The following is a 40,958-nucleotide window of genomic DNA, read 5'->3' as shown; positions in this document are numbered from 1 at the left end:
CGTTCGCGCAAAACAAGGCACGATAGTCGTCGTGGCAACCCCACTGTCACAGAAATTATCGTGTCTCACTTAAGGGGTGCAGTCCAGCACTGTCACCGTAATTCCACGGTCACCGTAATCCACCTCTCGTCCGGGTTGATCAAGCCCAGATCGCTCGGCTGATCTCGCTAATTCTTGAAGACATCTCCTGTGACGAGGACCAGATCACATCGGAACTCGTCAGAGGTCTTGCCGCCTGCATCTTCAATCCGGTGGTAGCAGGTGTTGTTGCCGAACGGCCTGTTCTCAAATTTACCATTCTTGTCCTGCACGATCTCGGCTCGGATCTTCCCGCCCAGCATGTTGAACAGGACGTGTGCCTTATCGCCTTTGCAGGCAAGAATGATGGCGTCACCGCCGTCTTCCAGGCCCCCGGCGCTCACGGCTTCTTTCAGGCAGTCGTTGATGCTTGCGACGATCAGATCCTTCGATCCGACTTCAGCGGCGGCGGACACACTCGGCAGAGCGAGACAGATGAACATTATGAACTTCTTCATGACGACGGCTCTCCGGGCCGGATTGAACGATTGATCGCCTCACCCTAACCACTTGGGACGATGAGGAATGCCTGCTTTGACAGCCGAGAAACTGGGCGCAAGTCAGGCAGACAACGCAAGAGCTCGTCCAAATCTCGGCGTGCGACATCGGCCGAAGTCCCGTGCCCATTTTTTGGCGCGGCATTGGCAATTTCATTGAGAACCTGCACCCTGATCGCGCCACTGAACCGTTCCGACCGACATGGCCGAGAGGCTGAAGGCCCTGGAACGGGAGAACCGTGAGCTTCGGCAGGCCAATGAGATCCTACGCAAGGCAAGCGCCTATTTTGCGACGGCGGAGCTCGACCGCCGGTCCAAGCCATGATCGCCTTCATCGACGATCACCGTGGGACATATGGGGTCGAGCCGATCTGCAAGGTCTTGCCGATCGCCCCTTCGACCTACCACGCCCATGAGGCCAAGCGGCGCGATCCGACCAAGCTGTCGGCGCGCGCTAAGCAGGACGCCGGGCTGAAGATTGATCTGGTACGAAATCATCGACGGAGCACCAATCGTCTGATTGCGGCCTATCCGCGTTATTTTAGGCTGAAGTAGAGCCTATGCTGACGATACGTCTGGTCGTTCTGCTTTCTTTAGCGCGGAGCTATTCCCATTTTGTTTGAGTGCAGGTCTAGATTGGCGCCAGCTTTGATCAGGCCGCAGCCAACTTCAGTGAGGGCGCGAAATACTTGCGCTTCTCGAGACCCATGATCTCAAGGCTGCCTACGCCCTCACTCCTACCCGATCGTTCCCGGCGGCTTGCTCGTCACGTCATAAACCACCCGGTTCATGCCCTTCACCTCATTGATGATGCGCGTCGCGACGCTACCCAGAAACGTCATGTCGAACGGATAGAAGTCCACGGTCGTGCTATCGGTCGGGGTCGCTGCGCGTCGGCCAACGCAGTGGTCACACGTTCGGCTGCTGCTCAGCGCTCGATCAGTCTTCCCAAGTGACCCAAGACGTGCCAGGTTAGCATAAAACAACCAGGAGGACACACTCTATGCGCCTTGAGCCAGCACTCTCGCGTTCAATGCCCGCAACAGAACCACTGAACATCGGCGGCGACTGGAAAAATGAGCTCCGGTCAGAGATGCACCTAGATCAGAATGGGGCAACTCTCACGGGGCACTACAAGAGTTATAAGAACGACGCCGGCCAGATTGCGGCGGAAGGTCCCTTGGTCGGCTGGGTGAGCGGCAAGCTTGTGACCTTCTCCGTGAATTGGAACGGACTAGACTCGATCACGTCGTGGGTCGGGCAGCATATTGAAGACCAGGACGGGCCGCGGCTGGTGACACTATGGCAGATGACGAAAGCTGTTCCCGACGGCAGCGAATGGGAATCCATCAACGCCGGAGCCGACACATTCTGGCGGGTCTAACGACCCGCTGCCGCCCCCTACTCCCACTCGATTGTCTCGTGCTAGATTAAGGCGTTGATCTTGAAGGCTTTTGCGCAGGTATCGTTTCAGGGCGCCGATCGCGAGACCGACGATTTGGTTTGATCTTGATTCCACAGGAATATCTTGTGCGCTCATGCCGAGCGCCCGTTCGGCAACTATCGGCTGCTATTGCCTACACGGCAATGAGCAACTTCTAACCTTGGTGCCAGCAGCTCATGAATGAGAGCTGAGCGGGAACGACAATTCAACTCCGAAAGCAGCGCGTCGGCCAGGCGATATCAGGAAAAGGCTGCAGAGGCGCATGATGCTCAAGTCGCCTCATTACGGGGACGTGCAACCATATCATCTCGAGTTGCCCAAATACGAGCACTGTCCGCTACTCGAGCAGCCCCGAGTCGTTCGTCAATTGCAAACTTCCCAAGTTGATCCCGTGTTGCACGCGATATAGCAGCGAGCCGGCGGGGATCCGAAGCGGCGCGACTACGCCAGCGAGCCAGTTACGTGCGTTGGCCGGGCGGCGGGTGGGGAAGGCCACCCCACCCTGGACAACGACAACAGTCCTCCTAACCACTGCCGCGTCCCCACTTCAGGCAACAACCCGTGGCCGACTTTCACAAGCCGCGAAGTGTGACCAAGTCGTTCTCATGCCTCCAGGCTTCGAGAGGTCACATCGAGCCATGCCTGGAGCGAGCTCAAGAGCATGAGAGCCCTCAAACATTCCCGCCGGCGACATTCCTGCCCACGAGCCAGCCGAAGACCAGCGCCGGACCCAACGTGATTCCGGGCCCGGGATAGGCCCCTTCCATGATCGAGGCCATGTCGTTGCCACAGGCGAACAGGCCAGGAATGGATGAGCCATCCGCGCGCAACACCCGCCCGCGCGCATCGGTGACGAGGCCCGCAGACATGCCGAGATCGGCCGGATAAACCGCGACGGCATGGAAAGGCGGCTCCAGGATCGGCGCGACGCAGGGATTGGGATGCTGATCGGCGTCGCCGAGCGCACGCTGATAGATGTTGCCGCCGCGGCCGAAGGCGGGATCCTCGCCGCGCACCGCACCGGCGTTGAACTGGTAGACGGTTGCAGTCAGCGCCTGCGCCGGGACGCCGATCGTCTCCGCGAGCGCGTCCAGACTGTCGGCACGCTTGAGATAGCCGGCAGCGACATCACGCGCGACACTGCGCGTGAACGGCTTGATCTTGCCGAGGCCGTATCTCCACAGGAAGCGGCGATCGCAGATCAGCCAGGCAGGAACAGCCGTCGCGTGCCTGAGCTGCGCGCGCACGAACTCATGGTAGGACACCGCCTCGTTGACGAAGCGGCGGCCGGTGCCATCGACCGCGATCAGGCCGGGCTTGGCGCGGTCGGTGACCGTGTGCGGGAAGACGCCACGGCTGCCGTCGGCCCGTGTGAAGGTCGACGCCGGCACCCAGAACGCGCCCGCTTTCGTCGGCGCCGACAGGCACGCGCCCAGGGCCATGGCCAGCCGCGCACCGCGTGGTGCGGCGCCGGGGTCGACGGTGGCCGACAGCAGGCCGGCGGCCTCAGGCACATAGCAGCGGCGCAGCTCGGCATCATGCGACAGCCCGCCGGTCGCGAGCACCACGCCGCGCCTTGCGGTGATCCAGGAGCGGCCGGAGCGATCGATAATTTCGAGCCTCGAGACCCTGCCCTGCGCGTCGGCCTCAAGCTGCTGGACGGAGGTGCCGGTGCGTATCACGACGCCACGATCGAGTGCCGAGCGCAGTAACCGCGCCGCCAGCGCGTTGCCGAGATAAAGCGTCGTGCCGCGCCGCGCCGTGAGCCGCTGCAGGCCATAGCGCACGAGCAGCCTGGCCGCATGCAGGGTCGAGCGCAACGATCGGCCGGCACGGCGCAGATGCGGGATATCCTGGCGGCTGATCATCATGCCGCCGAACAGCATGAACTCCGGCAGCGGATCGCGCAGCAGCGCAAAGGCGTCGCCGAGGCCGCGCGCATCGAATGGCAGCGGCTCCAGCACCCTGCCTCCCGCGGTGGCACCGGGCAGGTCGGGATAATAATCCGGATAGGTCGGCACCGGCTGCAGCCGCAGCGCAGTGCGGACCTCGAGATCGCGCAAGGCTTCGTCGCCAAATGCAAGGAATGTCTCGAGCCGCGTGCGGTCCTGCCCCGGCACGGTCCGGTCCAAATACGTGCGCGCCGCCTCCAGCGTATCCGCCCGCCCCTCCGCGGCCGCCTTGTGATTGGCAGGAATCCAGACCATGCCGCCGGAGATGGCGGTGGTGCCGCCGACGAATTCGGCCTGCTCCAGCAGCAGCACCGAGCAGCCGTCAGCCGCGGCGATGGTTGCCGCCGTCATGCCGCCCGCGCCGGCTCCGACGACGACGACATCGAACGTCTCGCCGGCGTGCAGCGCCGCCGTCATGCTCACACCATGCCGCCATTGGGCTGCACGATCTGGCCCTGGATCCAGGAGGCCTCGCCGGAGGCCAGGAAGCGCACCACCTCCGCAATCTCGCCCGGCTTGCCGATGCGGTTGAACGGGCTCAACGCCGCCATGCGCTGCTTGGCCTCCTCGGTCTTGCCGGCATTGAAAAGATCGGTGTCGACGGGACCGGGCGCCACCGCATTGACGCGAACACCGCGCGCCGAGAGCTCCTTCGCCATCGACCGCACCAGGCTTTCGACCGCTGCCTTGGTCGCCGCATAGGGCCCGGTGCCCGGCACCGCGTGGCGGACCAGCGATGTCGTGATCGCGACGATGGCGCCGCCGTCGCGCACGCGCCGCGCTGCCTCCGCCAGCACGTTGAAGGCACCCAGGACGTTGACCTCCATCAGCAGCCGAAAGTCCTCCGGCCTGAAGCTCGCGAGCGGGCCTGCCGGCACGTTGATGCCGGCGTTGGCAATGACGGCCTGCGGCGCAGCACCGAGGTCGGCGGCAACTTGAGCGAAGACCTGCGCGACCGACGCGGCATCGCGAATGTCGACCTTGTATTGTCTGCCGGGCCCTCCGTCCGACGGGTGGTGGGTGGCGTAGGTCGAGGCCACCTGCCAGCCGGCGACGGCAAACGCCCGCGCGCAGGCGGCGCCGATGCCGCGGGAGCCGCCGAAGATGAGAACGATCGGAGAAGAAGTGGTCATTTTCGATTCCTTGATGGAGATGGTATCTTCGCCATCGCGGCCCGCGTCGCTTCGATCGTCGCCTCGATGCCTTTTTGCAGATCGTAGCGCGGCTGGTAGCCGAGCTCCGCTTTGGCGCGGCCGATATCGAGCGCGCCCTTGACGGCGCTCAGCACGCGGCCGCCATGATGATAGGGACCGGTGTCGCCGACCGTGATCCTCGCACCGGGAATGGCGCGATTGACGGCGTCGGCCGTGTCGCGCAGCGTCGGTGCCACACCGGTCGCAACATTATAGGCGTCGAAGCTGTGATGCGGCTTGTCGAGCGCGAGCAGCACGCCAGCCACGGTATCGTCGATATAAACCTGATCAACCGCGAGATTGCCGCCGTCCTCCTGATGGAATGGCTCGCCGCGCAATGCGGCTTCGATGAAGGTGCGGGGCATGCGCAGGCGCGGCAGATGCGGTCCGTAGACCCAGCAGGTCCGCACATTGATGCATTCGAGACCGTGATCGCGCGAATAGACGCGACCATAGTGCTCGGCTGCGAGCTTGGTCACGCCGTAGACGCTGGCCGGCTTCTGCGGGTGCTCCTCGTCGATCACGGCGGATTGGAAGTCGCCATAGGTCTCCTCGGTCGAGATCTGCACGACGCGCCTGACGCCGGAGAGCCGCATCGCCTCGAACAGGTTGATCGCGCCCTCGACATTGACCCGCAGCGCCTTCAACGGAATGTCAGCGGCCTGAACCACACCGACCACCGCAGCGGCATGAATGACTGCATCGGGACGGAATGTCTGGAACGCCCGCAGCACTTCATGCCATTCGCCGAGATCGATCGCAGCGTTGACGAGTAGCTGTTGTTGCGAGGCGAGTGCGGCCATGGCCGGCGAGACCACCAGGTCGATGGCGATGACGCGATCGCCGCGCGCGAGCAGCGCCTGCGCGATGGCCGTGCCGAGCCAGCCGCAGGCGCCGGTGACCAGAATGGTCTTGCTCGTGGTCATGCCCGGCCCCTCACCGCGGCGCCGGCTCCTCGTCGGTCGGCGGGCTGGTGATCACGAGGAACAGCAGCGGGTCGTTGCCGGTGCAGTGGAATTCGTGCACCACGCCCGGCGGAATGTAGGTGACGTCGTTGGCGCGGACCAGCCGGCGCTCGCCATCGAGGATCAGGATGCCCTCGCCCGACAGCACGTGATAGATCTGCTCCTGCACCTTGTGGGAATGGCTCTCGACATGCGCGCCGGGCTCGTAGGAGGAGATGCGATAGTCGAAGAAGCGGCTGCCTGTGGTATCCGGTGTCACGATCGCCTTGGACAGCGCCTGATTGTAGTGGCCTGGATACTGGGTCCAGAAGATCTCGGCGAGATTGCGCGTCACCGCCTTCTTCTCTGTCGCCGCATTCGCGTAGGCGTTCGGTCCGGGAACGACGATGGTCATGTCTCATCTCCTCAGGAAGGTTCAGATTTGGCCGGCCAGCAGATGCCGATGGTCACGAACTCGCAGCTGCTCATGACCCGTTTGCCGCGCGTTGCACTGCATCAGCGGTCTGAGTGATGCCAAGCAAACGCCCTTGCAGCTCGTGATCGGCCGCGAGCGCGGCAGCATCGCCGACATGGGCCACGCGCCCATTCACCAGCACATAGGCGCGGTCCGCCATCGCCAGCACGCTCTCGGCATGATGCTCCACGATGACGAGGCTCGCGCGCGACCTCAATTTGGACACGGCGTCGCGGACCTCCTGCACCACGGCGGGCGCCAAGCCCTCGAACGGCTCGTCGAGCAGAATCAACCGGCTCGGCACCATCAACGCGCGCGCAATCGCCACCATCTGCCGCTCGCCGCCGGAGAGATTTTCGGCACGCGCCTTGTGCAGGATGCGCAGCTTCGGGAACAGATCGAACACGTCGTCGAGCGACGCGCCGCCGGCGCGGCTCGCGAGCTTGAGATTCTCCTGCACGGTCAGGTTCGGAAACAGACGGCGTCCTTCCGGCACCAGCGAAATGCCGAGCCGGTTGATCTCGTCCGGCCGTAGCCGGTTGAGCTGCCTGCCGTCGAACGTGATGCGACCGCCGCTCGCCGGCACCGTGCCCGTGATGGCCCGCAGCGCGGTGGTCTTGCCGACGCCGTTGCGCCCTAGCAGCGCCACCACTTCGCCAGGCCGCACGGCCAGGTCGAGCCCGTCGAGCACGGTGCCACCGCCGTAGCCGGCGCGCACGCCCTCGAGCCTGAGCAGCGGCTCGGCGGCGGCGCTGCCGGGAAGCGGCGTCACATTGGTCGCTCGCGACGGAGCCGCCGCGACTTGGCCATGGGCTGTGCCGAGATAGGCCGTGACAACTTCGGGATGGGCCGCCACCTCCGCCGGCTCGCCGTCGGCGATCAGCCGCCCCTGATGCAAAACCGTGATGCGGTCGGACATGGCCAGCACGCGGTCGATGTCATGCTCGATCAACAGCACGGCGTGGGACTTCGCCAGCCGCATGATCAACTCGCCTACGATCTTGCGGTCCGACTCCGCCAGACCAGCCAGCGGCTCGTCGAGCAGAAGGAGCTTGGCATCGATCGCGAGCGACACCGCGATCTCCAAGAGCCGCTTCTCACCATGCGCCAGCGCGGAGCAAAGCTCGGCGGCTCGATCGGCGAGGCCTACGGCATCGAGCAGCGACCACACCTTCGCGTTTGCAGCCGCATCGTCATAGGCATCGCGCCAAAGACCCGTCCATTGCCGGTTGGCAGCCTGCACCGCGATACGCACGTTCTCGAACGCGGTGAGGTTGGGAAAGACGCTCAGGATCTGGAACGAGCGGGCGATGCCGAGCCGCGCGCGCTTGTACGGCGACAACTGATCGATGGGCATGCCCTCGAACAGGATGGTGCCGGCGTTGGCCCGGAGCACACCGGTCAGCAGATTGAACAACGTGGTCTTGCCGGCGCCGTTGGGGCCGATCAGGCTGTGCAGTCCGGTCCGGCTCATCTCGAAGGACACGTCGTTCTGGGTCACGATCGAGCCGAAATGCTTGGACAGGTTGCGGATCGCAAGAATTGGCACCTCTGAGGCCGTCGCCGCAGCCTGGCGTGCACGATCCGGCGCGTAAGGAACGATGTCGCGCGGCCGCGATGGAATGACATTGCGCGTCAGGGTCCAGCGGCTGCGGCCGGCGATGCGCTGGAAGATGCCGTGAATGCCCTCATCTGACAGCAGCGCGAAGGCGATGATGATGGGGGCGAAGACCAGCCACCAATTCTCCGTGATGGCGCTGAGCCGGTCCTCCAAAACGATGAAGACGATGGCGCCCCACAACGGCCCCAGGAAATGATGTACGCCGCCCAGCGCCGCCATCAGCACCGGATCGCCGGCATGCTCCCAGTTCAGATTGTTGGCGTAGACGCCCTGCAGCAGCAGCGCCATCAAACCTCCGGCGACGCCGATGCCGCCGCCGGCAATGACGAGCGCAATCAGCTTGGTGCGGTAGGTGTCGAAACCCAGGCTTGCGACCCGCTGCTCATTGTCGCGCAACGCCTGCATCAGTCGGCCGAACGGCGCATGCGCCAGCCGCCACATCATCCACAACGACCCGATCACCACGACGAGCGTGAACCCGTGGAAGGCAAGCGCGGAGCGAAACAGCGGACGCGCGACGTTCTGCAGGCCGTTCTCGCCTCCGGTCACCGAGGTCCATTTGAACGCAATCTCGAACGCGATCTGGGAGCACGCCAGCGTCAGCAGCGAAAAGTAGAGTCCGCGCCGGCGAAGGATGATGGCGCCGACGATCAGCGCCAGCAGCAGCGAAAATGCCACCGCGATCGCCAGGCCGGTGATTTCATTGGCGGCCGGCATGAAGCCCAGGCCGATTGCCAGCGCATAGCTCGCACAGCCGAAGAAAAAAGAGGCGCCGAACGGCACCAGGCCGAGATAGCCGATCAGAAAGTTCACCTCCGCGCCGTAGAGCGTGTAGATCGCGATCTGGGTCACGCGATGGATCGGCATGCCCACAGCGAGCGCGATGCCGGAGGCGAGCGCCAGTATCGCGACCGCCACGAGCACCGGGTGACTTGCGAGCCGCTGCAGCACGGGCTTGGCCGTCGTCATTCGAAACGCTCCCAGCGCTCGCCGAATAGTCCGCGCGGCCGCAGCAGCATGATCGCGAACATCAAGGCATACATCGATGCGGCGGCCGCCTCTGGCCAGAACTGAATGGTCAGCGAGGTGACGATTCCAACCGCGAGTCCGGCGACCACTGCGCCCCGAAAGGAGCCGAGCCCTCCGATGGCCACGATCACGAACGCTGGCATCACCGCATTGGCAGCCATTGACGGCGACACCGTCCACAGCGGCGCGGCCAGCACCCCAGCGATCGCCGCCAGCATGCAGCCGAGCCCGAACACCGCGGTGAGCACCCGCGGCAGATTGATGCCGAGCAACTCCACCATCTCCGGGTCCCGGCTGCCGGCACGCAGGATCCGGCCATAGGGTGTGAACGCCAGGAAGCCCCATAGGCCGAGCAAGGTCGCGGTTGTCGCGCCGAGCACGGCCACGCGATATTTGGTGATCAGGAGAGGACCAACTTCAACGATCCCTGCAAAGGCCGGCGGCGGATTGAACGGCTTGCCGTCGGCGCCCCATGCATAGCGGATCACCGCTTCGATCAGCAGCGCCAGCGCAAAGGTCACGATCAGGCTGAGCAACGGCTCCTTGCCGTAGAGGCGGCGGATGATCGTCACCTCCACAGCCATGCCGATCAGCCCGACCACCGGCGGCGCCAGGATCACGGCGCTCCAGCCAAATAGCTGGAACAGCTGCCAGGCCACGTAGGCCCCCAGCGCGAAGAAGGCGCCATGCGCGAAATTGATGACGCCGAGCAGGCCGAAGGTGATCGACAGACCTACGGCGATCAGCACGTAGATGAAGCCGAGCACGAGTCCATTGGCCGCCTGGGAGACGAGAGTGTCGAGCATCGTTCGAGCCTGTCGGTGCGCTGCAGGAACCGGGGTCGCCCCGCCTCACAGCGACGGCAGGCTGCAGCCGATATCCTCCTTGGTACCGAACGCCTTCGCCGTCTCCTCGGCGGTCGCCGAGGTGTTCTTCAGCACGTCGAAATAGTCGAACTTGTCGGTGATCTGCTTCTTGATCTGGACGATGACGGCCGGACGCACCAGCTGGTGATCCCAGTCGCGGAAGAAGAACGGAAACTCGCCTTCGGTGTTCTTCCACTGCTCGAGATGCGCCACGAGCTGAGCGGCCTCGGTCGATCTCGCCGCCTCGATCGATTCCAACAGCGCCCGCATGCCGATCCAGCCCGACCACGTCTTGTCCGATGGTGGCTGATTGTACTTCTTCTTGAAATCCTCGATCAGCTTCTGCTCGGCGGCGGTATTCTTCGGATTGTTGTAGTACCACGGCTTGATGTAGATGCCGGTCGAGGCCTGCGGCCCGACGTCCCAGAAGTCGGTGTCCGTGACGGCGACCGCCGCATAGGGGATCTTGTCCTTCATCCCCATCTCGTTCCACTGCTTCAGGAAGTTGGAGAAGTCGCCGCCCACCAGGCCGCCGACGATCACGTCCGGTTTGGCCTGGCGGATCTTGAGGATGTAGGAGCTGTAGTCCGCGGTGTTGATCGGCACCTCGTCGACCCCGACCTCGGTAGCGCCGACCTGCTTCAGCATCGCGCGCGAGGCGCGCAGGATGTCCTGGCCGAAGGCATATGACGCCGTGATGAAATAGACCTTCTTGCCGATGCTGGAGACGTAGGGCATCAGGCCGGCCATCTGAACCGGCACGGTCGCCTGGGTGCGGAACGTGTACTTGCTGCAGCTCTTGCCGGTGATCTCGCTGGCCGCGGCGCCGGTCAGGATCAGCGGCACCTTCTCGCGATTGGCAACGCTCATCATGGCGAGCGCCGAGGACGAGTAGTTGCCGCCGACCACGGCGACCACCTTGCTCTCGTCGACAAGCCGCTGCATGTTCTGCTGCGACACCTGGGGATTGGGCTCGTCGAGCCAGACCAGCTCGATCGGGCGACCCAGCACCTTGCTGCCGGCCTGCTCGACCGCAAGCGCGCTGCCGCGTTGCAGGTACTCACCGATCGAGGCGCCCGGCCCCTGCTTGGCATAGATCATGCCGATGCGGACGGGCCCATCGGACTGGGCTCGCGCGGGACCGCCGACGCCGAGCACGGATGCGGCAGCCACGCCGGCCGACGCGCGCATGAAAGATCGCCGGTTCAGATCACGCTTGAACATGGTGCTCCTCCCTCTCGATGTTGTTATCTTTGTTTTGTATCGTCAGTCGCGCTTGTAAGGCTTGCCGAACACCGGCTCCTTGAATGGGATCGGCGGCAGCTCCCAGGTGCCCGTCGATGGCGGGCGCACCTCGGCGTCGACATGCAGATCGATCACGCAGGGGCGGCGGTTCTTGATCGCGGTCTCGACTGCACCGCGCAGGTCGGCGCTGCGGGCCACCGTCACGCCGTCAGCGCCGCAGGCGCGCGCCCAGGCGGCAAAGTCGGGGTTGTAGCGATCCCCGCCGGGCCCCTGATTGCCGCGATAGAACGCGGTGCCGAGCTCGCGGCCCTCGAACAGGCCATACTGCAAATCGCGGATCGCGCTCCAGGCGAAGTTGTTCCAGACGATCCAGACGCACGGCAGGTCATATTCGACGGCAGTGGCGACGACATATGGCGCCATCATGAAGCCGCCGTCGCCGACCACCGCGACGCAGGGACGGTCGGGCGCGGCCAGCTGCGCGCCGAGCACGCCGCAGACGCCGAACCCCATCGACGAAAAACCCCAGCTGTTCATCATGCTCTGCGGCCGCTTCGGCTGCCAGAACTGCATGAACCAGTTGTGATGCACGCCGGAGTCGAGCGACAGGATGACGTCGTCCGGCAGCACGTCCTGCAGGGCGCCGACGACATATTCCGGCCGGATCGGCGTGGTGTCGGCGCTGAAGTGCGGCCGCACGAACGCCTCCCACTCCGCCTTCCAGGTCCCGATCTGGTCGCGCCACGCCGCGAAATTTTCGCGGCGGATCGCGGGGCGACGCTCCAGCGCCGCGAGCAGTTGCCCGGCGAAGGTCTTGGCGTCGGCGATGATGCCGAGCGTCGGCGGATAGTTGCGGCCGAGCTCCGCCGGATCGATGTCGACCTGCAGCAGCCTGGTCGACGGGAAATTCCAGGAATAGCCCTGGTGCCAGCTCGACGACGAGCGATCGTCGAAACGCGTTCCGATGCAGAGCACGAGATCGGCATGACGGCCGGCCTGGTTGGCGGGATAAGCGCCGTTGCGGCCGATGAAGCCGAGCGTCAGTGGATCATCCGACGGCACGCAGCCCATGCCATTAGGCGAGGTGATGACCGGAATGCCGTAGCGGCTCTGCAACGCACTGATCTCAGGGCCGGCTTCCGAGAGGGTCGTGCCCTGCCCGATGAAGAACACCGGCCGCCTGGCGGCTTCGATCAGATCGAGCGCCTTGGTGACGTCGGCCTCGCTCGCGCTCGGCCGGTGACTGCCGTGAACATGCGACAGCGGCGGCAGCACGACGTCGGCCTCCTCCTGAAAAACATTGTACGGAATATCGAGATTGACCGGGCCGGGACGTCCCGTGACCATGGTGTCGAAGGCTTGGCGCAGCGCCAGCGGCAGCATGTCGACGCGGCTTGGCTGGAACGAACGCTTCACCACCGGGCGCAGCACCTGGGCAAAATCAGCCTGGTTGTGCGCGTACAATTCCTGGAACGGTGCGCGATTGGCCTGCGACGTCGGAACATTGGCGGTGATAGCAAGGAAGCTCGAGGAGTCCGACAACGCAGTCGCGAGCGACATCACCATGTTGGCCGAGCCCGGCCCGGTCGACGTCAGGGTCGCGACCGGACTGTGCTTGACGCGGAAATAGGCGTCGGCCATGTGACCGGCGCATTGCTCGTGGCGGGGCGACACCAGCTTGACGCGATCACGGACCTGGTAGAGCGCGTCAAGGATGCCGACGTTGCCGTGGCCGCAGATGCCGATCACGAAAGGCACCTTCTGCTTGACGAGATATTCGGCGATGACTTCGCCGCCCTTCATCTTGGTCATGGTCAGATCCTTGTCAGGTGACGGTCCGCGTCATGCGAGGATCGTCACGATACGCTCTTCGCTCATTTCGCGGATGGCGTAATGCGGCCCTTCGCGGCCGAACCCGGAATCCTTGGAGCCGCCATACGGCATGAGGTCCACGCGGGAGCTCGGAGTCTCGTTGATGTGAACGCCACCGACTTGCAATTGCCGCGCGGCCTGCAGAGCCTCGTCCAAGCGCTTTGTGAAAATGCCCGTGGCAAGCCCATAGGGTGTGTCGTTGACGCGCGCGATCGCCTCGTCCAGCACGTCGAAGGGCGCGATGCACATCACGGGTCCGAACACTTCTTGGCAGCCGAGCGGCGTCGCCTTGTCGACATTCGTGAGCAGTGTCGGAGGAATCACGGCGCCCGCCCGCGCGCCACCGACCAGACGCCGCGCGCCGTTCTGCTCAGCCAGCGCGATCCAGGCCTCGATGCGCTGAGCCGCGGCCTCGCTGACGACCGGCCCAACAACGGTGTCGTCCTCGCCGGGGTCTCCGTAGGGCAGCCCGGCAACGAGCTCTGAAAGTCTCTGCTCCACCTGCCCGATCAGCGAACGCTGCACCAGCAACACCTGGATCGATGTGCAGACCTGGCCGGCCTTGCGGAAGCCGGCGTTGACGACCTTCGGCAGTGCAATATCGAGGTCGGCGTCCTCGCAGATCAGGCAGTGCGAGATCGAGCCGAGCTCCATCTGGGTTCGGCGTAGTCCCGCCTTGCTTTGGATGATGCGGCCAATTTCTGTGCTGCCGGTGAAAGCGAAGAACTTCACGGCAGCTTCGCTCATCAGCCAATCGGCAACCTCGCTATCGCCATGGACTACCGACATCAGGCCCGATGGCAGACCGGCTGCGATCAGGCACTCGGCCATGATGCAGGACGTCATCGGCGTATGCAGCGACGGTTTCAGCACCACGGCGTTACCAGCCGCCAGTGCAGGCGCAACCTTGTGCGCCACCGTATTGAGCGGAGCATTGAACGGCGTAATCGCGGCCACGACGCCGAGCGGCACACGGATGGTGAAACCGATACGGCCTTTCTGGCCAGCTGCTCCCTCCATCGGCACCATCTCGCCGGCAAGCCGCCGCGCCTCTTCGGCGGAGAGCCTGAATGTCGTCGCACAGCGCTGGAGTTCGCCCATTGCATCGCGGCGTGGAAAGCCCGCCTCCTGGCGCAGCACCTCCACCAGCTCCGACACACGCTTCTCTAGTTCGACCGCAGCGCGATCGAGGATGAGGCCGCGATCATAGGGCGTCAGCACATTGGCTTGGAACGCCCGCTCCGCGGCGATCATGCAGCTGCGGACCTGCTCGCGCGACGGCAGATGCGCGGACATGGCGGGCTGCAGGCGAAATTTGTCGAGCACGGCGACGGTGTGCGTACCGTTCACCCATTCGCCGGCGATCAAGAGGCGGCACGATGGCAGTTCGGCCGACGCCTGTCTCTGAACCGCAGCGTCCGCCATCGTCTGGTTCCTCCCAAAGGGGTCTTACGCCTGTTACCCTCGTCCTTAGAGAGAAATTGACATTAGCAAAAATACTGTTTTGGATTAGTTGCTATAAGCTGAGCATATAGCTCGGCGGAAACGTCTCGTTCTTCCCCGGCAGTGCGGTGCCCGCCCATGGATTTGCGTCAGTTGCGCTATTTCGCCCAGATCGTCGAGAGCGGCAGTTTGTCGAAGGCGTCGCGCTGCCTGTTCGTTGCGCAGCCCGCCTTGAGCCAGCAGATCGCAAAGCTCGAGGAGGAAGTGGGCAGGCCCTTGCTGCAGCGCTCCTCGCGCGGCGTGATCCCGACCGAGAACGGCCTTGCGCTCTACCATCACGCCCGTTTCATGCTGCGGCAGCTCGACCATGCGCTGTCGATTGCCCGCCAGGATTCGGCAGAGGTGAGCGGCATGGTGTCGGTCGGCTTACCCGCAACGACCGTGCTCGCGATCGGGCTGCCACTCACCAAGTGCATCCGCGCCAAATATCCCGGTATCCTTCTCAATGTCGTCGAGGGAATGAGCGGCCACATCGCTCACATGATGCGGCTTGGCCAGCTCGACCTGGCCATCCTGTTCAACAACGACGTGTCGTCCAAGCTCGACGCGATTCCGCTGCTCGACGAGGAACTGTTCGTGCTTCTCCCTGCCGACAGCCCGCTGGTGCCGCGCCACCGTTGCAGCATCACAGTTGCAGAAGTTGCAAAGCTGCCCCTGATCCTGCCGACGGGAACTCATGGCCTGCGCCGGCGTGTAGCTGCAGAGTTCGAGCGGCGCAACATCACGCCGAATGTGGTCGCCGAGATCGATTCGCTCTCGCTGGTGATGAGCTGCGTCGGTGAGGGCATCGGAGTCACCATCAAGCCGATGTCGGCGCTGCAGGCAGGAGGACGAAGCAGCGAGGACTGGCGCGCCCTGCCCATCTCGGACGCCCGGATCACGCGACGCAACTATGTCTATTCAATCAAGCCAGACCTGCTGGCGCCTGCAGCCCTCGCCGTCGCCAAGGAGCTCCAGGATACGGCGCGAACGCTCGTCACATCCGGACAATGGCGCGGCGTCAGCCTGGTCGACGACTCCATGTCTTCCGCGATCCCGCCGGCGGCCTAGCGCACGCGCCGACCGTCTGACCGGCGGATCGCGACGGCATCGCGATCCGCCCCCGGCCCGGTCTCGTCTACTTCAGCGCCGCCTGCCCGGCCAGAGATACGACGTTGTCCTGGGCGCCCGACCCACCACTCACACCGACGGCACCGATGATCTTGCCGTCCACCATCAGCGGATTGCCGCCCCGCGATGCGATCACGTCATCGAGCGTGGCGAGATAGGCGAAATACGCGCCTTTGCCGAGCAGCGTCTCGAACACCAGCGTGGGGCGTCGATAACGTGCCGCCGTGCGCGCCTTGTGCTGAGACAGGCCGACCGACGCATATTGGCAATTGTCCTGCTTTTCGAAATAGACCAGATCGCCGCTCGGATTGACCACGGAGATGCAGAAGGCGTTCCAGTTGCGCTTCGTCGTCTCGGCAACGGCCGCAGCAGCCACCTTCTTGGCCATCTCCAGGCTGATCGGCTCGCCATAAGGCGGCGGATTCAGTGCATCCGCGACCGCGTCGTTGGGGTTGTCGGTGTTCGATGTCTGGGCGAGGCTGCTCGATAAGTGCAAAGCTGCGACGCATGCGATGATGCTCAAAATGGTCCGATAGTACATGTCTTCCTCCCGACCCTGTTGCTTTCTCCGTGCTCGTCGGCCAGCCTGGCCGCCTTGTTTTACTCGACGAGGCGTGTCGTTCTCTGCCTCCGTTGGCGCGCGCTCCGCGCCGGCGGCACCCGGCGCGTCTCTACGCTTCATTCCGACCGCCGCGCTTCCAAGCTGCCGATATCTTCGGGCTGCCCTGTTTGCATCTCCAACGGTGTCATACGCAGCAGGTCAGCGCCGCTCGTCTCGGGCAAAGCCATCGCGGCGATGAAAGCAAGTCCATAGGCGGCGAGCGCGCAAAGGCCCATCGACAAGCCAAGAGGATGCGACGCAGCAAGCACGCCCACGGTCGCAGGCACGACCGAGCCAAACCCACGCCCGCCGCCGAGGCAGAAGCCCTGCCCGCTCGCACGAATCTCGGTCGGAAACAATTCGGCAAAGGTCGGCAACATTCCTGATGCCAACCCACCCTGGAACGCGCCCAGAAAGAAGCTGAGCAGGATCGTCGTGTTGGCGCCGATCGGAGCAAGCAGGTAGATGCTCGCGTTCACGGCCTGGCATAGCAGGAAGATCATGAATGCGGGACGCCGGCCCGTGCGATCCGAAAGCCAGCCATAGAGCAAGGGTCCGACCAACGAACCCAGGATGTTCATGGCAAGATAGCCTGCACTGCTCCCCACCGTCAGGTTGAGGACGGTGCGCAGATAGGTCGGCAGCCACGTGATCATCACATAGGCACCGCCGAAAATGCCGGTGGCCATCGTGACCGCCGCCACGGTACGCCGCACATGGGCCCTGGTGAAGATCGTCCAGGCCGGCAGTCCGGCTGTCTTGTCCGCGCGGCTTTGACGATAAAGCCCGGACTCCGGCACAAGGCGGCGAATGAAGAACACGAGAAAGGCCGGCGCGATCCCGACCGCAAAGAACACGCGCCAGCCAAGCTCTTCAGGAAACAGCGATGAAATCACGGGGAGCAGCGCGACGGAAATCGCATAACCCACCGCGTAGCTGCTCTGCACCGACGCGGCCACCCGGCCGCGCAGCGCGGGCCTGACGACCTCGCTGATCAGGACGCCACCCACGGCCGCCTCACCGCCGTAGCCGAGGCCCTGGAGAAAACGCACGATCAGCAAGAAGTTGAAGCCCGTCGCAAAAGCCGATGCGAGCGTGAACAGGGCGACCCAGAGGATCGTCAGTTGCAGGACCTTGATGCGGCCGATGCGATCGGCAAGGATCCCTCCGCCCCAGCCACCGACGGCTGCACCGACGAGGGCTGCGGTCGCGAGATAGCCGGCTTCAGGGCGCGTCAGTCCGATTGTTGCAATCAGCGCCGGGATGACCAGCGCATAGATCGTCGAATCCAACGAATCGAGACCAAAGCCCGCGAAGCAAGCCCAATACGTCCGGCGTTCGACCTCGTCGAGTTCGGAATACCAGCCCAGTTTCATGATCATTCACTTTCAGGCCAGGACGCGAACCAGATGCGCTTCTTCGTTGGCCGGGAGAACAAGCGCGAGTGCAGTACAATCGGGTGGCCGCATGGACCATGCAGGCGCACTTTCTGCGCGGGCCTGCCGGTCGTGCCCATCATGATTGCCGACAGCTTCATCGCCCGCCAATTGGAGATAGACGGAATTCCAGGACAGCCAAAATACGATTTGGCGTTGGCGCTCATAAGCGAAAGATATGGCTTGGCCGGAGCTCACCGCGGCATCACGGGGCGACCTTGGCGGTGACAAATCCACTTTGATTGAGCGCTCGGCGTACTGTGCCATTCGCCTTGGCATCTGCAAGAAATCCGGCCGCCCACTCCCGCGCCGTCACTTTGCCCTTCGGGACGACCACGACGACGCCCATTGATTGGATGACCTCGTTCAAGACCCGGCTGCCCGGCAGGCGCCGCGATAGCTCCTCCAATGCTTCCATGCCCATGGCGAGGGCGTCGAGCCGACTCTGACCGATCAAGTCAGCGGCCGCTTCGGGTTTGACGAATTTCGTAACGCTGGCACTTTTCATGCTCGCCTCGACCGTTCTGGACGTCGAGGTGCCTTCGATGCAGCCAACCCGGATTCCCGGACGGTCGATCTCGGCAACGGAGGTGATGTCCGAGCCGGCGCGAATGAGATACCCGCTCATATAGGCGACATAAGCGGGTCCCTGATCGACGAACTGCTCTCGCTTCCGATCCGCAGGCATGAAGGACAGATCCCACGCGCCTTTGCTGCCGGCGGCCGCGATTTCGTCCGAGCTCTGATATTCTACGAGCTCGAGCGGCACATTGAGCTTGCCTGCGGCCGCCTTGGCCAGTTCGACTGTCACGCCGACAGGCCTGCCTGTCGCCGGATCGCGTGTCGTCCAGAACGCCGAGGCGGCCGGCCCGACCGCAACAGCGACGCGCAACACGCCGGTCGGAGCGATCTCGCGCGCATCCTGCGCAGCTGCTCCCGCCATCATGGCCGAGAAGCCCAGGCAAAGACTTGCGATGGCACAACAAAGCGATGCAAGCGGACCGGTCGATTTCATGCGTGGTCTGGCGCGATCCGACATGGGTACCGCCGTGCTGACAATGTGCCGGTCTTTCATAGCGTCGGATTCCACGATGATGGGATCAGCCGATAGCCGGCGCCGTCTTTCTCGACGTGTCCGACCGACGGGAACGCGAAGTGGAATCCGATCACGATCGCCTTCTCCGCGGCCGCCATGTCGTAGAACTTGTGGCGGGTCTGCTGCGCAAGATCGGGGTCGGTGTCGAAGACGACGTGCCAATCCGGATGTCGCAGGAAGAATTCCGGGATGTTGGTGACATCGGATTGGATCAGAACCTTCGCGTTGCCCGACGCGACCGCGAACGAGGTGTGACCTGGCGTGTGGCCGGGGGTCGCGATCGACGTGATCCCCGGAGCGACCTCCTTGTCCCAGTCATATTTCGTCACCTTCGACTCGATACCGGCGAAGGTTTTCCTCACATTGGCGAAGTAGTTCTTCATCATCTCGCTGGACTGCGCCTTGGCCGCGTTGTCCTCGCTGGTCCAGAAGTCCCAATCCTTCGCAGGCACCATGATCTCGGCATTCGGGAACGCCATCGATCCGTCGGCTGCGCGGATGCCGTTGGTATGGTCGGGGTGCAGATGCGACAGCAGCACGACATCGATGGCCTTCAGATCGACGCCTGCCGCAGCAAGGTTCTGCAGGGTTCGGCCGACCGCGCCCTTGCTGGGCTCGAGATTGGCCACACCGTTCCCGGTGTCGATCAGCACGAGCTTGCTGCCGGTATTGATGATTTGGGGGTTGAAGGGGATGGTCACCATCCCTTTCGGCATGTAGGCGGCGTCGGCGGCGGCGACCGCCTCCTCCCTGGACGCGTTGGTGACGAACTTGTCCGGAACCGGAAACGTGCGCGCACCGTCATTGATGGACATGCACTCGAACGATCCCACCTTGTAGCGGTAGAAGCCGGCTGCCTGCGCGCCGGCCGGATTCATAGCCGCTCCGGCGGGCGCCGTGCCGAGGCGAGTAGCGGCCGCAGTCCCTGCCAAGGCTGCGCCGGCCAACAACTGACGACGGTTGAGATTGATCACGTGCCTCTCCTTCTGGTCGATCCAACGACGATGAAATTGAACGCGGCGCGGGACCTCAGACGATCCTGATCGACATGTTAGTTCGCGTCGTGATGTCGTCTTCATGTCTCTCAGTCCCAGAACGGGACGACCCGTGAAGGCTCCCCGTGGCGTTTTGCTTCAGTGGGCCAGCGGATCAGGCCTCATCTGCACCTTGTAAACCTTCGCCGACGCCTCCTTGCCGCCCTCGCCGTGGAAGCTCGCGCGCGTGCCGGTCGTGGTCCACAGACCTCGTCCCTTCCAGCCGGTGTCGGGATCGTCGATATCGCTTCTCATCGCCATGACAGCCGATCACGCCGCGAATAGTGCGCGCAACCGGCCGATGTCGTCGATTTCTTCGAGCCGCCCGACCATGTCGATCAGCTTCTCCGTCTTCTCACGCCCCAGAACGGGCGTCATCAGATCCCTGGTCTTGGCGTTGACGGCCTCCGTGCTCAGCGGATTCTCCCTGGTGCCCGGCGGATGCCTAGTGAAATGATCGACCTTGCGGCCATCGACCAGAGTCACCTCGACGATCGCACCGCGTGGCGCGGCCGGATCCATCAGACTCTTGTCGCCTACAAGCGTCACCTTCCCACGCTGCTCCAGGATCATCGGGTCGCGCATCAGCGCGACATCATGGCTGTCGGCGAATGAGACGGCCCCCTTGACCAAGGCGAGTGCGACGAGATGCTGACAGTTCACGTCGGGCATGGCGCTGTCGCCGACGATGCCCATCGCGTCGGTCGGAAGCTTGACCAGGATGCTGCGGACGTTGTCTGGAGTGAGCCCGTGCTGTCGGCGCAGCGTGAGCAGCGCATCCAGCGGCGACTGGATCGGATAGCCGACCGAAAAGGTCTTGATGGCGGTTTCCGTGACGTAGAAGCGGCTGCCGAGATCCTTGACCATCTCCTCCGGCTTCGGATCGCTCGACAGCGCGATGAACAGGTTGTGGGTGCCATCGAGCACGTCATCGACGCCGGTGAGCCCCGCCATCACCATGTCGACGGCCACGACGCCGTTGCGCGCGCCCATGCCGGCGAAATCGAATGCCTTCTCGATGTGGTCCTTGTCCTTCACCCAACTCCACAGCCCTGAGACCTGCTGCGCCGAATAGGAAATGGCGTGACGCATGCCCCGCTCGTCCAGCCGGGCCAGCGAGGCCGCCGCGCCGAGCGCACCGAATGTCGACGACGTGCCCTCGGCGCTGCGATGCGAGCCGCGCACCAGGTCCGGCCCGAGCGCCATCAGAAGCCGGCAGGTCAAGTCGTAGCCGAGCACAACGGCGCGGATCACGTCGCGCCCGCTGCAATGCTCCCGTTCAGCCATCGCGAGCGCGGCAGGGATGACCGCGCACCCCGGATGCGCCTTGGTGACCGGTTCGAAATCGTCGGTCTCGTCGGCGTGAGCGCACATGGCGTTTGCCATCGCCGCATTGACGGCCGTCGTCCGGAAGTCGGAGCCGACGACGGACGCCTGCGGCGCGCCGCCGAGGCTGCGCACGTATTTCAGCGCCATCTCGCCCGGATGCATCCGAGCGCCGGACACCATGGCGCCGAGCGTGTCGAACATGCGGTGCTTGCATGCGAGCACCACCTGCTCCGGCAGCTCCTGGTCGCGCGCCGCGACCATGTAGCGCGCCAAGCGTTCGGTTACGCCCGAGCCGGCGGCACGGGAGAAACGGATCGGCATCGCCGAGATCGCAGCAAACGCCCCCGCCGATTGCAGGAGCCGGCGACGTGACAGCTGGGCCCCGTTCTCCATGGTCACGCCGACGCCGACATCTTCGCGATGTCGGCTGCGCTCGACAGGCCCTCGACATTCCAGCAGGCGTCCATGATCCGCCGGATCGATGCGGCAGGAACGATGCCGTCGGCGAGATCGGAGAACTTCGCCTCGAGCTGCTGGTCGGTCATCGGCACTTCAACGCTGCCGACGGCGTGCTCGATGCGGCGGCTGAGCTTCCGCCCATCCTTCAGCACGATCGTCATCTCGACCTGCTCCGGCTTGATCTCGGGCGCGATGACCGGAATGACCTTGCTACGCAGCGACAGCACCGTCGGATCGGTTACCGCGCGATCGCTGAACTGCTTCTCTCCGCCCGCGCCTTCCACGATCGCCACGGCCACCGCGTGATAGATGCTGAACTTGCCCTCGAGCCCCTGCTGCGGCGTCTTCTTGCCGGTCAGCTCGAGCACGAGCGGATTGACCTTGAGATCGACGTGATCGATCCGGTCGCCCGTCAGCCTGTTCTCGTTGCGCAGCTGGATCGCGGCGTCGATCGCCGGATGCAGCACGATGCCGCAGGCGAACGGCTTGTAGGTGTTGAGCGCGGCTTCGTAACGCTTGCCGAGATCGCCGACGATCTCGCCATAGTCCTGCTTCGTGCTGATCGTGTTGGCCCAGCCGCGCTTCGCCTCGATCATCCCGTCCGACGACGTGAAATTCTTCGACGCCAGAATGGCGGCGAATATGCCGTTCGATGCCGCGCGGCCGGGGTTGAAGCTCTTGTTCATGGACCCGAACGATTCGCGCAGGCCGACCGGCTGCGACGCGGCGAGGCCCAGCGCCCAGGTCATTTGCTGCTCGTTGAGCTTCAACAGCTTGCCGGCAGCCGCAGCCGCACCGAACACCCCGGCAGTCCCGGTGATGTGCCAGCCGACATCGTAGTGGTTCGGATAGACGGCGTTGCCGATCCTGCACTCGGTCTCGACACCGAGGACGAGCGCATTCAAGAACTCCTTTCCGGAGACCGGCTGCATTTCCGAGAGCGCAATGATCGCCGAAACCACCGGGCCGGCCGGATGGATGATCGTCTTCAGATGGGTGTCGTCGAAATCGAAGATGTGGCTGGACACGCCGTTGATGAAGGCGGCGTTCATGATGTCGAACCGCTCGCGCCGGCCGAACAGCGACGCCTGCTGCGGGCCTGAGAACGGTGCCAGCGCGGCAACCGCAATATCAACCGTTTCATGTCGCGACCCGCCGATCGCGACGCCGACCCAGTTCAGCAGCGTCCTCACGCCTTCCTTGCGGACCTTGACCGGCAGATCATCGTATCCCGCCGAGACGATGTACCGCGCAAGCGTACGCGTGACCTCCTTGGGCGGCGCCGCGGCGGGCGCCGCCGGTGCCTCAGCCTGTGCAAAAGCCGCATTCGCGCCGACCGCGGACAAGGGAAGAGCGGCGGCGGCCTGAAGCAGGGTCCTGCGATCAGTGTACATGTGACGTCTCCCGGGCTTTGAACGAGGCCAATTGCGCGGCGAGCCGGACCGCGCTTTCGAGCGCGCCGGTGTTTGCGACGCCCTTGCCGACGATGTCGAACGCCGTGCCGTGCGAGGGCGTGGTGAAGACGGTCTCAAGGCCGGCCGTGACGGTCACTCCGCGATTGAAGCCGCGCAGCTTCGTCGCGATCTGCCCCTGGTCATGATACATCGCGACGACGCTGTCGAACTCGCCGGAAAAGGCGCGAATGTAAACCGTATCCGCTGGATACGGACCGCTGCAGACAATGCCCTTTTTCGCAATCGCCTCGACCGTCGGCTTGATCATCTCGATCTCGTCGCGACCGAACAAGCCGCCCTCGCCGGCATGCGGATTCAGCGCGGCCACGGCGATCCGCGGCGCAGCGACTCCGGATCTCCGCATCATCCTGTCGACGAGGACCACCGCATCGGCGATCCGCGCCGGGCTGATGTCGTTCAGCGCCTCGCGCAGGGACTGGTGCCCGGTGACGCGCGACATCCATTGACCATCCAGCACATTCATTTCAGAAAAATAGGTACGGTGCCCGAGCAGGTCCGCGAACATCTTGTGCTCGTCCGGGTACCTCCAGCCGCCGTCGAACATCGCCCGCTTGTTCAAGGGCGCGAAGGTGATGGCATTGATCGCGCCGTCCTTGGCAAGATCGATCGCCCGCGACAGCGTCTCTCCGGTGAGTCGCCCGGACTCGGCGCTGGCCTTTCCGATCGGGTGCCTCGACGGGTCTGTGTTGCCGAGATCGATTAGCTGTATCTTGCCAGAAGCCCAGGAAGCCTCGCTGGGGGAGCCGATCCGCTCGATATCGAAGCTCACGCCGGCATGCGCCATTCCCATCTCCAGCACGCGGGCATCGCCCACCACGACGAGGCGCGCCGCATCGGCCAGCCGGTGATCGGAGAGGATTCGCGCCGTCTGCTCAGGACCGATACCGGTGCAATCACCGGGAACCAGCGCCACGATTGGCAAGTCTTCACAGAGAACCATGGATCCTACTTTGCTGCTTTCATCTGGACGACCCGCCCCCAATCGTCGCGGTCGAATTCACCATCCCATTTCGCCACCACGATCGCGGCCACTGCGTTGCCGATCGTGTTGGTGATGGCGCGCGCCAGCGACATGAAGCGGTCTACTCCGAGCAATAGCGCGAGGCCTTCGACAGGCAGCCCGGCCGCAACGATGGTCGCCGCCAACGCGGCGAACGCCCCGCCCGTTACACCGGCTGCGCCCTTGCTGGTGAACAGCATCACGACAAACAGGCTCAACTGCTGCGCCGTGCTCAGCTCGATGCCGTAGACCTGCGCCACGAAGATCGTGCTCAGCGGCAATGTCAGCGCCACGCCGTCGAGATTGAAGGAGTAGCCGGACGGAATGACGAGACCGGTCACGGCGCGTCCCACCCCCGCCCTTGGCAGCTTCTCCATCATTCCGGGAATCGCGGTCTCCGACGACGACGTTCCGAGCACAACGAGAAGCTCGGGGCGCAACAGCCGGAGCAGGTCCATCAGCCGGATGCCGACCAGACGGCAGATCATTCCCAGGACGACGAAGATGAAGAACGCCATCATCCCCCAGGCCGTCCCGACCAGGAGCGCGAGGGCGTACAATGTGGCGGCGCCGAACTTGCCGACCGTGAAAGCCATGGCGCCGAAGGCCCCGATCGGTGCCAGCATGACGACGACATGGACCACGCTGAACACGAGTGCGGTCAACCGCTCCATGCCCGAGCGCAGCGACAGCGCCTTTTCGCCGAGCATCAAGAGGCCGATGCCGCACAGCAGCGCGAGCACGAGAACCTGAAGCACGTCGCCGCTGGCAAACGCGCCGAAGAAGCTTTCGGGGATCATATGCTGGATATAGGCCGACAACGAGCCGACATGTGTCTGCGCATAGCGGGCCACGGCTTCGGCCTGTTGCGGGGTGGCGTGCGCCACACCCGCGCCGGGCTGGACCCATCGCACCACGACGAAGCTGAACAGCAGGCAGAGCGTCGTGACGATTTCGAAATACAGGAAGGCCTTGAGTCCGATGCGTCCGACCGCCTTCATGTCGCCGACCTGCGCGATGCCCGTCACCACGACCAGGAACACCAGCGGCGCGATCGTGACCTTGATGAGCGAGATGAAGCCGTCGGCGAGCGGTTTGAATTCGAGTGCCGCAGCCGGAAACAGCGCGCCGACGAGTGCGCCGAGCACGGCGCCCGCCACGATCAGGACATAAGGCTCCCGCCAAAGCGAGCCGGCACGAGGCGCAGCAGCCTGCGTCGGGAGCGCCTCGGACAAAGGAGTCGTAGTGATCGTCAATTCCGTGTCCTCCCGCCTCGTGCTCTTCGGCGCTGCAAACAGCGTCTCCGCGGCCCCTTATCTTTGGCCTGACATTGGACCAGCCGGTGCCGCGGTGCTAATGCCAGATTGGAATAATTCAATAACGAATTGGCATCATGGACCTGAGCTGGATCGAGGATTTCCTCGCTATTGCGGAGGACGGCGGCTTCTCCCGCGCAGCGCTGCGCCGGCACGTGACGCAGCCGGCCTTGAGCCGGCGGATCAAGTCGCTGGAAGCGTGGCTTGGAGCGCCTCTGTTCGAGCGCAGCACCCATGTCGTGAAGCTGACGCCGGCAGGGGAGAGTTTTCGTCCGGTGGCGGAGGACGTCATTCGCAGGCTGTCAAACGGCCGCGAGGAGGCCCTGGAAGCGGCGCGCCTCAAGGCCGAGACCGTTCAATTCGTCGCCACCCACGCACTGTCGCAGACGTTCTTTCCGGACTGGATCCGCCGGGTCGATCGTGCGCGATCCGGTTCCGCCGTTCAGCTCGTGGCGTCGAACTTCGCCGGGGGTGAGAAGCTCCTGCTCGAGGCCCATGCGCATTTCATGCTGGCGCATTACCACCCATCGCTCGCCAGCCGCCTGGACAACGATCGCTTTCAGCGCATCGATCTCGCCGACGATGTCCTGGTCCCGATCAGCGCGACCGGTTACAAGGCCGTCACGCGCAGCGGTCGCCGGCGGCAATCGATGCCGCGGTTTGCGCTGCCTGGCTCTGCGGACAAGCCGCTGCCCTATCTCGCCTATCATCCAGGTTCCGGCGTGGGCCGCATCGTGACCGCCTTCCTCGCGACGAAGCAGCCGAGCGCCATGCTGCTCCCCAGCTTCTCAGCACCGGTGATGCTGCTCATCAACATGGCCCGGGAAGGCCGCGGGATCACCTGGGCTCCACGCAGCCTGGTCGAGCTCGATCTCCAGAGCGGCCGATTGGTGAGAGCCGGCCCGAAGGACTGGGACATCAAGATCAACATATGCCTCATCCGCGCACGGGCGCGGATGATCCATGCCGCTGAGAGTCTTTGGAGCACGGCAAGGAAGCTGGCAGCCACTTAGCCAATTGGCGAGAATTGGTTGCACAGCCAGCGTTGAGGTCAGCCCAGGCAGGGCTTCGGCCTCGCGCTCCATTTCCGCATCTCCTGCGCCTCTTCGACCCGCTACGGCTCGATTCATGTCTCTGGGCAGGCATAACGAGATGTCTGCCGGCAATCGCCTCTGCCTCGACCTCACTTGTCCCAAGATCGCGTAGCTTGATCACAAATATCGGGTCTGCAGTCCCCCCGGCGGCAATGTGACCGCGAACGGCGTCGGCATCGCCACCGGCGCCTATACCTCGCTGGGCTGACGCCGGAATTGTCCGGCCGCTGCATGCCGATCCTGTCGAACTCGCTGGTGACGCGCGCGCTCACTGCGGCCGAGCTCGCGGCGACCGGCTTCAAGACCCGGCAGGTGATCTCCGACACGCGCACTTTGCGCTTCTACTACCGGCTGCTGCCGGACGACCGCGTCCAGATCGGCAGCCGGAGCGCCATCACTGGCGCCGACGCTACGCATGACCGGCACCTCCAGCTCCTGATCGACGGCCTGCATCGCAAGTTTCCCGCGCTCACAGGCATCGAGATCGATTATTTGTGGTGGGGCTGGGTCGATGTCAGCCACGACATGATGCCGCGCATCGTGCGTCCCGATGCCCAGGCGAAGCTGGTCTATGCGCTCGGCTATGGCGGCAACGGCGTCTCCTATTCGGCGCAGGCCGGCCGCCGGATGGCGCAGATGCTCGCGGGCCAAGCCTTCAAGGGGCAGGATCTGCCGATCTTCACCTCGGCGCTGCCGACGCATCCCTTCGCGCCGTTCCGCCGCATCGGCCAGCGCCTGCTCTATCGCTGGTATCACTTGCGCGACGAGGCGAGTTGAGGCGCCTCTCGCCGCAGGTCGGTCCGACGAGCGTGCGCCTGCAGCAGCAGGGGTTCATGCCGTCGCTTCCCTGATCTCCACACGGATCGGAGTCGGATCGAAACCGTTGCATGGATTGTTCACCTGCGGACAGTTCGAGATCACGAACAGCACGTCCATCTCCGCGGTCACGTCGACGTAGTTGCCCGGCGCGGACGGGCCGTCGAGCACGGTGAAATTGCCGGAGGGCTCGATCGGCACGTTCATGAAGAAGTTCAGGTTGGAGACGATGTCGCGCTTGGTCAGGCCGTGCCGCGACAGCTCCAGGATGAAGTTTTCGCGGCAGGCATGCAGGTAGCGCGTCGCCTCACCGAAGCGCACGGCATTGCTCTCGCAGGAGCAGCAGCCCGCCGAGGTGTCGTGGCGGCCGCAGGTGTCGGCGGTGATCCGCGCCATCACCCGTCCGCGGTTGGAGATCAGCCGCGTGCCGAGCTCGAGATAGGCCGAGCCCTGGACGCGCAAGGTGTCCTGCGCGCTGTAGCGCTCGGCGGTGTCCTCCGCGACATAGATCAGCGCGTCCACCGCCTGCTCGCCCTCGCTGTCGATGATGCGGAGCGTCTGGCCCCTCTTCAGCACCCGCGACCAGGGCTGCTCGGCGGGAATGTCGAAGGCATAGACGATGCGGCCCAGATCAATCGATGACATGACCACGCTCCTCAGGCGAACAGCCGATCGGTGAATGCGTAGGCACGCAACGCTTCCGGCGACGCCGTGCGGCAGACGTCGTCGGCCGCGGGCGGCGGCAGCCGGTGCCGGATCAGCGTGATCGGCGCGGTCGCTGCGGGTCGCGCCGGATCGAGCGGATGGGCGCAGTTGGAGACGGCGACGATCAGGTTCATCTCGGCGCGCAGAGCGACGAAATCGCCGGAGAGTTTGCGCTCCGCGTGCCAGACGAAGCGGCCGTTTGCGTCCGTCGTCACCGGCGCAAAAAAGGTCACGCAAGGCGGGATGTCGCGCAGGCCCAGTCCGATCTTGGCAGCGGCCAAGATGAAATTCGCCTGCGTGTTGCGCGTCACCTCGCCATAGGCCGACAACGTCGAGTCAAGGGTCGAGCCGCCGACCAGAAGGTCATGCGCGCCGGACGTATCCTCGATCACCGAGAGCAGCACCCGTCCCATGTCCGACAGGATCATCCGGCCCTTCGACAGCGCCGCGCTCCATTGCACCTTCACGGTGTCGGCGCAGTTGATCCGCTCGCACGGATCCTCGCTGCGCCACGCCAGCAGCGAGACGCTGGAGCGGCCAAGATCATCGCTGATGCGCAGCGCCTCGCCGCGCGACAGCCGCATCGTCGCGTGCCAGCCTGGCGGCACCTGCTCGGTCCGGATGATCGCGTTCGCTGTGATCGGCGCACCGTCGCGCGCGGTCGGCGGCGGCAGCTGCTTCAGCTCCTGCCCCGCCGCGCGCAGCTCCTCGTAGCGGCGGCGGTTGGCGGCGGCCCGCTCCGCCTTGGTCTCTCCGCTCATGCGTCCGTCACCGTGAAATGCGCCTCGACCGGCCGTCCGGCCTTGCCGTTGATCGGCAGGATATCCTGCGGACAGGCGGAGAACGCGATCACCAGATCCATCTCCGCGCGCAAGCGCACTTGGCCGCCGGGAACGGGGCGCGGCGGCGCGGCAAAGCCGAGCGTGCCGTCGGCCTCCCAGGGAATGTTCATGAACAGATTGAGCGGGCTCGGCACCTCCGGCGGCGTCAGGCCGAGCTCGGCCATGCCGGCGAACAGATTGTCGGTGCAATTGTCGTGGTGGCCCTCGTGCCCGAGAAACGCGTAGCGATAGCGGTCGCAGGCGGCGATCAGAGTGTCGTGAATGCCGCCCGAAGTATCCTCGATCAAGGTCAGGATCGGCCGGCGCTTGTTGGTCCGCAACACGTCTCCCGGCCGCGGCACCAGATGCAGCGAATGCGCCCGCGTGTGCTCGTTCGACATGAACTCCGACAAGTCGGCGCGATTGAACGCCCAGGTGTCGACCACCTGCTCACCATGGGTATTGATCACGGTGACCACCTGGCCGGCCGTGACGAGCGCCGCTTTGCCGCGCCGCGCCGGAATCTCGATCGGATCCATCGCTCTCTCCTTCAGGGCTTGTAGGCGACCATGTCGATCTCGACGATGCCGCCGCGCGCCAGGTCGCAGACGCCGATCGTGGTCCGGCCAGGCCGCTGCGCATCGTCGAAATGGCTGGAGAAGATCGCGTTCATCGCCGCGTAGTCGCGCTTGAATTCGGTCAGGTAGATGCGGGCGAACACGACGTTCGCGAAGCTCATGCCGCAGCCCTTCAGCACACGCGCGAGGTTATCCATGACCTTGCGGGTCTGCGCGTCGATACCGTCCGGGAGCGGCAGCGCGTCGTCATCGGGATCGGTCGCGAGCTGGCCGGTGACGAACAGGAACGGACCGGCCCGCACCGCATGGCTATAGGGAGTGACCGGCCTCGGCGCATCCGGGAGCAGATGATAGATCGGATCCATGGCGTATCTCCTCGCGTTGTTTCTGGCTCATCCGGCGGCGTAGCGCTGGATGAACTGGCGCGCGCGTTCGGTTTCCGGGTTGACGAAGAAGCGCTCCGGAGGCCCGGTCTCGACCACGCGGCCGCGATCGAGAAACAGAATGCGGGTGGCGGCTTCGCGAGCAAAGCCCATCTCGTGGGTCACGATCACCATCGTGCGGCCCTCGCGTGCAAGCTCGCGCATCACCACCAGCACCTCGCCGACCAGCTCCGGATCGAGCGCGCTGGTCGGCTCGTCGAACAAGAGGACGTCCGGCTTCATCGCCAGCGCACGCGCAATGCCGACGCGCTGCTTCTGCCCACCGGACAGCCGCGCCGGGAACACATCGCATTTGTCGGAGAGCCCGACCTTGGCGAGGAGCGCCATCGCCTCCTCGCGCACCTCGGCCACGGGACGCTTCTGCACTTGCACCGGCGCCTCCATGAGATTCTGAAGGACCGTCAGATGTGGCCACAGCGCGAAATGCTGGAACACCATGCCGATCCGCGTGCGGACCCGCGACAGCTCACGGTCGGACATAACGACGCCACCATTGTTGATGCCGATGCGGTCGCCGTTGAGATAGATCTGACCGGCATCCGGCCGCTCCAGCCAGTTGATGCAGCGAAGCAGGGTCGACTTACCGGAGCCGGAGGGGCCGAGCACGCAGACCGTCTCGCCGCGCGTCACCGTGAAGCCGATATCGGAGAGCACCTCGAGCTCACCGAACCGCTTGGAAATGCCGGCGACGTCGAGCACGGCCATGTCGTCGGTCATCCCGGGCTCCCTCTCAGCGCCGCGCCGCGGCCAGCCGGCCGATGCCGCTGACACCCGCCTCGATCACGAGGCAGAGCCCCCAATAGAGGATCACGGCGGTGATGAAGGCGGCGAACGGCACGTAGTGGCGCGACTGGATCGAGCTCGCGGCATGCGTCAGCTCGGGCAGTGCGATGATAGTTAGAAAAGCGCTGTCCTTGACGATCTGGATCATCTGGTTGCCGATTACAGGACCTGCGGCGAGCAGCAGCGGCGGCAGGATGATGCGGCGGAACAATCGCGCCCCGGAGAAGCCGAAGGCGACGCCGGCTTCGATCGGCTCGCGCGGCTGCGCCGCCCAGGCGCCGCGCAGGATCTCGGCGAGATAGGCGGCGTGATAGACGGTCAGCGCCACCAGCCCCGAGCTCCAATTGTCGAGCCTAATGCCAAACGAGGGCAAACCGTAGTAGACGATGTAGGCGAACAGCAGGAACGGCACGCAGCGCATGCCGTCGACGAACACGCGCACGGTGAGCGCCAGCCAGCGCCGCTTCGACATCAGGGCCGGCGTCAGCACGAAGGCGATCACGAGCCCGGCGATCGCCGACAGCACCGAGAGGATCGTGGTGTTGCCGAGCCCGCTCAGCAGCAGACCCCGCTCGCTCCAGACGATGGCGAAATCCCGGATCATGCGGCCTCGGCTGCGAGCTGGCGCCGCTCGATGAAGCGCTGCAGCGAGACCAGCGCGAACACGATCGGCGCATACATCGCGATGGCGACCAGGAACGGCGGCAGCGGCTCATAGGTCTCGGCGCCGATGCGTACCGCCGCGCGGGTGATGTCGACGACGCCAACGACCGCCAGCACCGGCGTGACCTTGATCAGCAGCGACATCTCGTTGACGAGCCCGGGCAGACTGACCCGCACGATCTGCGGCAGGACGATGCGGCGTAAGCGCAGGCTCGCATGCATGCCGACCGACTGCGCGGCCTCGTACTGCTCCTTCGGGAAGTTCATCAGCGCGGCGCGCCAGACCTCGCAATTGAACGCCGAGGTGTTCATCACCAGCGCCAGGATCGCCGCCGACACCGGCCCGATTGCGATCCCGACATTGGGCAGCGCGAAGAACAGCAGCAGCAGCAACGTCACCAGGGGCGTCGCGCGCAGCACCGAGACATAGACGGCGACCACGCGGGCGATGACGGGCACGTCGGCCCAGCGCAGCAGTGCCAGGCCAAGGCCGATCGGCAGCCCGATGAGGATGCCGACCAAGGACAGCGTCACCGTGACCACCGCGCCCTGCAGGATGGCTAGGACGTCGGACGCGCTCATCGGAGCCCATCCGCAGCGCTGCGAGGCGGCCGGCGCGATGCACCGGCCGGCGGCGTGCCGTCGAGGGTCACGTCGCCGTCGAGCGGACCGGCGCGCAGCGATCGCCACCCGAACATGGGCTGCACCTCGTCCGCGACGTCAGAATTCCGGTTCGAACGTGACCGGGAGATCAGGAAAGGCCTCGCCGAACCATTTCTTCTGCAGCTCGGCGAAGCGGCCGGTTTCCTTCTCCTTGGCGATGAAGCCGTTCAGGAATTCGACCAGCTCCGTGTTTCCCTTGGCGACCGCCCAGGCCGGATAGGATTTGCCGGAGACGGGCTGGCCGACCGCGAACACGTTCGGCTTCTCGGCGATCAGCGCCTTGATGTTGATGATCGTGTTGACCACGTAGTCGACGCGGCCGAGCGCGAGATCCTGATAGGCTTCGGGATAAGAGGTGTATTCGACCACCTTGCCGAGCTTGCCGCCCTCCTTTTCCAGCATAGCCTGGAGCTCGGGCAGCCGCCCCAGCAGCGCGCTGCCGGCCTGCACGCCGACGGTCTTGCCGCTGAGATCCTTGATCGCGGAGATGCTCTTGTCGTCCTTGCGCTTCACGTAATAGTGCGTCGCGTCGGCGATCGGGCTGGTGAAGTCGAGCGACTTCTTGCGCTCCTTGGTGATGATCGCCGCGGTGATGGCGACATCGTACTTGCCGGTGGAGACGCCGGCCAGGATGCCCGTCCACGGCAGGATCTGCTGCTTGATTTCGAACGGCGCATATTTGCGCAGATCCTCGATCAGTTCGTTGTCGAAACCGGTCGGCTTGCCGTCCTTGACGAACTCGAAGGGACGGAAGTCGTCCTCGGTCGCGACGATGAGACCGCGCTTCTTGATCTCGTCGAGGCTGCCGGCCTTGGCGCTGAACGCGGGCGGCAAGGTCAGCGCGGCGGCCAGCAGCGCAAGCGCTGCTCGCCGCGACGGTGCCGACAGGCGGGGAAACGAAGGCTTGGTCATCTCGTATCTCCTTACATGAACTGATCAGTCGAAGCTGAAGCCGTGCGCGCGCAGATAAGGTGGGAAGGAAGCCCCCTCGGCCTTGGCGGCCTGCCGCGCCTTGTCCTCCGACCAGCCGTAGAAATCGGCCTCGCCGAACTCGGCGTTGCCGCGCTGCTGCTCTTTCGGAATCGCGTGCCGCGCATGGCGTCGCCGGTCGTAATCGTCGAGCGTCACGGGCAGCGCATCGTCGCCGTAGCGGTCGACATGGGTGGTGATGCTGCGCGGCAGCCGCAGGCTGACATGGCCTTCTGCCGCGGGATAGCCGAGACACAGCCCAGCGACGGGAAACACCATGTCGGGCAGTTCCAGCACATCGGCGACCGTGTCGATCTCGTTGCGGATCACGCTGATCGGACAGGTGCCGAGGCCAGCGGACTCCGCGCACAGGATCATGGTCTGCAGCGCCAGCGCCGCATCGACCGAGGCGTTGAAGAAGCCTTCCAGGGTGCCGTTCCTGACCGGCTTGCCGCGCAGCTCGCCGATCCGCTGCAGCCGCCGCGCATCACCCAGGAAAACGAAGAACACCGGCGACGCACCGATCCAGGGCATGCTCGGAAACAGCCGGCCGATCGCCGCCCGCTTGTCGGCATTGCGCACGCGCATCACCGAAGCCTGCTGGAAATCCGACTTGGCCGAGGCGCTCAGCGCGCAGGCGACGAGCAGGTCGAGCAGCCCCTCCTCCGGCATCCGGTCGCTATAGCGGCGCACCGTCTTGCGCGACAGCACGCCGCGCAGGAACGCATTGGCCTCGACATCGCCGCCATCGGGTCCGCCGTCTCCGAAGCGTGTGGCGAGGGCATCGGCATGCTCGGACATCACAGCGCTCCTATCGCATCACGCGCGACGCGCCAGGTCGAACGAACGCCATTGGCCTGAGCCATGATCGGCGGATCCCGCAGCGGCAGACGTCGCATTGCTCACCCCACGCGCTGCGACATCGGTGTCGCCGCCCCGGATCGATTTCGCCGCGGCTTCCGCAGCTATTATTCGAGATGTGAGCAAGGGACATGCCAGATGTCGCGGGGCCTGGCGCAGCGCGACCGCTCCTGCAACGATCTTCACCGAAAATGAGCAGCCAAATGCGCCGGTTGCGGACAAAACGCCGCAGCACCTGAATGCGGAGCATGCTTCGTATTTACGGCGACGGCGCCCCGACCGGATACTGCACTCCGGCGACGCGCTGCTTTTCGGGCAGCACCATGCCCATTATCTAATCGGAACTCATCGCGGTCGGGCGCGCTCAGTCTGGCGATCGTGTCGCATCGAGCCGTTCGCCCTGCGCCTTGACGATCGCCTGCATCATGGCAATGAAGCGTTTCTGATCGGCCTTGGTGAGATCCGCGACCGTCGCGAGATGCGCCGCCCGTGCCGGCCGCTCGATCTTGCGCAGCAATGCCGCGCCGGAACGGGTCAGGCGGCAGGTCCGCGACCGCCGGTCGTGCGGTCCGACGCTGCGATCGACGAAGCCGCGCGCCTGCAGCCGCTTCAATGCGCCGGTCGTCGTGGTCCGGTCGAGCGCGATGTCCTGGGCCAGCGCCGTCTGATCCGCCGTCCCCCGTTTCGCCAGCGCCGTCAACAGGCTGTACTGCAACGGCGTGATCTCATAGGCGGCGCATTTCTGCTGGAACAGCGCGACGTGGATCTGGTGCAGCCGCCGGATCAGATAGCCCGGGCGCGCCTCGAGCGGCCATGACGGATCTGCTTTCGGATTAGTCCTTCCTGCCATCGAACGGCTCCCGCATAAGCGCTGATCACGCTGCATCAATTTGAAGCTGTCTATGGCACGGATCTTGATGTAATGCGAAGTATGCTTCGTAAATCGGTCGGCACATCATCGGTGCCGGCTCATCGAGGAAGGCTTTGACCGGGACGAGCACGCTGCCCGGAAAGGAGACCTTGCATGTCCGTGAGCGCCTCGTTCGACCTGCTGCTGCGCGGCGGTCGTGTCATTGACCCCGCCTCCGGCATCGATGGACTGAAGGATGTCGCCATCCGCAATGGCCGCATCGCCGCTGTCCAGTCCGATATCCTGCCGACCAGCGCCAGGGACGTCGTCGACGTCACCGGCCAGCTCGTGCTTCCCGGACTGATCGACACCCACGCACATGCCTATCAGTACGTCACCGGCCGCTTCGGCATGAATGCGGACATGGTCGGCGTACAGTCGGGCGTCACCAGCCTGATCGACCAGGGTGGTCCGTCCTGCATGACCCTGCCCGGCTTCCGGCACTTCGTCGCCGAGCAGGCGCAATCGCGCGTCTATGCGTTCCTGTCGGCCTATCTGGTCGGCGGCCTCGAGGGCCATTACTACCCCGATCTCTACCGGCCCGACTGTGTCGACATCGACGCGACGGTGAAATCCGCGGTCGCCAACCGCGACCTCGTCCGCGGCATCAAGGCACATGCCGAGATCGGCGGCTTCGCGCGCTGGGGCATCCGCGTGATCGAGATGGCCGCCGAGATCGGCCGCCGCGCCGAGCTGCCGGTCTATGTGCATTTCGGCCAGCTCTGGGGCCTGCCGGCGAGCGGCACCAATGGCGAGGACGTCGACACCATCCTGGAGCGCGTGATCCCGCTGCTGCGTCCGGGGGACGTGCTGGCGCACCCGTTCACACGGCATCCCGGCGGCTTCGTCAACACCAAGGGCGATGTACATCCGGTGATCCAGGCCGCGCTCGACCGCGGGCTCAAGGTCGACGTCGGTCATGGCAGCCATTTCTCCTATCGGCTGGCGCGCAAGGCGATCGACGCCGGCATCGTGCCGCATACGCTCGGCGCCGACATCCACGGCTACAACACGCATGTGCCAGCACCGGCCGGCACGCCGGACGAACATGCCGACGACGAGAACCATCCGTTCGCGGGCCAGGCCAAGTTCAGCCTCGTGCAGGCGATGAGCTCGCTGGTCGCGCTCGGGCTGACGCTGGAGCAGGTCGTGCCGATGGTGACGTCGAACCCGGCTAGCATGCTCGGCCTGTCCGATCAGATCGGCGCACTGCGTCCGGGCATGGACGCCGACGTCAGCGTGCTCCAGGAGAAGCAAGGGCGCTTCGTGCTGCGCGACAACGAGAAGACCGAGGTGATTGCCGATCGGCTGCTGCAGCCGGTGTTCTGCCTGCGCGCCGGCGTCAGGCACGACGCAACGGCGCCGATCCTGCCTGCAGCGGTCGCGGCCTGACGTGGCCGGCGCGGCGCCGACCGTCTCGGATGAGCGCGCGCCGCGTGGCGTCGGCGCGCGGCTGCAGCGCAAGGAGGACGATCGCTTCCTGCGCGGCCGCGGCCAGTATGTCGCCGACATCAGGCTGCCGGGGATGAAGGACGTCGCCTTCGTGCGCAGCCCGATGGCGCACGCCAGCATCAAGGCGATCCATATTCCCACGGTGTACCGCGACGTCGTCTTCACGGCCGACGACCTCGCCGGCATCAAGCCGATCCGCGCCGTCTCAGGCCTGCCCGGGTTCAAGATTTCCGAGCAGCCGGTGCTGGCGACAGGCAAGGTGCGCCATGTCGGCGAACTCGTGGCGATGTGCGTCGCGCGCAGCCGCGCCGAGGCCGAGGACATCGCCGCTTCCGTCGAGCTCGACCTGGAGCCGCTGCCGGCGGTGCACGACATGCGGCTGGCGCGCGCGGCCGGCAGCGCGCTCGTGCACGAGCATTGGGGCGACAACGTCTTCCTGGAAACGAATTTCGAGGTCGACATCACTGCGGCGCTCGACGCGCCGATCAAGGTGACGCGCGAGATCACGACGGCGCGCCAGTGCATGGCGCCGCTGGAGGGCCGCGGCGTCGTCGCGACCTTCGATCACCGGCTCGATCAGCTCACGCTGCACACGGGCTCGCAGATGCCGCACATCGTGCGCAACGGCCTGTCCGACTGCCTCGGCATCGAACAGGGCCGCATCCGCATCATCGCGCCGGATATCGGCGGCGGCTTCGGCCACAAGGGCATCCTGCTGCCCGAGGAGGTCTGCCTGAGCTGGCTCGCCATGCACAAGGGCTGGACGGTGCGCTGGCTCGAGGACCGGCGCGAGCATTTGAGTGCGAGCGCGAATTGCCGCGAGCACGCCTATCACATCACGGTCTATGCCGATCGCGACGGCCGCCTGCGCGGTATCGATTGCGAGGCGATCGTCGATTCCGGCGCCTACTCGTCCTATCCGTTCTCGGCCTGCCTCGAAGCGGCGCAGATCGCGAGCATCCTGCCGGGGCCGTATCGGATGCCGGCCTATCGCTGCCGCACCTACTCGGTCGCAACCAACAAATGCCCGATCCTGCCCTATCGCGGCGTGGCGCGCACCGGCGTCTGCTTCGCGCTTGAGCTGCTGCTCGATGCTGTCGCGGCTGAAGCCGGGCTCGAGCCCGGCGAGGTGCGGCTGCGCAATCTGGTGCAACCGCAGGACATGCCGTTCGACAACATCACCAACAAGCATTTCGATAGCGGCGACTATCCCGGCGCGTTGCAGCGGGCGCTGGCGTCGATCGACGTCCCGGCGATCCGCGCCCGGCAACAGCGCGGCGAGGCGGACGGCCGGCTGATCGGGACCGGCGTCTCGATCTATTGCGAGCAGGCCGCGCATGGCACCTCGGTCTACGCGGGCTGGGGCATCCCGATGGTACCCGGCCACGAGCAGGCGACGGCGCGCCTGACGCCCGACGGCGGGCTCGAGCTGCGCGTCGGCGTTCATTCGCACGGACAGGGACTCGAGACTACGCTGGCTCAGGTCGCGTCCGAAGTGCTCGGCGTCGATCCCGGCAACATCCGCGTCGTGCTCGGCGACACCGCGATGACGCCCTACTCCACCGGCACCTGGGGCTCGCGCTCGATGGTGATGGCCGGCGGCGCCGTGGGCACCGCCTGCGCGCAGCTCGTCGCGCGCGCCACGCGCATCGGCGCCAAGCTGCTGCAGCTCGCGCCCGAGGCGGTCGTGTGGCGTGAGGGCCGCGCCTGCGGACCGAACGGCAGCGTCAGCCTCGCCGAGATCGCCCACACCTGGTACCGCCGACCGCAGGACCTTCCCGCCGACGTTGACCCGGCCGGCCTCGAGATCACCAGCGGCTACAAGCCGGTGCGCGACAGCGGCACCTTCTCCTACGCGGCCCATGCCGTCACGGTCGCTGTCGATCCGGATCTCGGCGAGGTCGAGCTGCTCGACTACGTCATCGTCGAGGATGGCGGTGTCCTCGTCAATCCGATGATCGTCGACGGCCAGATTCTCGGCGGCCTGGCGCAGGGCATCGGCACCGCTCTGTACGAGGAGATGCCGTTCGACGACGCCGCGCAGCCGCTGGCGACGACGCTGGCCGATTACCTGCTGCCGGGTCCGACCGAAGTCCCCGAACCGCGCCTGTTCCACATGGAGACGCCGTCGCCCTACACGATGTTCGGCGTCAAGGGCATCGGCGAAGGCGGTGCGATCGCGCCACCGGCGGCGATCGCCAATGCCGTCAACGATGCGCTGCGGCCGCTTGGTGCGGAGCTGATGCAGCCACCGCTGTCGCCACGCCGCATTGTCGCGGCAGTGCTGGCAGCGAAACAGGCGCAAGCGAGCTCGCCGTGAAGGCTGCATCCTTCGCCTATGAGCGTCCCCACAGCGTCGGCGCCGCGCTCGCCCTGCTCGCGGACGCCAATGGCGGCGCAAGGATCATGGCCGGTGGCCAGTCGCTCGGGCCGATGCTCAATCTGCGCCTGGTGCAGCCGCCGTTGATCGTCGACATCGCGGGGCTCGCCGAGCTTCGTACGGCCGAGCGTGACGGCGATGATCTTGTCATCGGCGCCTGCGTCACCCATGCCGACATCGAGGACGGCCGGCTTCCTGACGTGACTCATGGCGTGCTGGGGCGGATCGCGCGCGGCATTGCTTACCGCGCCGTACGCAACCGCGGCACGATCGGAGGCTCGCTAGGTCATGCCGACCCGGCCGCCGACTGGGTAACGACGCTCACGGCCCTCGGCGCCGGCGTGCGGCTGACGAGCTCCACCGGCCAACGTGACATCGCCGTGGCAGAGTTCATCCAGGGCGCACTGCAGACCGCGCTGCGTCCCGGCGAGTTCGTCGCCGCGATCCGCCTTCCCTCCCTGTCGCCCACGACGCGCTTCGGCTACGCCAAGGCCTGCCGCAAGCCCGGCGAATTCGCGCATGCGATGGCCGCCGTCCTGATCGAGCCGGACAAGGCCTGCAGCCGAGTTGTGATCGGCGCCATCGACAGGACGCCGATCGTCGTCGACGATTCATCGCTGTTTGGCGGAGCGAACACCAGGCTCGGGCAGCAGTTCGATCGCGACCTCGCCGACCGCCTGCTGATGCAGGCCGGCGTGACCGATCCGGCCGCCCGGCACATCCACGTGACCGTGCTCGCGCGGGCGATCGCGGAGGCCGCGGCGTGATGAAGCTCCAGCTCACCGTCAACGGCAGCGCGACCGAGGCCACGGTCGAACCGCGTATCCATCTCGCCGACGTCCTGCGTGATCGGCTCGACCTGACCGGGACGCATCTCGGCTGCGAGCATGGCGTCTGTGGCGCCTGCACGCTGCTGCTCGACGGCGCTCCGGCCCGCTCCTGCATCACGCTCGCGGTGGCCTGCGATGGTGCTGCGGTCACGACCATCGAAGGCCTGGATGAGGATGAGATCGCAGCCGAGCTGCGCACGGCCTTTGCGCGCGAGCATGCGCTGCAATGCGGCTACTGCACACCCGGCATGATCATGTCGGCGCGCGACCTCGTGCTGCGCCTCGATCACGCGGACGAGCAGGCCATCAGTGTCGGGTTGAGCGGCAATCTCTGCCGTTGCACCGGCTATGTCGGGATCGTCCGCGCTGTCCGCGCGGTGATCGAGGCGCGGCGGCAGCGTGGCATCGCGGCCGTCATCGGCGCCGGACGCACGACGCTCGGACCCGTCGGATCGCAGTCGGGCGCGGTCGCGACCGCTGCGTCGTCAGCGCGGCCGGCAATGGCGGAGATGGCGGTTGACCGGGGCGCTGCCATCAGCACACGCGATATTCCCGAGGCCGTGCCCGCCAAGAGCTTCGACGCATCCTTCACTGTGAACGCCGCGCCTGCGCAGGTTTTCGCGCTGTTCGGAAACCTCACGACCCTGGCCGCATGCTTTCCCGGCGCGATGATCACGGCCATGCCGGCCCACGATCGCATCGAAGGCGAGATCAGGGTCGCGCTTGGCCCGCTTGCGGCCGTGTTCCGCGGCGCCGCGCGGATCGAGCGCGACGACGCAAGTCTGTCCGGCCGGCTCATCGGCACGGGACGTGACCAGCGGAGCCGCACCTCGACCTCCGGGCAGATCAGCTGGCGCATGCTTCCGATCGACGAAGGACGGGCAACCCGCGTCGAGCTCGCCATACGCTACAGCCTCTCCGGTCCACTAGCGCAGATCGCGCGCGACGGGTTGGTGCGCGATCTGGCGGCGCGCCTCACGACGACGTTCGCGCAAAACTGCGAGCGACATCTCAACGGCACGTTGAATCCGGCGGAGGCTGCCGAGCCGCAGCGCCTCAACGCACTTGCCCTCCTGATGGACATCGCACGGACACGTCTTACGGCCTTCGCGCAGCGCATGCGCGGGCAATGAAGCAGCCTCTCACCGGCGGCCTGGTTCTCGCCCACGGTCAGCTTTGAATGAGCGCCGAACACCAGCGCGGAACAACGTCCCGGCACCTGTCTCCACGTTTCAAACAGCAGGCGTGACGACGCGATCTCGCGGCCGCCCGAGCCCGAGTAATTGTCTTCATTCAACCGCCTCTCAACGAAGAGGCGCAGGGAAGACCGGGTATCGGCTGATACCCGCGGTCCGCGTGCAGCAAAAAAGCACGCGGCAGAACCACAGGTTCAGCCCAATATCCGGCCTTCCCTG

Annotated in this window: 36 protein-coding genes, 3 pseudogenes and 1 other annotated feature; of the genes and pseudogenes, 9 read left to right on the top strand and 30 right to left on the bottom strand. The window is 65.2% G+C overall.

Going from position 1 to position 40,958, the window contains the following annotated elements:
• Positions 1-167: 167 nt before the first annotated feature.
• A complete protein-coding gene (locus tag QX126_RS32410) occupies positions 168-536 on the bottom strand; it encodes a hypothetical protein (RefSeq protein ID WP_315739234.1) in 369 nt (122 codons plus the stop codon).
• A 235-nt stretch (positions 537-771) separates the two neighbouring features.
• Here QX126_RS32410 and QX126_RS32405 point away from each other — a divergent pair.
• Positions 772-1,067 (top strand): annotated as a pseudogene (locus QX126_RS32405) (IS3 family transposase); the annotation flags it as partial.
• Positions 855-971 (top strand) — a sequence feature (AL1L pseudoknot). Its footprint overlaps the pseudogene before it by 117 nt.
• 245 nt (positions 1,068-1,312) lie before the next feature.
• Here the strand turns inward: QX126_RS32405 and QX126_RS32400 are convergent.
• A pseudogene (locus QX126_RS32400) lies at positions 1,313-1,495 on the bottom strand (GMP synthase (glutamine-hydrolyzing)); the annotation flags it as partial.
• Positions 1,496-1,578: 83 nt separating this feature from the next.
• Between QX126_RS32400 and QX126_RS32395 the strand changes: the two are divergent.
• Positions 1,579-1,959, top strand: coding sequence for an avidin/streptavidin family protein (locus QX126_RS32395; RefSeq protein WP_315786501.1), 381 nt, complete (start codon positions 1,579-1,581; stop codon positions 1,957-1,959).
• A 731-nt stretch (positions 1,960-2,690) separates the two neighbouring features.
• Here QX126_RS32395 and QX126_RS32390 read toward each other — a convergent pair.
• The 9 genes from QX126_RS32390 to QX126_RS32350 all read right to left on the bottom strand — a co-directional run bounded on the left by QX126_RS32390 (position 2,691) and on the right by QX126_RS32350 (position 14,641).
• Complete coding sequence (locus QX126_RS32390) at positions 2,691-4,388, bottom strand: FAD-dependent oxidoreductase (RefSeq protein ID WP_315786500.1); 1,698 nt, start codon at positions 4,386-4,388, stop codon at positions 2,691-2,693.
• A gap of 2 nt (positions 4,389-4,390) precedes the next feature.
• Positions 4,391-5,104 carry an SDR family oxidoreductase gene (locus QX126_RS32385; RefSeq protein WP_315776797.1) on the bottom strand — a complete coding sequence of 238 codons (714 nt, stop codon included), beginning with the start codon at positions 5,102-5,104 and terminating at the stop codon, positions 4,391-4,393.
• Positions 5,101-6,090: an NAD(P)-dependent oxidoreductase gene (locus QX126_RS32380; RefSeq protein ID WP_315786498.1), complete on the bottom strand. Its 990-nt coding sequence runs from the start codon at positions 6,088-6,090 to the stop codon at positions 5,101-5,103. Before QX126_RS32380 ends, QX126_RS32385 begins: the two co-directional genes overlap by 4 nt.
• A gap of 10 nt (positions 6,091-6,100) precedes the next feature.
• Positions 6,101-6,523 (bottom strand): cupin domain-containing protein, encoded by a 423-nt coding sequence (locus QX126_RS32375; RefSeq protein ID WP_315739229.1) that lies wholly within the window; start codon positions 6,521-6,523, stop codon positions 6,101-6,103.
• A gap of 70 nt (positions 6,524-6,593) precedes the next feature.
• A complete protein-coding gene (locus tag QX126_RS32370) occupies positions 6,594-9,173 on the bottom strand; it encodes a branched-chain amino acid ABC transporter ATP-binding protein/permease (RefSeq protein WP_315739228.1) in 2,580 nt (859 codons plus the stop codon).
• Positions 9,170-10,039, bottom strand: coding sequence for a branched-chain amino acid ABC transporter permease (locus tag QX126_RS32365; RefSeq protein ID WP_315739227.1), 870 nt, complete (start codon positions 10,037-10,039; stop codon positions 9,170-9,172). The genes QX126_RS32370 and QX126_RS32365 overlap by 4 nt, the downstream gene beginning before the upstream one ends.
• A 45-nt stretch (positions 10,040-10,084) precedes the next feature.
• Positions 10,085-11,323 (bottom strand): ABC transporter substrate-binding protein, encoded by a 1,239-nt coding sequence (locus QX126_RS32360; protein ID WP_315786496.1) that lies wholly within the window; start codon positions 11,321-11,323, stop codon positions 10,085-10,087.
• A 42-nt stretch (positions 11,324-11,365) separates the two neighbouring features.
• A complete protein-coding gene (locus QX126_RS32355) occupies positions 11,366-13,156 on the bottom strand; it encodes a thiamine pyrophosphate-binding protein (RefSeq protein WP_315786494.1) in 1,791 nt (596 codons plus the stop codon).
• A gap of 30 nt (positions 13,157-13,186) precedes the next feature.
• The gene (locus QX126_RS32350) at positions 13,187-14,641 is read right to left on the bottom strand and encodes an aldehyde dehydrogenase family protein (protein WP_315786492.1); all 1,455 of its coding nucleotides are present in this window, start codon (positions 14,639-14,641) and stop codon (positions 13,187-13,189) included.
• A gap of 156 nt (positions 14,642-14,797) precedes the next feature.
• Between QX126_RS32350 and QX126_RS32345 the strand changes: the two genes are divergently transcribed.
• Positions 14,798-15,769 (top strand): LysR substrate-binding domain-containing protein, encoded by a 972-nt coding sequence (locus QX126_RS32345; protein ID WP_315739223.1) that lies wholly within the window; start codon positions 14,798-14,800, stop codon positions 15,767-15,769.
• 67 nt (positions 15,770-15,836) lie between these two features.
• Here QX126_RS32345 and QX126_RS32340 read toward each other — a convergent pair whose 3' ends face one another.
• The 9 genes from QX126_RS32340 to QX126_RS32300 form a co-directional block, all read right to left on the bottom strand.
• Positions 15,837-16,511, bottom strand: a complete 675-nt coding sequence (locus QX126_RS32340) for a GlcG/HbpS family heme-binding protein (RefSeq protein ID WP_315786489.1) — start codon at positions 16,509-16,511, stop codon at positions 15,837-15,839.
• Positions 16,508-17,812, bottom strand: a complete 1,305-nt coding sequence (locus QX126_RS32335) for an MFS transporter (protein ID WP_315786487.1) — start codon at positions 17,810-17,812, stop codon at positions 16,508-16,510. Before QX126_RS32335 ends, QX126_RS32340 begins: the two co-directional genes overlap by 4 nt.
• A 259-nt stretch (positions 17,813-18,071) precedes the next feature.
• Positions 18,072-18,881 carry a transporter substrate-binding domain-containing protein gene (locus QX126_RS32330; protein ID WP_315786484.1) on the bottom strand — a complete coding sequence of 270 codons (810 nt, stop codon included), beginning with the start codon at positions 18,879-18,881 and terminating at the stop codon, positions 18,072-18,074.
• 56 nt (positions 18,882-18,937) lie between these two features.
• On the bottom strand, positions 18,938-19,936 hold the full coding sequence (locus QX126_RS32325; RefSeq protein WP_315744920.1) for an MBL fold metallo-hydrolase: 999 nt from the start codon (positions 19,934-19,936) through the stop codon (positions 18,938-18,940).
• 159 nt (positions 19,937-20,095) lie between these two features.
• Positions 20,096-20,257 carry a hypothetical protein gene (locus QX126_RS32320; protein WP_315786481.1) on the bottom strand — a complete coding sequence of 54 codons (162 nt, stop codon included), beginning with the start codon at positions 20,255-20,257 and terminating at the stop codon, positions 20,096-20,098.
• A 9-nt stretch (positions 20,258-20,266) separates the two neighbouring features.
• A complete protein-coding gene (locus QX126_RS32315) occupies positions 20,267-21,718 on the bottom strand; it encodes an MmgE/PrpD family protein (RefSeq protein WP_315786479.1) in 1,452 nt (483 codons plus the stop codon).
• Positions 21,719-21,720: 2 nt separating this feature from the next.
• On the bottom strand, positions 21,721-23,178 hold the full coding sequence (locus QX126_RS32310) for an MmgE/PrpD family protein (RefSeq protein WP_315786475.1): 1,458 nt from the start codon (positions 23,176-23,178) through the stop codon (positions 21,721-21,723).
• Positions 23,168-24,199 carry a PdxA family protein gene (locus QX126_RS32305; protein ID WP_315786503.1) on the bottom strand — a complete coding sequence of 344 codons (1,032 nt, stop codon included), beginning with the start codon at positions 24,197-24,199 and terminating at the stop codon, positions 23,168-23,170. Before QX126_RS32305 ends, QX126_RS32310 begins: the two co-directional genes overlap by 11 nt.
• Positions 24,200-24,204: 5 nt before the next feature.
• Positions 24,205-25,515 carry a cation:dicarboxylate symporter family transporter gene (locus QX126_RS32300; RefSeq protein ID WP_315786473.1) on the bottom strand — a complete coding sequence of 437 codons (1,311 nt, stop codon included), beginning with the start codon at positions 25,513-25,515 and terminating at the stop codon, positions 24,205-24,207.
• Between the two features lie 137 nt (positions 25,516-25,652).
• Between QX126_RS32300 and QX126_RS32295 the strand changes: the two genes are divergently transcribed.
• Together QX126_RS32295 and QX126_RS32290 are read left to right on the top strand one after the other, a co-directional pair.
• The gene (locus QX126_RS32295; protein WP_315786470.1) at positions 25,653-26,588 is read left to right on the top strand and encodes a LysR family transcriptional regulator; all 936 of its coding nucleotides are present in this window, start codon (positions 25,653-25,655) and stop codon (positions 26,586-26,588) included.
• Positions 26,589-26,811: 223 nt separating this feature from the next.
• Positions 26,812-27,446: pseudogene (locus tag QX126_RS32290) on the top strand (NAD(P)/FAD-dependent oxidoreductase); the annotation flags it as partial.
• 54 nt (positions 27,447-27,500) lie between these two features.
• Here the strand turns inward: QX126_RS32290 and QX126_RS32285 are convergent.
• From QX126_RS32285 to QX126_RS32240, 10 genes are all read right to left on the bottom strand, one after another.
• Positions 27,501-28,130, bottom strand: coding sequence for an urea amidolyase associated protein UAAP2 (locus tag QX126_RS32285; RefSeq protein ID WP_315786467.1), 630 nt, complete (start codon positions 28,128-28,130; stop codon positions 27,501-27,503).
• 11 nt (positions 28,131-28,141) lie between these two features.
• Positions 28,142-28,951 carry an urea amidolyase associated protein UAAP1 gene (locus QX126_RS32280; RefSeq protein ID WP_315786465.1) on the bottom strand — a complete coding sequence of 270 codons (810 nt, stop codon included), beginning with the start codon at positions 28,949-28,951 and terminating at the stop codon, positions 28,142-28,144.
• On the bottom strand, positions 28,948-29,550 hold the full coding sequence (locus QX126_RS32275; RefSeq protein ID WP_315786462.1) for an urea carboxylase-associated family protein: 603 nt from the start codon (positions 29,548-29,550) through the stop codon (positions 28,948-28,950). Before QX126_RS32275 ends, QX126_RS32280 begins: the two co-directional genes overlap by 4 nt.
• Positions 29,551-29,561: 11 nt before the next feature.
• The gene (locus tag QX126_RS32270; RefSeq protein ID WP_315786459.1) at positions 29,562-29,954 is read right to left on the bottom strand and encodes a RidA family protein; all 393 of its coding nucleotides are present in this window, start codon (positions 29,952-29,954) and stop codon (positions 29,562-29,564) included.
• A gap of 27 nt (positions 29,955-29,981) precedes the next feature.
• Positions 29,982-30,749, bottom strand: coding sequence for an amino acid ABC transporter ATP-binding protein (locus QX126_RS32265; RefSeq protein ID WP_315786457.1), 768 nt, complete (start codon positions 30,747-30,749; stop codon positions 29,982-29,984).
• A 13-nt stretch (positions 30,750-30,762) separates the two neighbouring features.
• Complete coding sequence (locus tag QX126_RS32260; protein ID WP_315786455.1) at positions 30,763-31,419, bottom strand: amino acid ABC transporter permease; 657 nt, start codon at positions 31,417-31,419, stop codon at positions 30,763-30,765.
• A complete protein-coding gene (locus QX126_RS32255) occupies positions 31,416-32,060 on the bottom strand; it encodes an amino acid ABC transporter permease (RefSeq protein ID WP_315786454.1) in 645 nt (214 codons plus the stop codon). Before QX126_RS32255 ends, QX126_RS32260 begins: the two co-directional genes overlap by 4 nt.
• 138 nt (positions 32,061-32,198) lie before the next feature.
• Complete coding sequence (locus QX126_RS32250; RefSeq protein ID WP_315786452.1) at positions 32,199-33,053, bottom strand: transporter substrate-binding domain-containing protein; 855 nt, start codon at positions 33,051-33,053, stop codon at positions 32,199-32,201.
• A 24-nt stretch (positions 33,054-33,077) separates the two neighbouring features.
• Positions 33,078-33,911, bottom strand: coding sequence for a nitroreductase family protein (locus QX126_RS32245; protein ID WP_315786449.1), 834 nt, complete (start codon positions 33,909-33,911; stop codon positions 33,078-33,080).
• A 424-nt stretch (positions 33,912-34,335) separates the two neighbouring features.
• On the bottom strand, positions 34,336-34,821 hold the full coding sequence (locus QX126_RS32240; RefSeq protein WP_315786448.1) for a MarR family winged helix-turn-helix transcriptional regulator: 486 nt from the start codon (positions 34,819-34,821) through the stop codon (positions 34,336-34,338).
• Between the two features lie 174 nt (positions 34,822-34,995).
• Here QX126_RS32240 and QX126_RS32235 point away from each other — a divergent pair, with 174 nt between their 5' ends.
• Genes QX126_RS32235 through QX126_RS32220 form a run of 4 tightly spaced genes read left to right on the top strand, consistent with a single transcriptional unit; the run spans position 34,996 to position 40,676 of the window.
• Entirely contained in the window at positions 34,996-36,273 is a 1,278-nt protein-coding gene (locus QX126_RS32235) for an amidohydrolase/deacetylase family metallohydrolase (RefSeq protein ID WP_315786446.1), read from the top strand.
• A 1-nt stretch (position 36,274) separates the two neighbouring features.
• On the top strand, positions 36,275-38,653 hold the full coding sequence (locus QX126_RS32230; RefSeq protein ID WP_315786445.1) for a xanthine dehydrogenase family protein molybdopterin-binding subunit: 2,379 nt from the start codon (positions 36,275-36,277) through the stop codon (positions 38,651-38,653).
• Complete coding sequence (locus tag QX126_RS32225; protein ID WP_315786443.1) at positions 38,650-39,480, top strand: FAD binding domain-containing protein; 831 nt, start codon at positions 38,650-38,652, stop codon at positions 39,478-39,480. The genes QX126_RS32230 and QX126_RS32225 overlap by 4 nt, the downstream gene beginning before the upstream one ends.
• Positions 39,477-40,676: a 2Fe-2S iron-sulfur cluster-binding protein gene (locus tag QX126_RS32220; RefSeq protein ID WP_409999142.1), complete on the top strand. Its 1,200-nt coding sequence runs from the start codon at positions 39,477-39,479 to the stop codon at positions 40,674-40,676. Before QX126_RS32225 ends, QX126_RS32220 begins: the two co-directional genes overlap by 4 nt.
• Positions 40,677-40,958 lie beyond the last annotated feature (282 nt).

Source organism: Bradyrhizobium sp. SZCCHNPS1003, from assembly GCF_032381555.1.
Classification (GTDB): Bacteria; Pseudomonadota; Alphaproteobacteria; order Rhizobiales; family Xanthobacteraceae; genus Bradyrhizobium.
This window is presented reverse-complemented; position numbering and strand designations above follow the sequence as displayed.

What these genes read in the sequence shown, in the direction of transcription:
- QX126_RS32410 (WP_315739234.1), bottom strand. Translation starts at nt 536, where the DNA reads ATGAAGAAGTTCATAATGTTCATCTGTCTCGCTCTGCCGAGTGTGTCC.
- QX126_RS32395 (WP_315786501.1), top strand. Translation starts at nt 1,579, where the DNA reads ATGCGCCTTGAGCCAGCACTCTCGCGTTCAATGCCCGCAACAGAACCA.
- QX126_RS32390 (WP_315786500.1), bottom strand. Translation starts at nt 4,388, where the DNA reads ATGACGGCGGCGCTGCACGCCGGCGAGACGTTCGATGTCGTCGTCGTC.
- QX126_RS32385 (WP_315776797.1), bottom strand. Translation starts at nt 5,104, where the DNA reads ATGACCACTTCTTCTCCGATCGTTCTCATCTTCGGCGGCTCCCGCGGC.
- QX126_RS32380 (WP_315786498.1), bottom strand. Translation starts at nt 6,090, where the DNA reads ATGACCACGAGCAAGACCATTCTGGTCACCGGCGCCTGCGGCTGGCTC.
- QX126_RS32375 (WP_315739229.1), bottom strand. Translation starts at nt 6,523, where the DNA reads ATGACCATCGTCGTTCCCGGACCGAACGCCTACGCGAATGCGGCGACA.
- QX126_RS32370 (WP_315739228.1), bottom strand. Translation starts at nt 9,173, where the DNA reads ATGACGACGGCCAAGCCCGTGCTGCAGCGGCTCGCAAGTCACCCGGTG.
- QX126_RS32365 (WP_315739227.1), bottom strand. Translation starts at nt 10,039, where the DNA reads ATGCTCGACACTCTCGTCTCCCAGGCGGCCAATGGACTCGTGCTCGGC.
- QX126_RS32360 (WP_315786496.1), bottom strand. Translation starts at nt 11,323, where the DNA reads ATGTTCAAGCGTGATCTGAACCGGCGATCTTTCATGCGCGCGTCGGCC.
- QX126_RS32355 (WP_315786494.1), bottom strand. Translation starts at nt 13,156, where the DNA reads ATGACCAAGATGAAGGGCGGCGAAGTCATCGCCGAATATCTCGTCAAG.
- QX126_RS32350 (WP_315786492.1), bottom strand. Translation starts at nt 14,641, where the DNA reads ATGGCGGACGCTGCGGTTCAGAGACAGGCGTCGGCCGAACTGCCATCG.
- QX126_RS32345 (WP_315739223.1), top strand. Translation starts at nt 14,798, where the DNA reads ATGGATTTGCGTCAGTTGCGCTATTTCGCCCAGATCGTCGAGAGCGGC.
- QX126_RS32340 (WP_315786489.1), bottom strand. Translation starts at nt 16,511, where the DNA reads ATGAAGCGTAGAGACGCGCCGGGTGCCGCCGGCGCGGAGCGCGCGCCA.
- QX126_RS32335 (WP_315786487.1), bottom strand. Translation starts at nt 17,812, where the DNA reads ATGATCATGAAACTGGGCTGGTATTCCGAACTCGACGAGGTCGAACGC.
- QX126_RS32330 (WP_315786484.1), bottom strand. Translation starts at nt 18,881, where the DNA reads ATGAAATCGACCGGTCCGCTTGCATCGCTTTGTTGTGCCATCGCAAGT.
- QX126_RS32320 (WP_315786481.1), bottom strand. Translation starts at nt 20,257, where the DNA reads ATGGCGATGAGAAGCGATATCGACGATCCCGACACCGGCTGGAAGGGA.
- QX126_RS32315 (WP_315786479.1), bottom strand. Translation starts at nt 21,718, where the DNA reads ATGGAGAACGGGGCCCAGCTGTCACGTCGCCGGCTCCTGCAATCGGCG.
- QX126_RS32310 (WP_315786475.1), bottom strand. Translation starts at nt 23,178, where the DNA reads ATGTACACTGATCGCAGGACCCTGCTTCAGGCCGCCGCCGCTCTTCCC.
- QX126_RS32305 (WP_315786503.1), bottom strand. Translation starts at nt 24,199, where the DNA reads ATGGTTCTCTGTGAAGACTTGCCAATCGTGGCGCTGGTTCCCGGTGAT.
- QX126_RS32295 (WP_315786470.1), top strand. Translation starts at nt 25,653, where the DNA reads ATGGACCTGAGCTGGATCGAGGATTTCCTCGCTATTGCGGAGGACGGC.
- QX126_RS32285 (WP_315786467.1), bottom strand. Translation starts at nt 28,130, where the DNA reads ATGTCATCGATTGATCTGGGCCGCATCGTCTATGCCTTCGACATTCCC.
- QX126_RS32280 (WP_315786465.1), bottom strand. Translation starts at nt 28,951, where the DNA reads ATGAGCGGAGAGACCAAGGCGGAGCGGGCCGCCGCCAACCGCCGCCGC.
- QX126_RS32275 (WP_315786462.1), bottom strand. Translation starts at nt 29,550, where the DNA reads ATGGATCCGATCGAGATTCCGGCGCGGCGCGGCAAAGCGGCGCTCGTC.
- QX126_RS32270 (WP_315786459.1), bottom strand. Translation starts at nt 29,954, where the DNA reads ATGGATCCGATCTATCATCTGCTCCCGGATGCGCCGAGGCCGGTCACT.
- QX126_RS32265 (WP_315786457.1), bottom strand. Translation starts at nt 30,749, where the DNA reads ATGACCGACGACATGGCCGTGCTCGACGTCGCCGGCATTTCCAAGCGG.
- QX126_RS32260 (WP_315786455.1), bottom strand. Translation starts at nt 31,419, where the DNA reads ATGATCCGGGATTTCGCCATCGTCTGGAGCGAGCGGGGTCTGCTGCTG.
- QX126_RS32255 (WP_315786454.1), bottom strand. Translation starts at nt 32,060, where the DNA reads ATGAGCGCGTCCGACGTCCTAGCCATCCTGCAGGGCGCGGTGGTCACG.
- QX126_RS32250 (WP_315786452.1), bottom strand. Translation starts at nt 33,053, where the DNA reads ATGACCAAGCCTTCGTTTCCCCGCCTGTCGGCACCGTCGCGGCGAGCA.
- QX126_RS32245 (WP_315786449.1), bottom strand. Translation starts at nt 33,911, where the DNA reads ATGTCCGAGCATGCCGATGCCCTCGCCACACGCTTCGGAGACGGCGGA.
- QX126_RS32240 (WP_315786448.1), bottom strand. Translation starts at nt 34,821, where the DNA reads ATGGCAGGAAGGACTAATCCGAAAGCAGATCCGTCATGGCCGCTCGAG.
- QX126_RS32235 (WP_315786446.1), top strand. Translation starts at nt 34,996, where the DNA reads ATGTCCGTGAGCGCCTCGTTCGACCTGCTGCTGCGCGGCGGTCGTGTC.